Source organism: uncultured Aquimarina sp., from assembly GCF_947492115.1.
Classification (GTDB): domain Bacteria; phylum Bacteroidota; class Bacteroidia; order Flavobacteriales; family Flavobacteriaceae; genus Aquimarina.
The window spans coordinates 57,672-112,825 of sequence record NZ_CANLMM010000011.1 but is presented as its reverse complement, the minus strand read 5'-3'; the positions used below and the strand labels follow the sequence as shown (position 1 = coordinate 112,825).

44 protein-coding genes (1 of these 44 only partly in view) are annotated in these 55,154 nt (G+C 33.3%); 26 read left to right on the top strand and 18 right to left on the bottom strand.

The features are described 5' to 3' along the window. Positions 1 to 611: 611 nt before the first annotated feature. On the bottom strand, positions 612 to 1,316 hold the full coding sequence (locus tag Q1A73_RS22685) for a DUF4294 domain-containing protein (protein ID WP_299610559.1): 705 nt from the start codon (positions 1,314 to 1,316) through the stop codon (positions 612 to 614). 106 nt (positions 1,317 to 1,422) lie between these two features. Here Q1A73_RS22685 and Q1A73_RS22680 point away from each other — a divergent pair, with 106 nt between their 5' ends. Beyond that, positions 1,423 to 2,553, top strand: coding sequence for a M42 family metallopeptidase (locus Q1A73_RS22680; RefSeq protein ID WP_299610556.1), 1,131 nt, complete (start codon positions 1,423 to 1,425; stop codon positions 2,551 to 2,553). Positions 2,554 to 2,606: 53 nt separating this feature from the next. Here Q1A73_RS22680 and acs read toward each other — a convergent pair whose 3' ends face one another. From acs to Q1A73_RS22645, 7 genes are all read right to left on the bottom strand, one after another. Continuing rightward, positions 2,607 to 4,514, bottom strand: a complete 1,908-nt coding sequence (gene acs / locus Q1A73_RS22675; RefSeq protein ID WP_299610553.1) for an acetate--CoA ligase — start codon at positions 4,512 to 4,514, stop codon at positions 2,607 to 2,609. Between the two features lie 304 nt (positions 4,515 to 4,818). After that, a complete protein-coding gene (locus Q1A73_RS22670; RefSeq protein ID WP_299610551.1) occupies positions 4,819 to 5,181 on the bottom strand; it encodes a response regulator in 363 nt (120 codons plus the stop codon). 27 nt (positions 5,182 to 5,208) lie between these two features. After that, on the bottom strand, positions 5,209 to 7,893 hold the full coding sequence (locus Q1A73_RS22665; protein WP_299610549.1) for an ATP-binding protein: 2,685 nt from the start codon (positions 7,891 to 7,893) through the stop codon (positions 5,209 to 5,211). Between the two features lie 266 nt (positions 7,894 to 8,159). Next, positions 8,160 to 9,932, bottom strand: coding sequence for a sodium:solute symporter family protein (locus Q1A73_RS22660; RefSeq protein ID WP_299610546.1), 1,773 nt, complete (start codon positions 9,930 to 9,932; stop codon positions 8,160 to 8,162). 30 nt (positions 9,933 to 9,962) lie between these two features. Continuing rightward, positions 9,963 to 10,220, bottom strand: a complete 258-nt coding sequence (locus Q1A73_RS22655; RefSeq protein WP_299610544.1) for a DUF4212 domain-containing protein — start codon at positions 10,218 to 10,220, stop codon at positions 9,963 to 9,965. 11 nt (positions 10,221 to 10,231) lie between these two features. Next, complete coding sequence (locus tag Q1A73_RS22650; RefSeq protein ID WP_299610542.1) at positions 10,232 to 11,464, bottom strand: hypothetical protein; 1,233 nt, start codon at positions 11,462 to 11,464, stop codon at positions 10,232 to 10,234. A gap of 110 nt (positions 11,465 to 11,574) precedes the next feature. Beyond that, on the bottom strand, positions 11,575 to 11,994 hold the full coding sequence (locus Q1A73_RS22645; protein ID WP_299610540.1) for a helix-turn-helix domain-containing protein: 420 nt from the start codon (positions 11,992 to 11,994) through the stop codon (positions 11,575 to 11,577). A 131-nt stretch (positions 11,995 to 12,125) separates the two neighbouring features. On the opposite strand from Q1A73_RS22645, the gene Q1A73_RS22640 reads away from it, so the two are divergent. The 3 genes from Q1A73_RS22640 (at position 12,126) to Q1A73_RS22630 (ending at position 14,094) form a co-directional block, all read left to right on the top strand. Beyond that, positions 12,126 to 12,680 (top strand): NUDIX domain-containing protein, encoded by a 555-nt coding sequence (locus Q1A73_RS22640; protein ID WP_299610538.1) that lies wholly within the window; start codon positions 12,126 to 12,128, stop codon positions 12,678 to 12,680. Positions 12,681 to 12,771: 91 nt separating this feature from the next. Continuing rightward, entirely contained in the window at positions 12,772 to 13,224 is a 453-nt protein-coding gene (locus Q1A73_RS22635; RefSeq protein WP_299610536.1) for a Dps family protein, read from the top strand. 93 nt (positions 13,225 to 13,317) lie between these two features. Next, positions 13,318 to 14,094: an SdiA-regulated domain-containing protein gene (locus tag Q1A73_RS22630; RefSeq protein WP_299610534.1), complete on the top strand. Its 777-nt coding sequence runs from the start codon at positions 13,318 to 13,320 to the stop codon at positions 14,092 to 14,094. Positions 14,095 to 14,096: 2 nt separating this feature from the next. Here Q1A73_RS22630 and Q1A73_RS22625 read toward each other — a convergent pair whose 3' ends face one another. After that, positions 14,097 to 14,642, bottom strand: a complete 546-nt coding sequence (locus Q1A73_RS22625; protein WP_299610532.1) for a GNAT family protein — start codon at positions 14,640 to 14,642, stop codon at positions 14,097 to 14,099. Between the two features lie 295 nt (positions 14,643 to 14,937). Between Q1A73_RS22625 and Q1A73_RS22620 the strand changes: the two genes are divergently transcribed. Together Q1A73_RS22620 and Q1A73_RS22615 are read left to right on the top strand one after the other, a co-directional pair. Then, positions 14,938 to 15,219, top strand: a complete 282-nt coding sequence (locus tag Q1A73_RS22620) for a hypothetical protein (protein WP_299610529.1) — start codon at positions 14,938 to 14,940, stop codon at positions 15,217 to 15,219. Positions 15,220 to 15,592: 373 nt separating this feature from the next. After that, positions 15,593 to 16,057, top strand: a complete 465-nt coding sequence (locus Q1A73_RS22615; protein ID WP_299610526.1) for a hypothetical protein — start codon at positions 15,593 to 15,595, stop codon at positions 16,055 to 16,057. Between the two features lie 56 nt (positions 16,058 to 16,113). Here Q1A73_RS22615 and Q1A73_RS22610 read toward each other — a convergent pair whose 3' ends face one another. Further along, positions 16,114 to 19,818, bottom strand: coding sequence for a metallophosphoesterase (locus tag Q1A73_RS22610; RefSeq protein ID WP_299610524.1), 3,705 nt, complete (start codon positions 19,816 to 19,818; stop codon positions 16,114 to 16,116). A gap of 52 nt (positions 19,819 to 19,870) precedes the next feature. Here Q1A73_RS22610 and Q1A73_RS22605 point away from each other — a divergent pair, with 52 nt between their 5' ends. After that, complete coding sequence (locus Q1A73_RS22605) at positions 19,871 to 21,046, top strand: Pycsar system effector family protein (RefSeq protein WP_299610523.1); 1,176 nt, start codon at positions 19,871 to 19,873, stop codon at positions 21,044 to 21,046. 16 nt (positions 21,047 to 21,062) lie between these two features. Here Q1A73_RS22605 and Q1A73_RS22600 read toward each other — a convergent pair whose 3' ends face one another. Then, on the bottom strand, positions 21,063 to 23,429 hold the full coding sequence (locus Q1A73_RS22600; RefSeq protein ID WP_299610521.1) for a GAF domain-containing protein: 2,367 nt from the start codon (positions 23,427 to 23,429) through the stop codon (positions 21,063 to 21,065). Between the two features lie 350 nt (positions 23,430 to 23,779). Here Q1A73_RS22600 and Q1A73_RS22595 point away from each other — a divergent pair, with 350 nt between their 5' ends. Further along, entirely contained in the window at positions 23,780 to 24,901 is a 1,122-nt protein-coding gene (locus Q1A73_RS22595; protein ID WP_299610519.1) for a TlpA disulfide reductase family protein, read from the top strand. 56 nt (positions 24,902 to 24,957) lie between these two features. Here Q1A73_RS22595 and Q1A73_RS22590 read toward each other — a convergent pair whose 3' ends face one another. Continuing rightward, on the bottom strand, positions 24,958 to 25,608 hold the full coding sequence (locus tag Q1A73_RS22590) for a rhomboid family intramembrane serine protease (RefSeq protein WP_299610516.1): 651 nt from the start codon (positions 25,606 to 25,608) through the stop codon (positions 24,958 to 24,960). 138 nt (positions 25,609 to 25,746) lie between these two features. On the opposite strand from Q1A73_RS22590, the gene Q1A73_RS22585 reads away from it, so the two are divergent. Both Q1A73_RS22585 and Q1A73_RS22580 read left to right on the top strand, forming a co-directional pair. Then, positions 25,747 to 26,652, top strand: a complete 906-nt coding sequence (locus tag Q1A73_RS22585) for a lysophospholipid acyltransferase family protein (protein ID WP_299610514.1) — start codon at positions 25,747 to 25,749, stop codon at positions 26,650 to 26,652. 81 nt (positions 26,653 to 26,733) lie between these two features. Further along, a complete protein-coding gene (locus Q1A73_RS22580) occupies positions 26,734 to 27,633 on the top strand; it encodes a lysophospholipid acyltransferase family protein (protein WP_299610511.1) in 900 nt (299 codons plus the stop codon). 57 nt (positions 27,634 to 27,690) lie between these two features. Here Q1A73_RS22580 and glmM read toward each other — a convergent pair whose 3' ends face one another. Then, a complete protein-coding gene (gene glmM / locus Q1A73_RS22575) occupies positions 27,691 to 29,079 on the bottom strand; it encodes a phosphoglucosamine mutase (protein WP_299610509.1) in 1,389 nt (462 codons plus the stop codon). Positions 29,080 to 29,201: 122 nt separating this feature from the next. Here glmM and Q1A73_RS22570 point away from each other — a divergent pair, with 122 nt between their 5' ends. From Q1A73_RS22570 to Q1A73_RS22555, 4 genes are all read left to right on the top strand, one after another. Then, complete coding sequence (locus tag Q1A73_RS22570; RefSeq protein ID WP_299610504.1) at positions 29,202 to 29,786, top strand: acyl carrier protein phosphodiesterase; 585 nt, start codon at positions 29,202 to 29,204, stop codon at positions 29,784 to 29,786. Beyond that, positions 29,783 to 30,172 (top strand): hypothetical protein, encoded by a 390-nt coding sequence (locus tag Q1A73_RS22565; RefSeq protein WP_299610501.1) that lies wholly within the window; start codon positions 29,783 to 29,785, stop codon positions 30,170 to 30,172. The genes Q1A73_RS22570 and Q1A73_RS22565 overlap by 4 nt, the downstream gene beginning before the upstream one ends. A gap of 17 nt (positions 30,173 to 30,189) precedes the next feature. Continuing rightward, entirely contained in the window at positions 30,190 to 31,896 is a 1,707-nt protein-coding gene (gene ggt, locus Q1A73_RS22560; protein ID WP_299610499.1) for a gamma-glutamyltransferase, read from the top strand. Between the two features lie 497 nt (positions 31,897 to 32,393). Beyond that, a complete protein-coding gene (locus tag Q1A73_RS22555) occupies positions 32,394 to 33,446 on the top strand; it encodes a T9SS type A sorting domain-containing protein (RefSeq protein ID WP_299610496.1) in 1,053 nt (350 codons plus the stop codon). Positions 33,447 to 33,596: 150 nt separating this feature from the next. On the opposite strand, the gene Q1A73_RS22550 is transcribed toward Q1A73_RS22555, so the two are convergent. After that, positions 33,597 to 34,898, bottom strand: coding sequence for a CoF synthetase (locus Q1A73_RS22550; protein ID WP_299610492.1), 1,302 nt, complete (start codon positions 34,896 to 34,898; stop codon positions 33,597 to 33,599). 197 nt (positions 34,899 to 35,095) lie between these two features. Continuing rightward, complete coding sequence (dnaK, locus tag Q1A73_RS22545; RefSeq protein ID WP_299610489.1) at positions 35,096 to 37,006, bottom strand: molecular chaperone DnaK; 1,911 nt, start codon at positions 37,004 to 37,006, stop codon at positions 35,096 to 35,098. A gap of 231 nt (positions 37,007 to 37,237) precedes the next feature. Here dnaK and Q1A73_RS22540 point away from each other — a divergent pair, with 231 nt between their 5' ends. Further along, the gene (locus tag Q1A73_RS22540) at positions 37,238 to 38,662 is read left to right on the top strand and encodes an L-serine ammonia-lyase (RefSeq protein WP_299610486.1); all 1,425 of its coding nucleotides are present in this window, start codon (positions 37,238 to 37,240) and stop codon (positions 38,660 to 38,662) included. Positions 38,663 to 38,789: 127 nt separating this feature from the next. Then, positions 38,790 to 39,344 (top strand): CPBP family glutamic-type intramembrane protease, encoded by a 555-nt coding sequence (locus Q1A73_RS22535; protein WP_299610483.1) that lies wholly within the window; start codon positions 38,790 to 38,792, stop codon positions 39,342 to 39,344. A gap of 1 nt (position 39,345) precedes the next feature. Here Q1A73_RS22535 and Q1A73_RS22530 read toward each other — a convergent pair whose 3' ends face one another. Continuing rightward, on the bottom strand, positions 39,346 to 39,813 hold the full coding sequence (locus Q1A73_RS22530) for a nuclear transport factor 2 family protein (RefSeq protein WP_299610481.1): 468 nt from the start codon (positions 39,811 to 39,813) through the stop codon (positions 39,346 to 39,348). Positions 39,814 to 39,967: 154 nt separating this feature from the next. Here Q1A73_RS22530 and panB point away from each other — a divergent pair, with 154 nt between their 5' ends. The 3 genes from panB (at position 39,968) to Q1A73_RS22515 (ending at position 41,966) form a co-directional block, all read left to right on the top strand. Continuing rightward, positions 39,968 to 40,786 (top strand): 3-methyl-2-oxobutanoate hydroxymethyltransferase, encoded by an 819-nt coding sequence (gene panB / locus Q1A73_RS22525; protein ID WP_299610479.1) that lies wholly within the window; start codon positions 39,968 to 39,970, stop codon positions 40,784 to 40,786. A gap of 48 nt (positions 40,787 to 40,834) precedes the next feature. Next, on the top strand, positions 40,835 to 41,185 hold the full coding sequence (locus tag Q1A73_RS22520; RefSeq protein ID WP_299610477.1) for a four helix bundle protein: 351 nt from the start codon (positions 40,835 to 40,837) through the stop codon (positions 41,183 to 41,185). Between the two features lie 82 nt (positions 41,186 to 41,267). Continuing rightward, the gene (locus Q1A73_RS22515; RefSeq protein ID WP_299610475.1) at positions 41,268 to 41,966 is read left to right on the top strand and encodes an RluA family pseudouridine synthase; all 699 of its coding nucleotides are present in this window, start codon (positions 41,268 to 41,270) and stop codon (positions 41,964 to 41,966) included. Positions 41,967 to 41,968: 2 nt separating this feature from the next. Here Q1A73_RS22515 and Q1A73_RS22510 read toward each other — a convergent pair whose 3' ends face one another. Next, on the bottom strand, positions 41,969 to 42,829 hold the full coding sequence (locus tag Q1A73_RS22510; RefSeq protein WP_299610473.1) for an EamA family transporter: 861 nt from the start codon (positions 42,827 to 42,829) through the stop codon (positions 41,969 to 41,971). Between the two features lie 13 nt (positions 42,830 to 42,842). Then, positions 42,843 to 44,387: a hypothetical protein gene (locus tag Q1A73_RS22505; RefSeq protein ID WP_299610471.1), complete on the bottom strand. Its 1,545-nt coding sequence runs from the start codon at positions 44,385 to 44,387 to the stop codon at positions 42,843 to 42,845. Between the two features lie 192 nt (positions 44,388 to 44,579). Between Q1A73_RS22505 and Q1A73_RS22500 the strand changes: the two genes are divergently transcribed. The 7 genes from Q1A73_RS22500 to Q1A73_RS22470 form a co-directional block, all read left to right on the top strand. Next, the gene (locus tag Q1A73_RS22500; protein WP_299610468.1) at positions 44,580 to 45,749 is read left to right on the top strand and encodes a 2-isopropylmalate synthase; all 1,170 of its coding nucleotides are present in this window, start codon (positions 44,580 to 44,582) and stop codon (positions 45,747 to 45,749) included. Between the two features lie 46 nt (positions 45,750 to 45,795). Next, entirely contained in the window at positions 45,796 to 47,178 is a 1,383-nt protein-coding gene (leuC, locus tag Q1A73_RS22495; RefSeq protein WP_299610465.1) for a 3-isopropylmalate dehydratase large subunit, read from the top strand. A gap of 5 nt (positions 47,179 to 47,183) precedes the next feature. Continuing rightward, on the top strand, positions 47,184 to 47,771 hold the full coding sequence (leuD, locus tag Q1A73_RS22490) for a 3-isopropylmalate dehydratase small subunit (RefSeq protein WP_299610462.1): 588 nt from the start codon (positions 47,184 to 47,186) through the stop codon (positions 47,769 to 47,771). Between the two features lie 11 nt (positions 47,772 to 47,782). After that, positions 47,783 to 48,898 (top strand): 3-isopropylmalate dehydrogenase, encoded by a 1,116-nt coding sequence (gene leuB / locus Q1A73_RS22485; RefSeq protein WP_299610459.1) that lies wholly within the window; start codon positions 47,783 to 47,785, stop codon positions 48,896 to 48,898. Positions 48,899 to 49,356: 458 nt separating this feature from the next. Next, the gene (locus Q1A73_RS22480) at positions 49,357 to 50,454 is read left to right on the top strand and encodes a hypothetical protein (protein WP_299610457.1); all 1,098 of its coding nucleotides are present in this window, start codon (positions 49,357 to 49,359) and stop codon (positions 50,452 to 50,454) included. 25 nt (positions 50,455 to 50,479) lie between these two features. Next, positions 50,480 to 54,046 (top strand): RHS repeat domain-containing protein, encoded by a 3,567-nt coding sequence (locus tag Q1A73_RS22475; RefSeq protein WP_299610454.1) that lies wholly within the window; start codon positions 50,480 to 50,482, stop codon positions 54,044 to 54,046. Positions 54,047 to 54,053: 7 nt separating this feature from the next. Beyond that, positions 54,054 to 55,154, top strand: the 5' end (the start) of a protein-coding gene (locus tag Q1A73_RS22470) for a DUF6443 domain-containing protein (protein WP_299610451.1). Its footprint extends 2,556 nt past the window's final position; only the first 1,101 of its 3,657 coding nucleotides appear in the window; the start codon lies at positions 54,054 to 54,056; its stop codon lies beyond the right edge, outside the window.

The following is a 55,154-nucleotide window of genomic DNA, read 5'->3' as shown; positions in this document are numbered from 1 at the left end:
TATTAATACGCGCTGTCAATCAATATATCAATGAACTTTTTCAACAACCCAACACAATCTTCATCGCTGGCTGTATTCGCTAATTATCAAGGAATCGAACCTTAAAAATAAAATCTCTTTTATCCTACTCCAGTATAATTTCTATGCTTATGAACTTAGCTTGTTTCTCAAAGCGGGTGCAAATATAAAACGCTTTTTTATTCCCCGCAAAACTTTTTTGAACTTTTTTTTAAAAAAGTTTTTACTAACTAAAAACTCTCCCAAAACACCTTCAAAAAAAACAAACTCTCTCAATGAACTCTCAAAACTTATTCCGTTTTGCGGGTGCAAACATACAACCCTTTTTCATTTCCACAACAAAAAAATACAACTATTTTTTAACCTTTTTGTAAAACACCTGATTTTTAAAAAGTTGGAAAGCGAAGATACTAAAATTAATGAAGATAGAAAGTAAAAAGTTTTTAAAATCCTTTTTTTTAGATGTAATAACTAACAATTCTTTGTATTAAGAACATCCTAACTATACATTAACTTATATTATTTCTAGAAAGACAATTAAAAGAGTATTCATAATTACGATTCATACGACACATATACTTAAACTAAAAAAATTACTTTTTTAGGTTAGTAGTCCTAATAGTATCCGTCCATTTATTTCTTAAATCATAAAAACTAAAATCTAAAGCAGTCTTTTGTTCTTCTAAGATATTAGATTGGAAACTTCTTTGTAAAATATCCTCAATCCAATAATCTTCTTCTACATTAATAGGGTCATACTCTTCTTTAAGAGATATATTAAAAAGATTAGCCGTACTATTATACCAAAATGCTTTCCATCCACTCCGATATTCTTTTACTAAGTCAAACATTGTTTTTCCCGTTTGTCTATGTATTAGCTTAACCAATATTTGACCTTCGGTACGTGTCATTTTTTTTAGCTCGGCTGTAAACTCTTCCTCCATATACTTCTGAAGTATTTTTATATACTTTTTCCGAGCTCTTTTGGACTCAATATTTTCTAACCTTTGATTTAAGGCTATTAATCTATCAGAAGCTAGTTTGGCATATGGATAAACTTTTCTTGTTTTACGTCTAAGAATTAGATATTTCCTTCTCGCCAATCTGTCTTTAAACTTTAATTTGCCTAATATGACCACCTCATCAAGATCAATTGCATCATGAGGAATAGTATCTCCTTCTATAATATAATATTGTACATAGCTGGTAGAATCAATTTTTAAAGAATCTATTTCCTTTTGACAAAATATTGTCAACGGAAAAAAAACAACTAATATGTACAGTAAATTTTTCTGCATATGCTTTTTAGGCTTCTAAAATCGTTCCAAAATTAACAATAAACACATAGCAAACTGTAAAATCTTTGTGAATATTATTAACTTCGTACAAAACAAAAATATTTAAATGGCTAAAAAAAGTATACTAAACAAAAAGTCTTTGACCTTTCTTGAAAAGTATTTGAATAATGCAGCACCTACTGGTTATGAATGGGAAGGACAAAAAATTTGGATGGACTATCTAAAACCATATGTTGATGAATTTATTACAGATACTTATGGTACTGCTGTAGGAGTTATAAATCCAAAAGCTAAATATAAAGTGGTAATAGAAGGCCATGCTGACGAAATATCTTGGTATGTAAATTACATAACTGATAATGGTCTTATTTATGTAATCCGCAATGGTGGAAGTGATCATCAAATTGCTACCTCTAAACGTGTAAACATACATACCAAAAAAGGTATTGTTCAAGGTGTGTTTGGTTGGCCTGCAATACATACAAGAAATCGTACTAAAGAGGAACCTCCAAAACTAAATAACATTTGTATAGATGTAGGATGTAACACCAAAGAAGAAGTTCTAAAACTAGGTGTACATGTAGGTTGCGTTATCACTTATCCTGATGAGTTTTTTATACTAAACAAGGATAAATTTGTATGTCGTGCTTTAGACAATAGAATGGGCGGTTTTATGATTGCAGAAGTTGCTAGATTAATCAAAGAGAATAAAGACAAACTAGACTTTGGTCTTTATATTACTAATTCCGTACAGGAAGAAATTGGTCTTAGAGGAGCAGAGATGATAACCCATACTATTCAACCAGATGTCGCTATTGTTACAGATGTTTGTCATGATACTACTACACCTATGATCGACAAGAAGACTCAAGGTGAAACCAAAATTGGTGATGGCCCTGTAATTTCTTATGCTCCTGCTGTTCAGAATAGATTAAGGGAACTCTTAATAGATACAGCTGAGAAGAAAAAAATTCCGTTTCAACGAATGGCTTCTAGTAGAATGACAGGAACAGATACTGATGCATTTGCCTATAGTAATGGAGGTGTAGCTTCAGCTTTAATTTCTTTACCACTTCGCTACATGCATACTACAGTAGAAATGGTCCATCGAGATGATGTAGAAAACGTAATCCGATTGATTTACGAAAGTCTTCTAAATATACAAGCTGGTGAAACTTTTAGTTATTTCGCAACACCGACAGTTGCTTCTAAAGCTAAAACAAAATCAAAAAAATAATCCATTAAAAAAAAGAGCCTCAATTATCGAGGCTCTTTTTTTATCTATTCCTGTTATAAAGCTTTGTCCATAATTTCCTGAACCACTTCTGGATTTAAAAGCGTGCTAGTATCTCCAAGATTTGATGTATCCTTGGATGCTATCTTTCTCAAAATTCTTCGCATAATTTTTCCACTCCTAGTTTTAGGAAGACCTGGTACAAACTGAATTTTATCCAGTTTAGCGATAGGACCAATCCGCTCTGTAATTTGTTGATTCACCTCCTTGCTTAGATTGTTCCGATCTCTATTTTCTCCTGTTTCCTTTAGAATTACATAGCCGTACAATGCATTTCCTTTTATATCATGTGGAAACCCAACAATAGCAGATTCGGCAACAGCGGGATGTTCATTTATCGCATCTTCTATAGGAGCAGTACCCAAATTGTGACCAGAAACAATGATCACATCGTCTACTCTACCTGTTATTCTATAATATCCCACCTCATCTCTTAATGCACCATCTCCCGTAAAATATTTATTCTCAAATGCAGAAAAATAGGTCTCTTTATAACGTTGATGATTGCCCCAAATTGTTCTTGCCATTGACGGCCATGGAAATTTTATACAAAGACGCCCGTCTACCTGATTTCCCTTTATTTCTAAACCATTCTCATCCATTAATGCTGGTTGTATTCCTGGCATTGGTAATGTTGCATAGGTAGGTTTGGTTGGTGTGGAATAAGGAATTGGTGAAATCATAATACCTCCAGTTTCAGTTTGCCACCAAGTATCAACAATTGGAGATTTCTTTTCGCCTACATGATCATTATACCAGTGCCATGCTTCTTCATTAATGGGTTCTCCAACAGTACCTAATACTTTTAAACTAGAAAGATCATGGTTGGTCACATAATCTAGGTTTTCTTTCGCTAAAGCACGAATTGCAGTAGGCGCAGTATAAAATTGAGTGACTTTATGCTTTTGAACAATATCCCAAAATCTACCAAAATCTGGATAAGAAGGTACTCCTTCGAACATTACTGTAGTTGCCCCATTTGCCAAAGGACCATACACAATATAAGAATGACCAGTTATCCAACCTATATCTGCGGTACACCAATAAATATCATTCTCCCTATACTGAAACACATTTTTAAAAGTATAAGCCGTATACACCATATATCCAGCAGTCGTATGCAACATTCCTTTTGGCATTCCTGTAGATCCTGATGTATACAGAATAAACAAAGGATCTTCAGCATCCATAACTTCAGGAACACAATCCTTATTAGCCTTGTCAAGTAACGGTTGTAACCAATGATCCCGATCACTCTTCATTTGTATATCAGAGTTAATTCTTTTAGCTACTAATACAGAACTTACTCCAGGACAACTTTCTAAAGCATCATCCACAATACCTTTTAGATCTATCGTTTTAGATCCTCTATAAGAACCATCAGAGGTAATCACCATTTTTGCTTCACAATCATTAATCCTCGTGGATAATGCCAAAGCAGAAAAACCAGCAAATACTACCGAATGAATAGCCCCTATACGTGCACAGGCTAATACCGATATTGCAAGCTCAGGAATCATCGGTAGATAAATACAAACACGATCTCCTTTTTGCACTCCTTGCTCTTTCAACACATTAGCAAACTTGCATACTTTTTCATGTAACTGTTTATATGTAATGTGTTGTGCATCTTCTTCCGGATCGTTAGGCTCAAAGAGGATTGCTGTTTTATGCCCCCTATTTTGAAGGTGTCGATCGATACAATTTTCGGTAATATTCAACTTTGCCCCTTCAAACCATTTAACCTCAGGTTTGGTAAAATCCCAGCTTAATACATTATCCCATTTCTTTTTCCACATGAAGTGTTCTTCGGCTATTTCTGCCCAAAAAGTTTCTGGATCACGCACAGATTTTCGATAAACTTGATAATATTCTTCAAGATGTTTTATGTGATAATTACTCATTGTTGGTATATTTTATATTCTTTAAATTAATTTTTATTTGTTTAATCATTTAATGTAAATAATCCGAACCAATTTGGGTTGTAAAATTTTAATCGTATCAAAACCCATAAAATGACTATAAAACAAAATCCTATGACTATAGAATGCTGCACTTATTTGTGTTTTCATCTCCGCTAAAAACCTAAGAAACAAAGAGATTACTACGTAAACACTAATAAATATATCAGATACCAATGGTTTTAAACGTATTTTCATTTTTACTTATCTAAATTAAATCCTCGTTGTTTGCGCACAACATCAAAAGTTAATTCAACAATTCATTTATTTCTGCTACCAATTTTTTTACCGAGAAAGGTTTGGTAAGGTACTTGTCAGCTCCCATACTTAAACCTTTTTCTATATCCGTAGCTTTATTTTTTGCCGAAAGAAATACAACTTTGGTATCCTTAAGGTTTTTATTGTTCTTTATCTCTTTTAAAGTTTCATAACCATCAACATTGGGCATCATTATATCTAACAATACTATATCAGGAATCTCTTCTTTAGCTATCTGCAATGCTTCACTTCCATCTCTAGCGATGAACACTTCAAAATTCTTCTTTTTAAAGGTATATTCTAGTGACATTACAATATTAGGTTCATCATCTACAATTAAAATCTTTTTCATATGTTAAGCTATTCACCTAAGGTTTGCTCATTTGGGTATGGTAAATAAAAAACGGGCACCTTCTTTGTACTTTTTATCTACCCAGATTTTTCCATTATGACTTTCAACAATTTTCTTACTGATTGCCAACCCCAACCCGCTGCCTACAGGTTTTTTTATATTTTGATATTTTGATTGGTAAAATTTATCAAAAATATAATTCATTTCCTCTTTTGGAATGCCTTTTCCGTTATCTTCTACTATAATTTCTACGGTTTGTCTTTTTTGACGGACCTGCACCTTTATCTTTCCTGTTTTTTCATCTGAAAACTTGAGCGCATTAGATAACAAATTTGTTAATACCTGAATTATTCTATCTTCGTCATAATTCGCCTGTATTTGATACCCATCATTATGTATTAGCTCCACTCCTTTGTTTTTTGCAATCTGCTCAACACCATAAATCGCCTTATTTATCGTTATACCAACCTCCCTAGATTCAATATCGAGATGCTCTTGTCCTTTAGATAATTTTTCAAGATCTAAAATGTTGTGTATTAATCTGGTTAATCTATCTGAATCTTTAACTATATTTTCTAAAAACTTACTTTTTAGATCCTCTGGCATATCATCATCATCTGTTAAAACCTCTGAAGCCGCCTTGATTGAAGTGACAGGAGTTTTAAGTTCATGAGCAATCGTATCTAAAAATTCATCTTTTATTCTATCTTGTTCTAAAAGTTCTTCGTTAGCTGTTTTTAATTTTTCGGTAAGTCTTGTAAGCTCTTCGGACTTTTCCTGAAGTGCTTTATTTACTGCTATAGTTTCTTTTGATTCTTCTAATATTTTTAGAACTTCTAGCAAACTTACTGGTTCTTCTTTAGCTACGCTACCTATCAATATACGTGCAGAAGCACTACCGATAGTTCCTGTTAAAAGTTTTTCTGAAAACTTAATCAATCTAGCATCAGCCATTTCTTCTTCTTTGGAGATTCCATACTTCAAATAAAATAAGTTCAGCGCTTTTTCCGTTCGTTCTTCTCCTAAAAAACGATTCAACATATTTCTTATATCAGAGATAAAAGCTTCTCCTTTCCACACAAAAGCACCATCTTGTAAATTCGCATAATTACTGCTATTCACAAACATCTCCGCATAATTTCGTTCTCTATAATTCCCTTTAGACAGCAAGGAAATAATTAAAAAACTTAATGTATTAAAGAACATACTCCAAAAAAAGGAATGCGCTTCTGGCCCTAAAAAATCTAAACCAAATAATGCATATGGCTTTAAAAGTTCTATTCCGAATAATCCATTTTCTACAAATAGGTCATTTCCTGTAAGTACAGTAACAATAAGTGGTAGGATTAACGTATATATTACAATAAAAACACCTACAATCATTCCAATTTTAACTGCTCTTGCAGAACCCCGATTCCAGAAAAGCCCCATAAAAAAAGAAGGTGCTAATTGAGCTATCACAGCGAATGAAATTAGACCAATAGAATATAATGACAATTCATATGAAAAGTTGATATAGAAAAAGTATGCCGCAATAATTAAGGTAAATATTGAGATACGTCTAATATTTTTGATATACTTCTCATTTTGTTCAGGATCTCCTTTCAAAAATTTATCCAAAAACCCATAGGGAATAATAAGGTTATTACTTACCATGGTGGATAATGCCAAAGTCGACACAACTACCATTGATATCACTGCAGAGAATCCTCCAAGAAACACCAATAATGCTAAGATAATATTTCCGTTTTGCAATGGCAGTAATAAGGTATAGTAATCATGATTTACCTCTCCTGAAATACTAAGATTTCCTGCCCATGCTATGAAAATCACGAATATGTTAAATAATAAGAGGTATAAAGGAAACATCCATATCGCTTTCTTTAAATACCGTTCTCTGTCATTTTCGACCACTGCAACGTGAAATTGTCTAGGAAGCAGGAAAATGGCAAAAAAGGAAAGCATGATCGTAAACATCCAGTTAAAACCAGATTCTAACCCATTAAAAGAGGTGATTTTCTCAAAATTCCCGAGTGCAGAAGCTTGATCATAAATATCTTTTGTACCATCAAACATAAAAAAGGTGATGTAAATCCCGATCACAAGAAAAAAAACTAACTTCATAATAGACTCTACTGCTACTGTAGTCATGATTCCTTTTCTATGTTGAGATGCGTCTGCTGCTTGCGTTCCAAAAAAAGCAACAAAAATTGCCAAAAGCACCGCAATATAAAAAGTAGAATCATCTACAATTAATGTAGAATTGTAACTAGTCTCATCGGTAATAATTTCAAAGGTTTCGGAGATAGCTTTAAGCTGGAGCGAAATATATGGTACTATGGCAAAAACACAAATTATGGTTACTAAAGCACCTAAAAAACGATTATTACCATATCGCAGTGATATAAAATCTGCAATACTAGAGACCTTATGCTGCTTTGAAATTCTGATAACCCTACGCATTACGAGAATCCATAACGGAATAGATATCACAGGGCCTAGATAAATAGTAAGAAAACTAATTCCTGATTGCGATGCAATCCCCACACTTCCGTAATATGTCCAAGCAGAACAATATACAGCTAGAGATAATACATAAATGTATGGATTATTAACCCATTTGCTTTTTGAGTTCTTCTCTGCCCAAAAGGCCACTAGAAATAAAAAAGTCAAATAGACGATTATGATAGATATCAAAAGATAATTATTCATAGTGCCTATGTAAGATGATATAAGAAATGATAATTGCCAATATCCATATCAAGAAAATAAAAAAATAGATCATTGGGAAACCGAAGACTTCATCGGAATGGTCAAAAATTAGTACCAACGGAACGTTCCATAATAAAAACAGCACCAATGAAAGGATGATAAGTTTTTGCTGATGTCTTTTCTTCATTTTTGAACTCACTCTATAAAGTTAGGAAAAAACGGTGCCATAACTAAAATTATAGCACCGTATTCTACTAAAATCAGATCTAATGATGCGAAGCTTCTCCAGCTCCACTAGGGATTCTTATATCTTCAACAATTTCTTGTACTACTTTTGGAGGTTCTGGAGTTATTCTAGAAACGATCACAGAAACGACAACATTTACAATCATTGCAATAGTACCAAAACCTTCTGGAGATGTACCAAACCACCATTCTTCTTTAGGTCTAGGTTCCATAACACCGATCAATCCTGTTTTATATACAACCATGTAAATTAACATGAGGGTGATTCCCACAATCATTCCCGCTACCGCGCCCTGTCTGTTCATGCGTTTATCGAAAATACCTAGTATAATTGCTGGAAAGAATGAAGCTGCGGCCAAGCCAAATGCTAATGCCACAACAGCTGCCACAAAACCAGGAGGATATATCCCGAACAAACCTGCAATGATAATAGCAAATAGAATACTAATTCTAGCAGCCAAAAGTTCTCCTTTTTCAGAAATATTTGGCTTGATTTGTTTTTTAATAAGATCATGAGAAATAGAAGTAGAAATTACCAATAACAAACCAGCTGCAGTTGATAATGCGGCAGCTAAGCCACCTGCAGCAACTAGCGCTACTACCCAATTAGGTAAATTTGCAATTTCTGGATTTGCTAAAACCATAATATCTCTATCTACATATAACTCATTTTCAGAGCCACTAGCATTGGAAACCAATCTTTCGCCGTTTACGCCTCTTTCCCCAGTGTACTTTGGTTTACCTTCTGTAGCGCTTCCATTTACATATTGTATTTTCCCGTCGCCATTTTTATCTGACCAAGCAATAAGCCCAGTATTTTCCCAGTTTTTAAACCATTCTGGAACTTCTTTATACGGATTATTACTTACCGTTTCTATTAAATTAGTTCTAGCAAAAACTGCAATAGCCGGAGCCGTAGTATACAGAATAGCAATAAACAGTAAGGCTAACCCTGCTGATTTTCTAGCATCTTTTACTTTAGGAACTGTAAAAAAACGTACGATAACATGAGGCAATCCAGCGGTACCTACCATAAGGGCCAGTGTTATTGCGAACACGTCCCAGGTTGATTTTGAACCATCGGTATACTCATTGAAACCTAGTTGAGTATGCAACGCATCTAACTTCTCAAGTAAATATGTCCCGTCTTCAACTGTACCACCCATTCCTATCTGTGGAATGATATTTCCTGTCATTTGCATAGAGATAAAAAATGCCGGAACCATAAAGGCAAAAATCAATACACAATATTGAGCTACTTGTGTATACGTGATTCCTTTCATTCCTCCCAAAAAGGCAAATACTAAAACCACAGCCATTCCTATGATAACTCCCAAAGTAATATCAACCTGCAAAAATTGAGAAAACACAATACCTACACCTCTCATTTGTCCAGCTACGTAGGTGAATGATACAATTAATGCACAAATCACTGCTACAGTTCTGGCGGTATTTGAATAATATCTATCCCCTATGAAATCGGGAACTGTAAATTTTCCAAACTTGCGGAGATACGGAGCTAACAAAAGTGCTAATAACACATAACCGCCAGTCCATCCCATTAGAAAAACAGAACCATCATATCCCATAAAAGATATCAAGCCTGCCATAGAAATAAACGAAGCTGCACTCATCCAATCGGCTGCGGTTGCCATCCCATTAGCAAGCGGAGAAACACCTCCACCAGCTACATAAAAATCTTTGGTCGAACCTGCTCTGGCCCATATAGCAATCCCGAAATAAAGGGCAAACGTAATCCCTACTAAAATCCATGTCCATACTTGAACGCTCATAATAATATATTTTTTTGGTTAGTATTAAGATTACTCATCGTAACCATATTTTTTGTCCAGTTTATTCATCAATCGCACATAAACGAAGATGAGGATCACAAAAGTGTAAATAGAACCTTGTTGAGCAAACCAGAAACCAAGTTTAAATCCTCCTAATCTTATATTGTTTAATTCGTCTTTAAAGAGTATTCCTGCTCCATAGGAGACCACAAACCAAATAATAAGAAGAACTATCAGGTACTTTAGGTTTTGTTTCCAATAGGCAACAGCTTTTTGTTTATCAGTCATAACTTTATATTTTATAAGTAAATCATCGCTTGCAGGGTAACAAAACTTTGCGCATCATTATCCCCGTATTTTGTATTTAAATACTCAATAGTAATTTTAGAATGATGTCCACTGAAATAAGCATTTGCACCTACTCCAAAAGTTGTGGCATTATCATCAATTGCATCTATCGATCTCCTGTTAAAAGAAGCATAAGGTTGAAACTTGGTTTTTTTATTGTCATTGGGGATAACATAACCAACATGTCCGTAGATCATGGAACCTGTTTCATAGGTTTGTCCTAAGGTAAAGTTTTTTCCGTAATCATTATTTTGATAAGTTGCATAAGCAGTAATTGCTGATCCATTTTCTCCTAAAGGAGCATCATAAAAAGCGTCTACTGCAAAAACAGCTACATCTTCACCTTCTAATTCTCTAGTATCGTTTGCTACTACACTGCCTTCTGGATGAAAGAAAAAACCAGCTCCTACATTAAAAACCTTTTTACCTCCCAAATAGGTACCTACTTTATATGGAAGGAAATTAGACTCCTGATCAAAAAAGTGATAATCGAAATAACCTGCAAAGTTTTTCCCTGCATCTTTAGAACCTAGTAATCTTCTACCCGCATATACTGCTGGACCATCTGGAGTTGGATCCGTAGCCTCTTGTAAATTATTAGTTCCTGATTCATTAATAGATACTCGATACTGAAGTTTTCCAAAAGCGCCTTTGGCATAAATACCAATATGTCTTGCAAATTGATCCGACAACCCTATCGTTGCCCATGATTGTCGATTATTATCAAGAGTCATAATATTTAGAGTGCTCTGATTATTAAGTCTTGATATTCCGTTCCAATAATGAAGCCCTGCTCCTATAGCATGCTTAGCGTTTAGATTGTATTGCCCCCAAACTCCGTGAAAAAAAAGCTGAGACTCTTCTCCTCGCCCTAAAGGACTTTGGTTATTTGCATTCAAACTATTAAGTCCAAAATGAGTAAGAATTAAAAAACTTTTATTGATCTGAGCATAGGTTAAAATACGAGCTCTTCTAATGCTCATGTTTGTGTTACTTACATCATCGGGAACCTCATCTTGGTATCTTGCCCAAAATTGAGCCCATGATATAATTCTAAAGTATTTGGTACCATCTTCATTCAGTTTTACCTTCAGTCCACCAGTATAATCTGGCGAACCCTGAGAGTACGTATACTGGAGTGTAAGAAATATAGAAACTACCAGTATGATTAGTTGTTTTCTCATAGAGTTTAAAAGATTAGATTAGTAATAATTTGATTTTGTGCGCGATACTAATCTCCTAAAATCTAGTAGTTAAGAAAAAACTAATATATTTATATGTTAATTTATTATAGCTAATCTCTAAAACGTTCCCATTTAATCAACATAAACTTATCTCCTAATTCAGTTACAATAACCCCTGCACCTGATAAGTTTCGTACATCTTTAAAATAATCCGATAACTCAGAAGCATTGAGAATTTTATAGGTCGGATGATAGTTTGAATTATAAGGCCGTTTAATATTATATTTTTTAACCCAATTCAAGATACTTACATGTGAAATACCGAGAATACGTTCTATTTCACGATACGTCAATCCCTCTAAATACAACTGCAAAGCCTTGTTAACATAATAATCATCTATTTTCTTTCCAATTTTGTTTACCGAAAAGTAATAACCACAAGATTTGCATTTAAATCGCTGCCTATTATTTACAATCCCGCTTTTTATATAATCTTCAGAATTACAGTTTGGACAAGAAGTAATTTTCATATATATTTATTTAGCATAAATATATTAATTTAGCAACAAATTTTATATATGAATTGTATTTTATTCATTTTGTTTGCCAAAATCCCATGATATTCATTAATAAAAGATAACTTTATTGTATTATCAAAATCATGGATGAATTTATAGACATCGTTAACGAAGAAGGAATTTTCACTGGTGAAGTTCGATTAAAATCAGAGGCACATAAACTAGGGTTATATCATACTAGTGTTCATGTTTGGTTATACACTTATGAGGGTGAATTATTGATTCAAAAACGTGCCTTGGATAAAGATACTTATCCAGGTTTATGGGATATATCTGTTGCTGGGCATATCGGTACTGGAGAATCTCCAGAAAATGCAGCATTACGAGAAATACAAGAAGAAATAGGTTACACTATTGCAAGTGCTGATTTAGAATTTATTGGTAAATACCTTGCCGAGAAAAAACCAAATCCTGTGATCATTGATAATGAATTTCATTATATTTATTTGACTCGATTAACTAAATCTATTAAAGATCTTAACATACAAAAAGAGGAAGTTCATAGCATTAAACTAATCCCGATGATTCGGCTAAAAAAAGAGCTAGTACAACCAATAAAGAAAAAAGACTATGTCCCTCATGATGTAGATTATTATGATTTCGTTCTTAACGAAATCGAAAATCGATTTAACCAATAGTATAATTACTACTAACTATCACATCATCTATATAACAATTCATTATCATAGTATTTTTGTATCGAAATCAAAAAACCAATAAACAAAAACTATGAACAATATTAATAAAGAAACCGTAGATTCCTTAAATATCTTATTAGCGGATTATCATTTATATTATCAAAAACTAAGAAACTTCCATTGGAATGTAACCGGACGAAACTTTTTTGAATTACATTTAAAATTTGAAGAGCTTTATGAAGACGCGAAATTAAAAATTGACGAAATTGCAGAACGAATCTTAACGCTAAGAGCTAAACCCGTGAGTAATTACAGTGTTTTCTTAGAGAAATCTTCCATAAAAGAAGCTAGTAGTGATTTATCCGATAAAGAAATGGTAACATCTATTTTGGAAGATCACGATATCATTTTAAAGCAATTGAAGTTAGTTACTAAAGAAGCTGAAAAAGCAGAAGATGATGGAACTTTGGATATCACTGGCACGTATATTGCAGATCTTGAAAAAACAAGTTGGATGTTAGATGCTTGGAATCAAACTTCATAAAATAATTATATGTATAAAAGCAATATTTGTATTTTCTTATTGTGCTGTACCTTATCGGTAAGTTGTCAAAAAAAGAATGACACAGATCTTATAATGATAGATCATTTGTCAAGTACTTTGCACGAAATATCAGGTATTACATATATAAAAGGCGAATCTAATCTATATGCTGTTAATGATTCTGGAAATGAAAATGTTGTATTCTTACTCAATAAAAAAGGCAAAATTCTAGAGGAGATCAAAATACCAAATAGCAAAAATGTAGATTGGGAAGATCTAGCATATGACCATAATAACAATATTTATATTGGAGATTTTGGCAATAACAATAATGATAGAAAAGATCTTACCATATATAAGGTGTCTGGTATTAAGGATAAACAGATAAAAACTACAACAATAGAATTCTTTTTAGAGGATCAAAAGAAATTTCCTCCTTCTAAGAAGAAAAGAAATTTTGATATAGAAGCTTTCTTTTATAATAAAGGAAGCTTCTATTTATTTACAAAAAACCGAGGCAGTAAATTTAATGGAGAAACCAAGCTCTACAAATTACAAGATAAACCAGGCAAGCAAAAAGCTAAATTGATAGATACTTATACAATATGTGATGATGCTAGAGATTGTTTTATCAGTTCTGCGGCAATAAATTATAATGGAGATACAATTGCGCTTCTCACCTATAATAAGATTTTCATATTGTCAGATTTTAAAGGTGATGATTTGTTTAGTGGAAAGATCAAAAAGATAAAGCTCAATCATTTTTCACAAAAAGAAGGAATTTGTTTCTTAACAGATTCTACATTACTTATTGTAGATGAAAAACGAAAAAAAACAAAAGGAGCTTTATATAAATATCGATTAAACTAAAACTAGCGAGTGATCCAATCTTTTTCCAAAATCGCATACTCGTAAGTATCGGACCAACCCGATTTTAACGGTAGTATTTCTCTCTTATGTCCTTCTCTTATCAATCCAGATTTTTCTAAAACTCTCACAGAACCTATATTAGCAATAGCGCAACCAGCTTCCACCCTATGTAATTCCATTTTTTGAAAACTAAATTTTAAAACCTCACCAACTGCTTCCGTTGCATATCCCTTAGACCAAAATTGTGGATCTAACTTATACCAAAGGGACCCTATCTTATATTTGGGGTTTCCAACAATTAATGAGATTAACCCTATAAATGTCTTGGTGGATTTTAGCATAATTGCAAAAACAAATTCCTTTCTATATCTGAAATTATCTATCCATTCATTAAGATAGACCTCTGTTACCTCTGTATTTGTTGGGATACCTAAAGCATTATACTCGTCGACTTCCGGGATGGAAAGCAACCGATGTATATTAGCGAGATCAGACACCTCAACCGATCTAAGTTCTAATCTATCTGTAAACAAATGTAAATTTTCCATAAAAATATACTTCTAAATAATCAAAAGCATTTAAATATTTTGCTTTTCAATTTTCTTACAAAAGTTATTAACATTTAAACACTTAAACCAAAGCTTTAACCTTTTGTCGACAAAAACAATAAAATTAAGCATTAACAAAAATAAAAAGTAATACAAAACTTACTTTTCAACAAATAAACAACCTAAAATACTGGTTTCAAATATTTTATAAGTTATTCTTATGAGTTTTATTCCTAATTTAGCTAGTGTATGACGCATAGTCATCAATTGAAAAACCCCAAACACTTATTTATATATGAAAGCCGCCCCAGCTTACGTTTTGTTGTTATCAATATTAGTTACAGGTACAGCATTTTCTCAACAAAGTATCACTAAGAATTTAAAAGTTCCTCCAGATATTCTTAAAACTACAAATACAGAACAAGTTATTACAAAAGAAACAAAGAAGAAGACAAATACCAAGATCGAAATAAAAAAAACACCCAATAATTCAAAAGTAAACATTACTCAAACTAATACTAAAACTTCTAAAAATAAGGTTAATGAGGTGCCAAGAACTACCTTGGACTTTTTTTAATTTAATTTAATATGAAAATTATAAGAGACAATAAAGCTGTCTCTTAACCGAGAAGCTCCTGATATTTCGCATCTTATATCTGGAGCTTCTTACTTCTTACTACATTACACTTTCATTTAAAGACTTCATAAACCCCAACATCACAACGAGTTACACTAAAAGTTATTAACAATAATCAACTTTTGTTTATAATCTATTTCTTCTGCAAACCTTTATTATTAGTAATTTTCCTACAAAAACAAACCAACAAAACAAAGTTATCAACAGTCATAAATTGGATCAAAAAGTTAAAAAATATCGTTAAAGAGTAATTTTTGTTAATTTTTTCATAATTTAGAAGGAAATAACTTACAAATACCCCAAAATATAAATTATGATCAAAAATTACCTACCCCTATTATGCTTTATTTTAATCTTAGTCCCCAATTTTAATTTTAGTCAGGAGAATTTCGAAAAAATCAAAAGTCCAATAATTAGTAGTACTATCCTCAAAGCTAACACTACTTATCTTGTTCCTAACGAAATTCTTATTACTAACAGTGCCACCTTAACCATAGAAGAAGGGGTAACTCTAAAGAATCCAGAAAACAATGAAATCATTATTAGTATAGAAAATGGTTCAAGAGTTATCGCATCTGGCTCTTATGACAACCCTATCGTTGCTGCTACCGATTTATCAGCAAAGCCAGTTATCATCATGAAACCCTCTTTACAAAAGACTGATAATGCTGTAGCGGATAACTATTTCTATTACAAGTCAATTGAAAATCCAACAGTTTTAATGAATTCTCAACCTAACTCCTACAATAATATATCAAGTATTCAGGGCGACTTTTAATTAGGAATCAGATAGATAGTAGCCCAAGCCGCTTGTATGAATTTACAAGCGGTGTTTTAAAAACTTAATCCTAATCCAAAGGTAAAACGTAAACCATCATCACTATTAAATAAATTAAACTGTCCCGCAACGGCGTTTACAGCATTGATCCAAAAACCACCACCTATAGAATCATGCCATACATCTACATCTTCTCCTTCGAACCATACTCTCCCTATATCATAACCTCCATAAATTCCAAACTGTAGTGGTAATAAACCTGTTTTAAACTTATTAAAACTATATCTCAGGTCACCACTAAATGCTAAAGCTTTATCACCTGTAAAACGTTCTTCTCTAAATCCTCTTAGACTATTAATCCCTCCTAAGGTGGCTGCTTGATAAAACTCAAAACCATCACCAATCATAAAAGCAGCTTGTACATCTGTTTTTAATACTAATTTTCTATTTTTTGTAATTGCATTATAAAATCCTAATTTAGGTTTTACATATCCAAAAGTTCTATCGGTATCATCCAGATTCATTTTAGAACCTGCATTTAGTGAAAACAACATACCTCTTGTTGGATTAGCAGGGATATCAAAACTTTTATATTCGTAATCTACATCCAATCCTGCAAAGAACTTTCTTTCAAAAAAATCAACATCTTCCGTTACAAAATCAAGTCCAGAAGTTATAAATCTACCAGCAGAGTCTTGTACTTCTACACCTTCGTAGGATGCAGTTATCGTAAGTTTATTTCCATAAAAACCATTTTTCGAAACTCCCAGATTAAGTCCCCAAATCCCTGTTTTTACTCTATTAAAATCCAATCCCAAATCATCGTCTAAATTGATGGTATTATTTCCAAAACCAAAAAAGTTCTGTGCAAAATTCTCACTTGTATACTTTCCACCAACTCTCAAGCTCCAATTACCAATAGCATTAACAAATTCTCCATTATAGGATAGGTCATAACCTTCGGTAGCGAAATAATATGCGCCCTTTATTGTATGCTTGCTTTGATAAGGATTATTATTAAATCCTCTAACGGTATAAACGTTGGTTACGTTAATATTGACTCCATCATCTGGGTTAAAGCCTATCAATGGAGTTAACGTATTGGTCTTATCAATATACTTATTGTAGTCATATGTATTATGATTATAATTATTACTAAAAATAAATTTTGCACCTCCTTTTTTCTTTACTGTATTTGGTTTAGATTTATGATCATACACACGTATTTTTCTTCCATTTTCTATCGTATATACGTCGTTATTCTGACCACCAACTATTCTGGTGTAAATTGGGTTTTTCCCTTTTCCAGTAACCTTAAACTGATCATCATCGTCTAATCCATAAATCCATATTTCTTTCGTTTCTTTCGAAAAAATAGTTCTCTCATAAAATGGTTCTTGTGGCACACCATCTTTTATTCTAGAAATTTTTACTAATGTTTGATTATCTCCTCTTACAATCTCAAATAGATCATCTTTATCTGTACCTCTAATAATTACTTGCTTCGATAGATAATCATAATATCTACCCGCAATATCCACTACATCATCTCTTCTCTTTTTAAGATAGCCTTTTATCCTTTCTACTGTAGCATCCTGAAGTTCTGCAGGCAAGTTTCTAAATGCTTGATCAATAGCCTCATCAGTAAGATTTTGTTTGATATACTCAGCTTGTTCTAACCATATTTTTTTATCTGATTTTTGCGCAAATGTCCGATCTAAACGAATCCCAGACTCATTAATCCATCTGATGTTTTTTAATTCTTCTCCATATACTTGGAACTTTCTTGTAAGAGGAGCGATAAACTTGATTACATCTAATAAACCTCCATCGTAATTAGAAAACACCTGATCACGATCCTTTGGTATAGGACGATACATTTTCTTATCTTTTGAATCAAAACGAGACCATCTCCATTGATCTGAATGTCTATCCCAATCGCCTAAGATCATATCAAATAATCTGGTTCTAATGTAATGTGGTTCATCCATCTGATACTCTTCATCTTTTCTCAGATTCTTTAGTAAATCATCTGTTCCTTCAATATCATCTGGTTTTCCGAATGAGGCCAGATCCTTGTGTTCTTTACCAGGTCTTTCTTCCAGAAAATACATTTCATCACCAAAATCCTTATTATAAGCTCCTAAAGCTGGATGCTTAGGCATATAATATACTTTAGAATTAGCATGATACACTCCTATAGCATCCGCCAATCCGCCTACCACCAGAAATGCATAAGGATAGCTAGAAGTATAAAAATCTGCTAATAGCTCTTCAGTAAACGTATCATCAAAATCATCTTCTAGATAAGTATCATTAAAAACTCCCTTCTGTAAAAATTGGGTAACACTCTTTCTCATAGCACGTAAACTGTATCTCTTTCCTGTGCTATCCACCAATCTCAAGGATCTAGTAACCTGACCTCCTCCTCTTCTATCAATACTAAAACCTCCAAGTAATGTATCTAGTGTAACAATTGGAATCTTAATATCTGTGCTATATACTTCCCTGTAATGATCTCCCCATAAGGATTGGAAAAAATTAGATTTTGTAGTTTCATCTTTATTATAAATAGATGCCTCTATTTCGTTCTCAAAAGAATTACCTAAATTCCCAATCTCATATTGTTCGGGTTCTTCATGAACTTTTGTTTGATATACCAATGTTGCTTTGCCTCCTTCATTTCCATAAAAACGAACGTTGGACGATCCATCCTTATATACATCCAATATGGCAAAACCTTGATTTGGATATGAAAATAATCCATCCTTCCCCAAAGAAGCTGCTGATTTCTTAGAGCCAGATCCAGAAACAATCTGCTTTAATCCTTCGCTATCTATATACTGTAATGAATGTTCATGCCCAGACGCAAAAATAATACGCTCATTATCTTTAGCCATTGTAGACAGACGTCTCATCAGTTTATTATAACTTTCATTATATCTATCTTGTGGAGATACTCCGCCTTGTGATCTTATTTGAGTTACCAAAGATCCTAATACTGGTAGTGGTATTTTCTTTTTAGATGGAAATATATGACTCTTAAAACTATATTTACCACCATGTGGCCCATTTGTAAACATTGGATGATGCATGGCTACCAGAACAGTCTTACCATTGTGTTTTTTAAACTCACCCTGAATTTCACTAAAAAACTTATCCCTTGTCTTTATTTCACAATTATCATTTATGGTTGGATTTTTATTCCAATCTGCGAGGTACCATTGAGTATCCAATATAATTAACTGAATTTTATCTCCGATCTCGATACTTTCGATCGGACAACCTTTAGATGGCAAAAAGGCTTTTTTACTATCCAATTTCTTTCTTATATACTTTTCTTGTCTCTGCAAACCTTTTACACCGTTGTTATACCAATCATGATTTCCTGGTATAAAAATCACTTCACCATCAAAAGATTTTACTGCATCTATCTGCGCATCTATTCGATGTTCTGCCAATTTTCTTGACGCATCATCTTTCTCCGGCATTCCTTTTTGATAAATATTATCTCCTAGATAGATCAGATAATCATCTTGGGTATTTTCTTTAGTTAGAATTTGTTTTAGCGCTTCTAAACCTGGAGTACTTTCCCCTAAAGCTGCATTTCCAGCATCCCCAACTAGATAGAAAGTTTTTTCAATTTCATTATCTGGTAATTTTTCAGGAAAATTTTCGTCTAAATATTGAGGAGAATATGTTGCGCAAGAGTTTAATAATAATAAGCCGATAATTAAGAACGTCTGTATATTTTTAGTCATAATGGAGTACATTCATTTTTTTTAATTATTTTGGTTATTGAAAAATTATAATATGGACACATTAGTTGAAAAAACTGATAATTTCGTTTCTGAACTTTTTACTAAAAAGCTTCCTGAAACTTGCATCTATCATAATTACACTCATACCAAAAGAGTATTTAAAAGTACAAAAGAAATTATTGACAGTACCAGTATTTCTGAAGAAGATGCGTTCATATTATTATTAACCGCTTTATTACACGATACAGGATATTCAGAAAGCCTTGATAATCATGAAGAACACAGTGTTAGTATTTCCGAAAATTTCTTAAAAGAACAGAACGCCCCTCAAGAAGTCATCGATAAGGTTTCTAAATTAATAAGGGCTACTAAAATGGATCATGAGCCTACTGATTTGCTTGAGAAAATTATCCGTGATGCAGATGCTTCTCATTTAGCCAAAGGATATTTTGAAGAAACTAGCGATTTCCTTAGACAAGAATTTGAACATCATCATAAAGAAAAATATAGCAGAAAGGATTGGTTAAAAATTAATATCGATTTCCTAAAAAACAAGCACGAATATTATACAGACTATGCTATAAAAAATTGGCAACCCAAAAAAGAAAGACATTTGCTGGAAATATTAAACGAACAAGCTGCTCTGAAGAAAAAAAAGAAAAAAGAAAAGTTAAAAAAACTGGTTAAAGAAGAAAGCCCTGAAAAAGGAATTCAAACACTTTTTAGAGTCACGCTAAGAAATCATTTAAAGTTAAGTGATATTGCAGATACCAAAGCCAATATTTTACTATCTGTAAATGCAATTATCATCTCATTGGCATTGTCTAACTTAATTCCTAAACTAGACAATCCATCCAACCAATATCTAATTTATCCCACACTTATATTTATAGTGTTTAGTATTATTTCCATGTTATTATCAGTACTCGCGACACGACCAAATGTTACAGGAGGTGAGTTTACACGTAAAGAAATTGAGGAAAAAAAAGTAAACCTTTTATTCTTTGGTAATTTTCATAAGATGCCATTAGATGAATACAAATGGGCGATGCATGAGTTAATGGATGATAAGGAATATATCTATGACACTATGATTAAAGATTTATATTTCTTAGGAAAAGTGCTACACAAAAAATACAAGATACTAAGAATAACGTATACCGTATTTATGATAGGATTCATCACCTCTTCAATCTCTTTTGTAATTGCTTTTAATACGCTACAATAAGTAAGACAAGAATTAATTATTTGTTGATCTCTTTCATTAGATCATCATAGGTATAGTATTCTTTATCCTCTTTACTCTTATTATAAAGAATATTTACTCGCAGAGCTTTGAGTCCTGTTACTCCTTGTAAATCATCTAGCTCAACAATCTCAACATCATCTTCCAAATAGTTTTTGGATTGAAGGAAACTGATATACTTCAAATACTCTTGTTCATCACTTCTTTGAGAATACACAACTACTAGCTTCCCTTTTTCGGTAATACGTTGATTTGTTCCTTTGATGTATGCCTTATCTACTCGTTTTTTCACTACTTCGTAACGAGCATTATAAGTTCCATCTACATCAAAACGCTTTTCATCCATTCTAAATCGCACAGATAATGAAGCATTAAAAACCAGGACCATTGAGGCTACATCCAAAGGAACTGGTAAATCTTGTTTGAGCTGATAATACTCATTTTCCATCTCGCACATTACCTGCAATTGCCATAATCGCAAATTATAGAGATATATCTTGTTAAAACTATCCTGCTTGGTAATAGATTCTCCAATATACATATTGTGTTCTACTCCATCCGTTTTAAATCTTTCAAAATAATGAGGGTACATTTTCTGAGCTTCCACCTGTTTCTGATCCAGTAATGCTGCCATTTTCTTATTAATCAACATTACAGATTCATCATAAGCTTTTCTATGCTTATAAAGCATCTTAGTGTTCTTATCAAGTGAATTATTATATTGGTTGATCAAACCTTCAAGAGCTACATTTGTTCCTTTCAAATGCTTAAACAAAGGTTTGATTTCATTCTTGATGAAATTAAGTATTTTTTGTTCCGTGTCTACCTGCAACTGATTAGATACAGAATCTATATAGCTATCTATTCTAAACTTAATTTGTTCGTAGATAGGTAGTGGATCTATTTCTACAACCTTATTAATTACTTTGTCAATTGCTTTTAATTGCAATATTAAATCCTTCTGAACAGATCCATTCCTAGCTTCTGAAGATCCTTTGATATCAATCTGGCCAAATAATGGATAGACATTGTCGAAAACAACTTCCTGAAATGAAGTAGGGTTTTCTTCTACTTTAGCTAAAATAAAACGTTTGGCTTCTTGCCTAAACTTCCAATACACACTAGGGTGAATTGCAGTACATTCTTGCTGTATTACCAATTCTAGTTCATCTTCAGCTTTTGCTTTCGAACGTAATACAGAATCTACCAAATATGGCATTATGTCCTGAAGTTTATTGGCATTGATACTATTTAGTTCTCTACTATTAGGAGATACGATCTCCAAGACTCCTAACAATTTACCATTGTCTTCAATGGGTGCTATAATCGCACTCTTTATATTTTGCTTTGCTAAATTAGAGTACATTAATTCATCTGGATATGCCGTATGTGTTTTGGTAACATCCGAAATAGCAAATGCTTCTGATTTTTCAAACAAACTCTGATAGGTCCCCTTACATAATGCTGTTTCACAACAATCAGAAAACTTATCGTAGAGCACATAACTATCGATAGTCTTAAAAGGAACACGTTCTAACACTCGTTCCTCTTCATTATAATTAGAAAAACCTACTTTGATTTCCGGAAGATTAAAAATACCTCGAAATATATTCTGGAAAGTCCCAATAAAATCTCCTTGTGTTTTATCGTATTTTAATAAACTAGTTTTAAATTCGGACAAGGATACATCTGCAGTCGCATCAAATAAGTTTGCAATAACGATCCCTTTAAAAACCCAACTATTAGGAGGAAATTTTTCCTTCCAAATCTCAACATTATCAAAATTGTCTATCAAAATTGCAACATCCTCTTCGGTAATTTCGATAGCCTTGTCTGTTTTTTCGATCTGAATAAAATCACCGTTATACAGAATTCTATAATGACGCATAATTCCCGAAGCATCTGGAATATCGTAAAAAAACGGTCTTCGAAAATCGATCTTATAACCGTAGTATTGCCCAAGGATAATACTACATCCCATAATATAGTAATGATCTTCGCTTAAATTTTTGATTTGAGGTTCGAAATCATATCCCGCCGCGTTGACAATATTCTTGTAACGCTCTGTGGATTTCAAAACTGTATTATGAAATGGAATAGTTGCTATTTTAATCTCATTTTTCTGCAATATTTGCGAGAAAGAATCCTCTAGCACTAATTCAATTTGTGGTAGTAATTCCTGTACTCGTTGTTCGGAAGTAATTCCCTCTTCCAATTCTGGGTACTCTTCGGCAATCTTCAAAACACTTTGTGCTCTGTCCCGAAGCAATTTATTTTCACTGTGTAAGAACTCTCTATACTGATCGAAGAACAAAGAGAAACTTATCCTAATATCTAAGGGAAAATCGTGCTCTAGTACGTTCATAACAGTTTATTTACGGTGGTTTAACAAAAATAATACAAAACTAACTCACTTGATGACTGCATTAACAATAAATTAAATCAATAATAAGCAGTTTCTCTAATTTTGAAGACGAATAACACCTTTTCATTAGGACATGAAACCCTAAAAGTTTTCTATATAACCAATAATACCCCCAAGTGATGCATTATTATTAGACTTCAAAAGCCTGTTTTTGTTACAGCTTATGTTGTTTATTTATGTTTTTATTGAAATTACGATGAAAAAAATTAACATTTACTGATATTTAAAAGTTAATTTTTGGGGTTTAAAGAGCATATTACATATTTTTACCAATCCAAAAATTATCTAGAATGAAAAAAATAGCATTGCTTGCTCTTTTGGTACTATCTGTTGCCTGCAAACAAGAAGAAAAGGGATATTCAATTACCGCAAATACTGAAGGATTTGATGATGGAGTAACGGTATATGTAAATGCAATTAATCGCTCGAATCGCCCTACAATTATAGATTCTACTACTATACAGAATGGTAAGTTTAAGATGGCACTACCAGTGGTAGAAGATAACGACTTCAACTATTTGACTTTTAAAGGAATACCGAATAATGTATTGTTTTTAGCAGAAAATAATCCCTTAAAAATGACGATTTACAAAGATAGTTTGCGTTCTTCGGTAATAACTGGAGGTCCAGAAAATGAACTATTCTTTAGCTACCTTAAGAAAATGACATCTTTTGGAAAACTAAGGCAAGATCTAAGCAATCAGTACCAAATAGCATCCAAGTTAAAAGAAACTGATAAAGCTATCAAATTATCTAAAGATCTACAGCAGATAAGAGTTGACGAGAATAGTTTTAGAAAAGAAATAGCTGAAAACAACCCTAATTCTTTAGTTGCCGTTATGGCACTTACTGATCTTCTTAATCTAAAGGCGGTTCCTGCTAAAGAAGTAAAACAAATTTATGGTACTATACAAGATACGCTAAAAACATCGCGATTAGGAAGGAACCTAGATCGTCTTATTGCAGCATCTATAGGAAAAATAGATATTGGCAGTGAAGCTGAAGACTTCTCTGCTCCAAATCCCGAAGGGAAAATGGTATCTCTAAAAGAGTCTATGGGTAAAATCACTATCATTGATTTTTGGGCATCTTGGTGTAAGCCTTGTAGAGCTGAAAATCCAAATGTGGTTAGAGTCTACAATAAATATCACGATAAAGGTTTAAATATTATTGGTGTTTCATTAGATAGAAAAAAAGATCATTGGACTACTGCAATTGATCAAGATAATTTAGAGTGGAATCATGTTTCTCATTTAAAATTTTGGCAAGATCCAATAGCAAAAGCATACGGAGTGCGATCAATTCCTGCGACATTTATTATCGATGAAAAAGGAAATGTAATTGCAAAGAACTTGAGAGGTCCAGCACTAGAAACTAAAATTTCAGAACTGCTTGGAGAAAGTTCTTTATAATTTTAGATTTTTACAGATAAATAAAAAGCGACTCTACGGAGTCGCTTTTTTATTTATTATAATTTTCCAAGACGTTTCATTATGAACAATATAATAATAGGAATTGCTAATAATCCTATCATAAGTGGATTTTCTTGAAACAAATAAGGAGCTAATATCAATGTAACCACATAACCTCCTACAGCTCCTCCAAAATGAGCATCATGCCCAATATTTCCAATTCTACTTTTCATTCCATAAATAGAATACAATAAATATCCTATACCAAAAATATAAGCAGGAATTGGAATAGGTATAAACATAAGGTATAAACTCATTCCCGGTTGAAATAAGATAGCAGAAAATATTATTCCAGAAACTGCACCACTAGCTCCTACTGCGCTGTAATGATATTCATCTTTATGAAAAAAAAGTGAAAAGAGGTTACCTACGATTAAGCTACAAAAGTAGATGACCAGAAACTTAATATTTCCCAAAGAGTTAATGACTACTGGAGCAAAAAAATATAGCGTAAACATATTGAAGAATAAATGCATAATATCCACATGCAAAAATCCAGAAGTTAACATACGTATTTGCTCACCTCTTCTCACGCCTCCAATATTAAACTTATAACGTTCTAAGAAGGAAAAATCATTAAGTCCTTTTAAAGAAACGATCACGTTCGCCACTATTATAACGATTAGGACAATATCAATATTCAACATAACCTATTTTTTGAAGATCAAATATAGCACATATTTACAGCTAAAAAAGCGTTGATAATATTGGAAATAAGATTGCTTTCAAAGTTTCTTAACTTTAAGTTAAAATAGTTTACCTTTAGCCACCAAAAAACCAAATCAATGCAATTAGCAGTTTATTGTCTAGTGTATCCGCTATTATGGATGATCTCTAAATTACCTTGGCGAATTTTTTATTTCTTTTCTACTTGTATTTACATATTAGTTTATTACATCATTGGATACAGACGAAAAACTGTAACTGAAAACTTGCAACTTGCTTTTCCAGAAAAAGACAAGAAAGAGATTAATAGAATTAGAAAAGCCTCCTATAAACATATGTGCGATATGTTTTTGGAAATGATTCGTTCTTTATCGATAAGCGAAAAAGAAATAGTAAAACGTTTCCATATTACCAATCTAAATGCTTTGGTAACTCTAGAAGAAAAAAATAAGAGTATTATTACCATGATGGGCCATTACAATAGTTATGAATGGACCAATTCCATTGATTTAATAAGTAAATTTAGGTGTGTGGGAATCTACAAACCGATCAAAAATAAATACTTCGATAAATTAGTTCACAGAATTAGAGGAAGATTTAATTCTCGATTAATACCTAGTGCTAAAGTATTTAGAGAAATGACCATGGATCAAAGGCAAGAAAATCCTGAGCTAAGTTTATATGGTTTAATATCTGATCAATCACCAAAACTTAATAATGCTACATTTTGGATTGACTTTATGGGAATAGAAGTACCAGCTTTTGTAGGAGGAGAAGTTCTTTCTAGAAGATTAGGTCTTAGTATATTTTATTTACACGTAGAAAAGGTAAAACGCGGTTATTATGAAGCCACTTTGGTTCCAATTTCTGAGGATCCACAAAATGAAGATGAATATGCGATTACCGAAAAATTCACGCGATTATTAGAAGAACAAATTAGACATAAACCTGAAAACTACCTTTGGACGCATAAACGTTGGAAACATCGCGATGCAGCACCTTCAAAAAATCCAATTGCAAGTTGATTTAACATTTGTTTATTTTAAGATTATTCTAAGATTATTGGGTTTTAAATAAGTTTATATTTGTACGCTTAATTAAACACAATGCAGTTAATAGTTTACCTCTTGGTATATCCTTTTTTATGGATTATATCAAAACTCCCCTGGCGTTTGTTTTATGCTTTTTCTACAGCTGTATACATCTTTGTATATAGGATTATTGGATATCGGAAAAAAGCTGTTACCGAAAATCTTACACTGGTTTTCCCTGAGAAATCCGATCAGGAAATTAAGAGAATTAGAAAAGCTTTTTACAAACATATGTGTGATATGTTTTTAGAAATGGTAAAGTCTATTTCTATTAGTGATAAAGATTTATTGGAAAGATTTAAGATTATTGATATAGAAACTCTCAAAAATTTGGAATCTAAGAACAAGAGTATTGTGGTACTCATGGCACACTACGCTAGTTATGAATGGGCAACAGTAACACAACTCTTGATAGATTTCCCTACAGTGGGAGTTTACAAGCAAATCAAGAATAAATATTTTGACGAGTTAGTCCATAGAATACGACAACGTTATGATGCTCGACTTATCCGTAGCTATAATGCCATGAAAGAAATTACGAAAGATAAAGTAAATGGCAAACTTTGTTCCTATGCTTTTCTATCTGACCAATCGCCAAGTCTAGCAAAAGCTACGTACTGGACAGATTTTATGGGTATCAAGGTTCCAACACACGTTGGCGGATCAGTCTTAGCCAAAAGACTAGATATGTCGGTGGCTTATCTTCATGTCGAAAAAGTAAAACGTGGGTATTACGAAGCTAAATTTATTCCTATAACGGAAAATGCTAAGAACTGTGAAGATTTTTACATCGTAAAAACTTATTTACGTATGGTAGAAGAACAAATTAAAAAAGCACCTGAATACTATCTATGGACTCATAAACGATGGAAACATCGTAATGCTGAAATTCCTAAAGATGCAACGGTACATTAATTTGAATTTTGCTTCTGCAATAGTTCATTCCTATTACAGAAGCAAATTTATTTTCTATTAGATTCCAGCTATCTCTTTTAGCGTATTAATCGTTTCATTTGCTAATTGATCCGCTTTTTCCTGACTTAATGCTTCGGTATAGATTCTAATAATAGGTTCTGTGTTACTTTTTCTCAAGTGTACCCAAGATTCACTAAAATCAACCTTTACTCCATCTATAGTACTTACCTCTTCGGCAATGTGTTTATTATGAAAACCTTTTAGAATTTCATCAACATTTAATTCTGGTGTCAATTGTACTTTATTCTTACTCATAAAATAAGAAGGGTAGCTATTTCGTAATTCACTAACACTACATTTTTTTTCAGCTAAATGTGTTAAAAATAAGGCTACACCAACCAATGAATCTCTTCCATAATGCAATTCTGGATAAATAATTCCGCCATTACCTTCTCCACCAATAACAGCATTATTTGCTTTCATTTTAGTAACTACATTTACTTCTCCAACTGCACTAGCTTCGTAGCTTCCATTATGCTTTTCTGTTACATCTCTTAATGCTCTGCTCGAAGATAAATTAGATACTGTATTGCCAGGAGTTTTACCAAGTACAAAATCTGCACAAGCTACTAATGTATATTCCTCTCCAAACATCTCACCATCTTCGCTCATAAAAGCTAAACGATCTACATCTGGATCTACAGTAAGACCAAAATGTGCTTTTTCTTTTACTACTAACTCAGATAAATCAGTAAGATGTTCTTTTAATGGTTCTGGATTATGAGGAAAATGACCATTAGGTTCGCAATATAATTCTACTACCTCTACTCCCATCTTTTCTAATAATTTAGGAATAGCAATTCCTCCTGTAGAATTTACCGCATCTACGACAACTTTAAAACCAGCTTCTTTTACAATTTCAGAATTTACCAAAGAAAGATTCAACACCTCTTCGATATGTTTATCAATATATGTATCATTGGTAGTAATAGTTCCTAGATCATCAACTTCAGCAAAGTGGTAATCGTCATTTTCTGCTATATCAAGGATTTTTTTGCCATTTTCGGCATTTAAAAACTCTCCTTTATTATCTAATAGTTTTAATGCATTCCATTGTTTAGGATTATGACTAGCCGTAAGAATAATTCCTCCATCGGCTTTCTCCAAGGGTACCGCTACTTCTACGGTAGGCGTTGTAGACAATCCCAAATCAATTACGTGTATTCCTAACCCAACCAAACTATTCATTACTAGTTGTTGTATCATAGCACCAGAAATACGAGCATCTCTACCTACAACGACAGTAGGATGTTCTTTCTGTGAAGCATTTTTTAACCAGGTTCCATAGGCTGATGCAAATTTAACAGCATCTACAGGAGTTAAATTCTCTCCAACTTTTCCTCCAATAGTTCCTCGAATACCAGAAATTGATTTGATTAATGTCATAATATTGATCGATTATTTTTTGTTTTTGGCAAATGTAAGAGCTTAAGGTCATTACCACAACTCTAAAATTAAAGTTTACACAAAAACAACAACAACATTCTAAAAAATTGTAAATTCACCTAATGAATTTTTTAGCCCATATTTATCTTTCTGGAGATGATGATGAACTGAAAATAGGAAACTTTATAGCAGACTCCGTAAAAGGAAAGAAGTTTTCTCAGTTTCCGAATCAAGTTCAAAAAGGTATTACACTACATCGCAAAATAGACTCTTATACTGACAGCCATCCTATAGTAAGAAAAAGTGTTTTGAGATTATTTCCAAAATACGGACACTACAGTAGTGTAATTGTGGATATCCTATATGATCATTTTTTAGCAGCCTATTGGAATGAATTTTCTATCACTCCATTAGAAATATATGTAGCTGATTTTTATAAATTACTAGAAACAAATTATGAAATACTTCCTAAACGTGTTCAGGATTTTTTGCCATATATGTTTCGGGATAATTGGTTGTTAAGTTATGCTACCATACCAGGTATTGGAAGAATTTTATATCAAATGAATCATAGAACCAAAAATAGATCTAAGATGAATTTTGCGGTAATCGAACTCGAGAAATATTATAGTGATTTTGAAAAAGAGTTCAGAACATTTTTTGAAGAGCTTGAATTATTTACTAAAAACGAAATGCGAACCCTATGAAAATGATATTCCTATTTTTATTAGCACTTCTAGTTTCATGTAATAAAACAAGTAACGATCCTATTTCTAAAAACCTGTGTAACGATCTAGGCGTAGTAACTTCTAAAAATGGATATACCAAGAATTATTATCCAAATTCAATTAATCTAGAAAGTATCGGACACTATGCAGCAGGAAAGAAAGATGGGTTTTGGAAATTTTTCTATAGAAATGGAAAGGTGAAAGCCGAAGGGCATTATCAGGATAATAAAAAACAGGGATATTGGAAAGAATATCATAAAAATGGTATAGTAAAGTCTGAAGGTCATATAGAAAATTGTGAACCTTCTGGTTATTGGAAATTTTATGATCAAAAAAATAACCTTATTAAAGAAATAAATTATTAATTAAACCATTAAGCACCATGCGAATTCTTTATGTATTGTTACTTATCATTATTGTTTCATGTAAAAAGAATCAGGAACTACCTGTAGTTAATACAGAAAAAAAACCTGTCATTGGAGTTATAGAAAAAAATGCTATGGTAGTATCTGCACGTGAAGAAGCTTCAAAAATTGGCAGAGATATTCTTAAAAAAGGCGGTAACGCTTTTGATGCAATGGTTGCTACTGAAATGGCTCTTGCAGTAGCTTACCCCTATGCTGGTAATCTTGGTGGTGGTGGATTTATGGTATATAGAAAAGCAGATGGACAAGTAGGTGCTATTGATTATAGAGAAAAGGCACCACTTGCTGCATTTAAAGATATGTACTTAGATAAAAACGGAGATCCTATTCCAGAAAAGAGTCAATTGGGGGCTATGGCAGTAGGTGTTCCAGGAACAATTGCTGGTATTTTTGAAGTTCATAAAAAATTTGGGACACTATCTATCAAAGAACTACTTACTCCCGTAGTTGCATTAGCAGAAGATGGATATGTTATCACAGAAATGCAAGAAAAAAGATTACATCATTTTAAAGAACTTTTTATTGAAACCAACAAAGACACGATTCTTTATGCAGGAACTATTAAAGCAAAAGACACCTTAAAAAATGTTATGCTTGGCAAAACCCTAAGAAGGATCATAGAAAATGGAAAAGATGAATTTTATAAGGGTGAAACAGGTCAAAAATTGGTAGACTATTTACAATCCAAAGGTGGAATTATCACCATGGAAGACCTTGGTAAATACGAAGCTAAATGGCGAAATCCTATACAATTTTCGTACAAAGATTTAAATATTATTTCTATGTCTCCTCCTTCTAGCGGTGGAGTTTGCTTGGCGCAAATCATGAAAATGATTGAACCCTATGATCTCAAAAGCTATGGCCATAATACGTTAAAATCTATTCAGATAATTACCGAAGCAGAAAGAAGAGCATACGCAGATCGAAGTTTTTACTTAGGAGATCCCGATTTTGTAAAAATTCCAATAGACACTTTAATTAGTGATTCCTACCTAGCAGATAGAATGAATAATTTCGATCCTAATAAAGCTACGCTATCTTCGGATTTGAGTTATGGAACCATACCTGGATATGAAAGTAGTGAAACGACCCATTACTCCATCGTAGATCAATTTGGGAATGCTATTTCTGTTACCACGACACTAAATGGAGCTTACGGTTCTAAATTATACGTTCCGGAACTGGGATTCTTTTTAAACAATGAAATGGATGATTTTAGTGCTAAACCTGGTACTCCTAATATGTTCGGATTGCTAGGAGCAGAAGCGAATGCCATTGCTCCGGAAAAAAGAATGCTAAGTTCTATGACTCCTACGCTTGTAGAAAAGGATGGAAAACTATGGATGTCAGTAGGTACACCTGGTGGATCCACAATTATTACTTCGGTATTACAAACAATATTAAATGTAAAAGAATATGGAATGAGTATGCAGGATGCCGTAAATGCTCCTCGCTTTCATCACCAATGGTTGCCTGATGTGGTTATTTTTGAACCAAATTCTTTTGATAAAAAAGTTATCGATAGTCTAAAAGCAAAAGGTTATAAAACCAATGAAGAAGAAACCCGTGTAATTGGTAAAGTCGATGGAATCCTTGTACTACCAAATGGAAGTTTAGAAGGTGGTGCGGACAGACGCGGTGACGATACCGCAGTAGGTTTTTAAGTATATAATGTTACAATATAATTGGATAAAGAATAGAAAAAGAACAAAATTCCATAGGTAATCCTTATTTATTTTCTTGGATAAGAACACACTCTTAACTTACTGAATACTTACCATTTAATAACAAATGCTGCATAATTACCATCATTTGCAACATATCTTACAGTAGAGAATTAGCTTGTATGATATCTTAGTGTCATTGTAAAACTATTATATTTTAACAGTTTTATTGCGAATTCAACAAAAACCAATATTAATAATTCAATTATGGTAAAATCTCTACTAACAAAGACAACTTACGAACATTTATATCCGGATTTCAGAAAAAGCCTCTATCAACATATTTTATAATTGAAGGTAAATTCTTTTTTACCAAATTTTGTTATTAGCCTAGCAAGATGATACGTTTTTCTATTCCGAAGAACAAATCGATAAACTTTTTCTCGTTAACTCTTTTTTTTTCAAATAAAAATCTAATTATAATCAAACTTAACATTATGAAAAAATCTCTATTATTTCTATTATCCCTTATTAGTAGTATTAGTTTTCTAAATGCACAGTATTCTATTACGTATGATTCTGCTGATCCTGTTACGGTAGTTGCAGGTCAATCCATTACCTTAAACTACACCTACACAGCATCTATGGCTGTAGGTGCTCAATTTCAAATTTTTGAAACTGATGATCAAGGTATTTTTGGAGGAAGTACCGCTATTGGAACAGCTGTAGCCGAATTTCCAAATCTAGATGCAGGAACTGATGTTTCAGGATCTATCACACTTAATATACCTGCAGATTTACCAGTAAGCTCTTCACTATCTGGAACTGAGTATCGGATATTTGGTAAGTTAGCCTCCGCTGACAACTCTGACGCTACGGCTGATGTTACTTGGGATACGGCTGGAGTGTATCCTTTGATCACAGTAACTGATCCACCATATGCTATCAGCTATGATTCTTCGAATCCTGTTACAGTGGTGCAAGGTGAATCTATCACCCTTAATTATACCTATACCGCTTCTATGGATGTTGCTACACAATTTCAGATATGGGAAGCTGATACCCCAGGAATTTTTGGAGGTTCTGTAGCTAACAGTTCTGCAGTTATTGTAACACCAACTGTAACCGCTGGAACTAATGTATCTACTACAGTTACCCTAGATATCCCATCTGATTTCCCAACAAGTGCCTCGCTAACCGGAACCAAATACTACATATTTGGTAAACTATCCTCTGCGGATAATCCTGACGCAACATCGGATGTTACTTGGGACACTGGTGGTGAATACCCTGAAATTGTAATTGATGAATTGTTAAGTGTAGATGACGTAGCCTTTGATAGTAACAAACTATATTTTAATAGCGCTTCAGCTTCTTTAGTAGTAAATAATAACATTCAAGCTGAATCCCTAAGTATATTTAACACTACAGGAAAAAAGGTATATGAAATAGACAATCTAAAGGACACACCAACTATTAATTTATCCTCCCTACCAAGAGGTCTATATATCGCAAGATCAGATTCAAAATATTTGAAATTTGTACGATAATATAGCATATTGAATACCTAAATTGGCTATCTAAAAACGCTCAATCTTCTTATCCCTTAGCTATGGTAAGACGCATTTACAACGATGAGCTTTTAGATAGTCAATTTTATTTTAGAATGTATCCTTCTCCAGAATACACTCATGATTAGACTAAATATGATACGTATTAGTTACTTCTTTTCGTTTACCCGAAGATAAAAGTGGGATTTCATCAACATACTGAATATCAATATTTGCATCATCTCCGAAATACCCTTTAAACTCCTGTAATACTGTAGGTTCATCAACTTTTTTATCAGTATTCAATTTGATAGTGTAATCTTTTTTACCGTACTGTATTAACTGAAATTGTTTATAATCTCCATATTTACACAACCTATAAGAAACATGTGATGGGATAATTTCTCCTTTTGTATTATAAATGAGGTCCAGTTTTCTACCTGCTACCGAAGATAAATAGGATGTATTACTTTCATCTACATCCATTGTTCCTATATCACCAGTATCATATCGAATCAAAGGCATAGCATAATTATGTAAATCAGTAACTATAATTCTGCCTTTATTACCAGGTAAAACAGGTATATCTTTATCTAACTCGAAGATTTCAATAAAATAACTAGCAGAATTAATTACAAATTTCGAAGGAGCATTGCGATCTTCCTGAGCTAAAATTCCGTTTTCATTGTTAGAATAGCGAGATATTGGTGCTATACCAAAATATTTTTTCATACTAATTCTAACATAATCATTCATACTTTCTGACATCGTAATGATCGACTGAACATTGGATTCTATTGGACTAGCTTCTATTTTATCTAGATATTGACAAATAGTTGTAAAAGCTGATGTATACCCCAGAAAACTCTTTTTAGAAGTATTCCTTCTGAGTTTTTTTATTAAACTATTGATTTCTTTGTCAGAAAGATCAAAAACACTTTTTGGATAAATATTCTGCCACCAAAATCTAGATAATGGATTATGTTTATAGTTTTCACTCCAAATTTTTATGTAGACAAGTTTTTGCCCGATTTCATACCCAGATTTACTAGAGAAATACAAATTATCTCCTGTATTTCTACATCGCTTACTTTTATTTTGTAATACTGAAAAAGGTGCTCCGGTAGAACCACTTGTTGATATCTCTACACAATCTTTAGGCTTATATTTTGAAGATCTAAATTCTTCAAAATTATCACGAATTACATTTTTATTAATTATAGGAAAATCAGCAATAGATTCATACCCTGAGTATTTCTGATAAAACCAGGTTGTGCTAACTGCATGTTGTAAGATCTTTTGAAGATATTCTTCTTTTTTATCAATAGAAGACTGAATATGAGGATTTTCTATCAACTCTTTAATATCCTCAAAATGCTTTTTAATATCGTTCCCCTTTAGAATATCAAAAAACCAAAAGATTTTTCTTCTAAAAACTTGAGATAAACTCATAAGTATATTCCATTACTTAGACGTAACATTGTCGAATTAGACATTAGCAATCTAAATCAAGAATAATTGTGTGTGAAAAATAAATGTAAAAGTATTATTAAGCCTTGATAAAAGTACATTATTTTTTTGGCTTATTAATGTTATGACAAAAAAAATGCACAGTTTTCACTGTGCATTTTCTATCTAGAATAACATTGTTATTTTACTTCTTCGAAATCTACATCTTCCACATCGCTAGCTTCAGAATCTCCTCCACCAGATTGTTGTCCGGCATCAGGTCCTGCTGCTCCACCTTGCTGTGCTTCAGCTTGTGCTTTGTACATTTCTTCACTTGCTACTTTCCAAGCTTCATTTATTTTATCAAGCGCTGGCTGAATAACTGCAAGATCTTTAGTTTCGTAAGCTTTCTTCAATTCTTCAAGAGCTTCTTCGATCGGCTTTTTCTTATCATCTGATAATTTGTCACCAAACTCTTTAAGCTGTTTTTCCGTTTGAAAAATCATTCCATCTGCTTCATTCAACTTATCAGCAGTTTCTTTAGCTGTTTTATCTGCTTCTGCATTTGCCTCTGCTTCTTGCTTCATTCTTTCGATTTCTTCTTCTGTTAATCCAGAAGATGCTTCGATACGAATATCCTGAGATTTGTTAGTAGCTTTATCAGTAGCAGACACTTTTATAATACCATTGGCATCGATATCAAAAGTTACTTCGATTTGTGGTACTCCTCTTTGTGCTGGCGGAATTCCATCTAAGTGGAAACGACCTATAGTCTTATTATCTGCTGCCATTGGACGCTCTCCTTGTAAAACATGGATCTCTACAGATGGTTGATTATCTGCTGCTGTAGAGAATACTTGAGACTTTTTAGTCGGAATCGTCGTATTCGCTTCGATTAACTTTGTCATTACGTTACCCATAGTCTCTATTCCTAAAGAAAGTGGTGTAACATCTAATAACAATACGTCTTTTACATCTCCAGTAAGTACTCCTCCCTGAATTGCAGCTCCAATAGCCACAACCTCATCTGGGTTAACACCTTTACTTGGTGCTTTTCCGAAAAACTTCTCTACTGCTTCCTGAACTGCAGGAATACGAGTAGATCCACCAACTAATATAATTTCATCGATATCACTTGTAGAAAGTCCTGCAGAGTTTAATGCAGTACGACAAGGCTCGATTGTACGTTTTACTAAATCATCGATTAATTGATCGAATTTTGCTCTTGTTAATGATCTTACTAAGTGTTTAGGCCCACTAGCTGTAGCAGTAACATATGGTAAATTGATTTCTGTTTGAGCAGAAGATGATAATTCTATTTTCGCTTTTTCCGCAGCTTCTTTTAAACGCTGTAAAGCCATTGGATCCTGACGAAGATCCATGCTTTCCTCTGCTTTAAACTCTTCAGCTAACCAATCAATAATTTTTTGATCTACATCATCTCCTCCTAAGTGTGTATCACCATCTGTAGATAGTACTTCAAATACCCCATCTCCTAATTCTAAGATAGATACATCATGAGTACCACCTCCAAAATCAAATACTACTATTTTTTGGTCAGTACCTTTTTTATCAAGACCATATGCTAGTGCAGCTGCAGTAGGTTCATTGATAATTCTTTCAACCTTTAATCCAGCGATTTCTCCAGCTTCTTTAGTAGCCTGACGTTGTGCATCATTAAAATAAGCAGGTACTGTAATTACTGCTCTACTAATATCCTGACCTAAGTAATCTTCTGCAGTTTTCTTCATTTTTTGAAGTGTCATCGCAGATAATTCCTGAGGTGTATATAAACGACCATCGATATCAACTCTAGGTGTATCATTGTCTCCTTTCACTACTTTATAAGCAGCTCTTTCTGCTTCTTTAGATGATTCAGAGAATTTATTCCCCATAAATCTTTTAATAGAAGAGATTGTTTTAGTCGGGTTTGTAACCGCTTGACGTTTTGCAGGATCTCCAACTTTAATTTCTCCTCCTTCTACAAAAGCAATTACAGATGGAGTCGTTCTCTTTCCTTCTGCATTAGGGATAACTACAGGCTCATTACCTTCCATTACAGAAACACAAGAGTTGGTCGTCCCTAAATCTATTCCTATTATCTTACTCATATTACTATATAAATGTTATTAGTGTTTTCTAAATTATTTACTGCTCTTAGGTCAATGATTATGCCACGACTATTTATATGACAGGATGTCATTATCCTATAAAATCCTTTAAACAAGCTCAATAACACCATAAAGAAAAACAAGCAAAACTTAACTATTCTGTAAAAAAAATAGTTTTTTTTTATCAATACGTTATATTTACCGCCATAATTTCACACACAATTCGTAATTATGGAATGTATCAGTGTTTTTGATATGCTTAAGATAGGAGTTGGTCCTTCTAGTTCTCATACTTTTGGACCATGGAGAGCTGGGAGACGTTGGATCGCAGAACTGAAAGAAAATAAACTTTTTACCTCTGTCATTTCAATAAAAGTTGACTTGTTCGGATCTTTATCTTTAACCGGAAAAGGACACGCTACTGACATTGCTTCCATTTTGGGGCTTTGTGGATACGATCCTCAATCAATAGATGTTGCCCTGATACCTGAGATTATTGACCAGATAAAGTCAGATAAAACATTACTTTTTAATCAAGAATTGAAAGTCGATTTTGATCCAGAAACCCAAATTATATTCAATAGAGAATTCAAAGAATTTCACCCTAATGCTATCACATTTACTGCAACTTTAGCAGATGATAAAACGATCGACTCTACTTTTTATTCCATTGGTGGAGGTTTTGTAGTGCAGGAGGAAAGAAAAAGAGAAAAGAAAAAGATGGAAGCTTTTAGAGAGTTTCCTTTACCCATCCAAAAAGCTTCAGATCTTATCTCTTATTGCCAACAAAAAAATAAAATGATTTCTGAAATTGTTCTAGAGAATGAGCAATCTCTTCAAAGTGATGCAGAAATTAATACTAGAATACAGGAAATCTGGAATGTGATGCTTGAATCAATGTACACAGGTTGCCATACCGAAGGTACACTTCCTGGAGGATTAAATGTACGTAGAAGAGCATACGACACACATAAAAAACTTATTGGAGATTCCACTTATAACAATCCGACAGAATGGATTGAAGCCATAAGAAATACGGAGGTGAAATTCAGGCAAATCCTAAAATGGGTATCTTGCTTTGCTCTTGCAGTTAATGAAGTAAATGCCTCATTAGGAAGAGTAGTTACAGCTCCAACTAATGGAAGTGCAGGTGTAATTCCAGCTGTCATGATGTACTATATGGTCATAGAAAACCATGATGCAAATTTTGATGATGTAAAACAATTTATGCTGGTAGCCGGAGAAATCGGTAGTTTATTTAAAAAAGGTGCTACTATTTCTGCTGCCATGGGAGGTTGTCAGGCAGAAATTGGTGTTTCTTCTGCTATGGCAGCAGGAGCTTTAACCGAGCTAATGGGAGGTACTCCGGAACAAGTAGTAATGGCCAGTGAAATAGCAATGGAGCATCACCTTGGTTTAACCTGTGATCCTATAGGAGGCTTGGTACAAATACCTTGTATAGAACGAAACGCTATGGGTGCTATAAAGGCTATTAACGCTTGTGAAATGGCTCTAGATTCTGATGCAGCTAATGCCAAAGTACCTTTAGATAAAGTTATCGAAACTATGTGGGAAACCGCAAAAGATATGAATACAAAATATAAAGAAACCAGCGAAGGAGGATTAGCTATAAAAGTAAGCCTAAGCGATTGTTAATAACACCAATATTTCTATAAACTTGTTACAGAAAATCCAACAATTAATCACATCTTATTTTAGGCTATTTGGATTGTACATTCTCTTCTTTATTTGTGTGCTTGTTCTTCAAAGTATTTTTCCATATTTGGACTTGCAGAAATATTCTCAAGATGCACTGTTAGAAATTATAAAAGAAGATAAACTTAGGGCGTTTTTAGCTATGGTAGTTTTTGCACCATGCATTGAAGAACTCATGTTTAGAACATTGCTAAAACCTTCCTATAAGGACATAGCTTTATTTTTAAGTTCTTGGACATTTTTTATCATAAATATCTTCATTACCTTAGAAATAACATGGTACTATAGCTACCTTGTTTCCATAATCATTATGATTATATTATTCTATATGTATTTAAAAGCTATTCCAAAATCATATTTAGACAAATTGATACATTACCTAGATAGTAATCAATTAATTACTCTACAACTAACTTCTGTGATTTTTGGATTTTTACATATTTTCAATTACGTAGATTCTCTAACAATAAATAGTATTCTATTTCTATTGATTGTTCCGAGAATTATTGCAGGACATATGTTTGGTAAAATAAAGATTATTAACAATCACATGATTTGGCCAATATTATTACATGCTATTAATAACGGAGTAGTCTTTTTGATTATAAGCAATCGTCCCTAAATCACTTACACCCTTCTCTATTCCGAGTATCGGCAATAGCAATAATTTTCCAATTATCTCCATCATTAAATAACTGGAAAACGTTCACTCCACAATGACTGAATTGATCATTCACATAAAATTCATAAGGTGTCCAAACCTGGGCAATCTGATTATCGGCATCAATTTTAAAACTCAATAATTTCTCTAACCACTTTTGCTCTTTCGGTCTATTATGAATTGCTCCCAAAAACTTATTAAAATCAGTTTTTACAGTTTTAACAATTCCTTTTTTATCTTTTGCAATAGTTAACATGCTAAGATTAGGATCGATCGTCTTAGCGATTTTAGCAGTATCACCTTCATGAAACCCATCGAAAAATTCTAAAATCAGTTCTTTCGCTTTTTGTTGATTACTATCCATAGCATCTTGGGAGTATGCCATCTGGCTTAAAATCAATGATACAATTACTAATAAAGTTCTATACATAATAAGAAGATTTGATATTCCTAAAAACAGATTTCTGGTTTTATAAAAAATTAAAAATGAAAGGGCTATAATTTAAAATTAAATCAAAAATAATATACTCTTGTTACGATCTTTCTAATTGATTACTTTTACCAACACTAAATTAACATACAAAATGTCAACAGCAAAAAAAGATTACAAGCGCGTTACGGTAAAATCTCTTGTAGAGATGAAAGCTAATAAAGAAAAGATATCTATGCTTACTGCATATGATTATACCATGGCTAAAATTGTCGATGGCGCTGGGGTTGATGTTATTTTGGTCGGAGATTCTGCATCTAATGTGATGGCAGGTCATGAAACCACACTTCCAATTACATTGGACCAAATGATATATCATGCATCTTCTGTTATCCGAGCAATCGAAAGAGCATTGATCATTGTAGATTTACCTTTCGGTAGTTACCAAAGTGACCCAAAAGAGGCTTTACGTTCTGCTATTAGAATCATGAAAGAATCTGGAGGACATGCAGTAAAACTTGAAGGAGGTAAAGAAGTAAAGGATTCTATAAAAAGAATTTTAAATGCAGGAATACCAGTTATGGGACATTTAGGTCTTACACCACAATCTATATATAAATTCGGAACTTATACGGTTAGAGCTAAAGAAGAAGAAGAAGCGAGAAAATTAAAAGAAGACGCTTTAATGCTTGAAAAAGCAGGTTGTTTTGCCATAGTTTTAGAAAAAGTTCCTGCCAAATTAGCACAAGAAGTAGCAGAAAGCCTTACGATACCCATCATAGGAATTGGTGCAGGAAATGGTGTAGATGGTCAAGTATTGGTAACACACGATATGTTGGGGATGACACATGAGTTTAATCCTCGTTTTCTAAGACGTTATTTAGATTTATATAGTGAAATGACTAATGCTTTTCAACAATATGTTGCCGATGTAAAATCGTTGGATTTTCCGAATGAAAATGAACAGTATTAATTTTTAGAATGGTTAGATTATTTAGAAAATGGATAGTTAGATTTAAAAATGCACCGATTTAAGGATTTAGAAATATGGAAAAAGAGTCGTGTTTTCTGTACTAAAATATATGATATAACATCAGAATTTCCGGAATCAGAAAAATTTGGATTAACTAATCAATTGAGAAGAGCAGCTGTTTCAATACCTTCAAATATTGCAGAAGGATCTTCAAGAAGTTCGAATAAAGATTTTGCTCGGTTTCTTCAAATTACATTAGGTTCGGCTTACGAAATCGAAACGCAACTTCTTATTTCGTTAGATTTAGAATTTATTAATCAAACAAAACTTGATATACTTTTGAAAGATCTTGAATCTATTGTTAAAATGACTTCAAAATTTAAATCTACTTTAAAATAAAACAAGCTATCTAACCGATTAACTAATTATCTTTTTTCTAATAATCTAAAAATCGAATGAATCCCGTAATCTAATGCGATCGATGTCCAAAATTATTTCCAATAAAAACAATCTTCAAGTATTATATGAAGATAACCATATTATTGTCGTAAATAAAAGAGCTGGAGATATTGTACAAGGAGATAAAACAGGAGACAAACCACTTAGTGAAGTAGTTAAAGAATATATTGCAGTAAAATATAACAAACCTGGAGCTGTATACTTAGGATTGGTACATCGACTAGATCGACCCACTACTGGCATTGTAGTCTTCGCAAGAACCAGTAAAGCACTTCCAAGATTAAATAAGCTTTTTGCTAATAAAGAAGCTCAAAAAACCTATTGGGCAGTAGTAAAGAATACTCCTCCGAAAAAAGATGACACTCTAGTACATTGGCTAAAAAGAAATCCAAAACAGAATAAGTCATATGCTCATAAAAAAGAAGTGCCTGATAGTAAAAAAGCAATTTTAGAGTACAAAATTCTTAAAGAATTAGATCATTATTGCGCTTTGGAGATACTTCTTCATACAGGAAGACATCATCAAATCAGAACGCAATTATCGAGTATTGGATCTGTTATAAAAGGAGACTTAAAATATGGTGCAGACAGAAGTAATAAGGATGGAAGCATTCATCTACATGCTAGAAAACTAACTTTTGTTCATCCTGTAAAAAAGGAACCATTAACCATCATAGCTCCTCCTCCATCTGATGTTATATGGGATACAGTACTACGATAAAACTATTTATAAGATCTCACACTTTCTATAACTACAGAAGTAAGAATTAGCACCCCACCAATAATTGTTGTAAATACAGGTATTTCTTTTAGAAAAATAATTCCAATTATAATTCCGTATACTGGTTGAACACTACTAATAATACTTGCTGTTGTTGCTGAAAATCGTTTCAAACTAAATAAAAATAAGGTATGACCAATAGCTGTAGTAAGTATGGCTAGCACTAACGTCCATGGCCATTGCGTTATAATTCCGGAGCTATCAAATACAAAAAGAGTAGGAAATAACATAATACTAATAATTACCAATTGATACCACATGAGCATCGAACCATGATAATTACTTACTTTGGTTTTCATAAGTAAGTTTCTTAATGCATAGCAAAACGCAGAAACAACCCCAATACTCACTGCTTTTGCATATGAATTTTCTAAACTAAAATTAGGTACTAAAAAGTAAATCCCCAATAAGACCAAAGCACCTAATACTAAATGCATTTTCTGAAATTTTGTTTTTAGGATGATTGGCTCCAAAAATGATGTAATTACTGGATAAGTAAATAAAGACAACATACCGATAGCTACATTGGACATCTTTAAAGCATAGAAATACGTAATCCAATGTAATCCCATAAGAACACCTCCAAAAACAATAGTACTCCTATCTTTTGAGGCTATTCCGAATGATATCTTTTTCCATTTACAAAAAAGAAATAGTACAATTCCGGTTAAAATTGCTCTAAAAGCAATAGTCACAGGCACTGGCATATCTATATATCTCCCAAGAGCACCAGAAGTACTAATAAAAAGCATTGCCAAATTTAATTCCAGAATATTTCGAAGGTGGTGAGAATTATTCTCCATAAATAAGTTCGTATTAGCGCACTAATTTTTTAGACTTTTCCTTAATTATTTCCGAAACAGGACGATTTTCGATATTACTTTCTAACCAAGATAAGATATCTAAATATAAAAAAGCTCTTTTCTCATACGGATGATCTTCATATTGCTTCAAAGTTTTATGTAGTTTTCTAAACTCTTCTTTAATTTGATGAGGGAAGATATCACCAAGATTTCTAAGAAACTTAATCATTTCTTTTTGTACTTCATGCAAATCATCCATTTTTATAAGAAACCTATATGTTTCTTTTAACTGACTTTCCAAATGATAATCCATTCCAGCTTCATAATGTGCTACTAAACTCAATACTCTAGCAAAACACATAAGATCCTCCCTCATTTTCAAGGATTTATTATTTATGATTTTACCTAAATACTCTATACACTTACGATGATTAGCCATCCCAAAATATAAGCATCCGATTTTATAGTAAAGCACCATAATGTGATGATCATCAAGACGATTTTTGTACTTAATAATATTTTCTAAAATTTCATCTACCAAGTACTCCCCTTCATCAAAGGTTCCTTCTAAAAAATGAACATTTAACCGATTGTTATAGATAAATTGAAAAGATAATACTTCTATATTATCATCTGTAGGAAAACTATCAGATTTAATAGTCTCTTCTAATTTACTAAGTGTAAGTTTCAACTTTGTTTTATCCTGAATTAGATATAATGATTCTAACAAATAGTGATTACCTCTTAGAAAAAAAACAGGATTTAATGCTATCATTTTAGGGTGCTCATAAAATAAATCTACCCATTTCTTAGAATACTTATAACAGGACAAAAAATCCTGCACCATAAAACTGTACCACAAATGAGCTTTATATAACCATAATTTTTCCCTAAACCCTAAAAGACTCCAATCATACTTAGGCAATTTACTTTCAAAATAATGTGTAATTTCTTTATGCTCTCGATCATTTCTTACGTAGCCACTTTTGATCATTAAACCATATAGCTGAAGTGATAAATTAGAGAGTCTACTCGTAAGCACATTTTTCATGCTTAGCATTTTTGCTTCAATCGTTAATTCATCAGCGCGGCTATTAATACTTCTGGTGATATATTGGGTTTCGATTACTTTTTCGAGTTCAACAATTTCATAGGCAATATTATTCTCTTCATTTTCTTTCGCAACTGTTTTCGCCTTGTCTAAAATCTTCAGACTTTGTTTATACAATCCTTTATGATATAAAATCGTCGCAAAATCTAATTGCTCTCTAATTTGTGATCTGATGTTTTGATGTAAAGGACTTAATCGTAGACTAATTAAAATTTGTTTATAAAGATGCGCCTTAAGATTCGAGAGTTGTTGCTTCTTTACAATTCCTTTAGAAACAATTAGCTCTTCATCCAATTTTTCGCTTTTATCTAAGTGATTAAATAATGCCAAAAATTTAGAGTCTGTATTCACTCCTAACCGACCTACGTACACTTTAAATTGTCGTTTTTCGGACTTTGAAAGCGACTTTACCAAAATAAACAAAGGATCTTTTTGATCATTAGTCATTGTAAGAAAATATATTGTAATTAACTGATTAAAAGAAAGTTAATCTATTATCGAAACTTTTCAGCATTGTAAAATACTTTGACGAATCCCTTCCTTTTGAATACCCAAAATATAAATTCGTAAGAGAAAAGTAAAACATCTTAGAAGATATTTTATAAGATATTTTTAAAACTAATAATTCACATAATTCCTATGAGCGATAATAAAGTCCAAATTTTTGACACCACGTTAAGGGACGGAGAGCAAGTCCCAGGTTGTAAATTAAATACTCAACAAAAGTTAGTGATTGCTGAGCGACTAGACCTTTTAGGAGTTGATATCATCGAAGCTGGATTCCCTGTTTCTAGCCCAGGAGATTTTACTTCGGTAAACGAAATTGCAAAGATTGTAAAAAATGCAACTGTTTGCGGATTAACCAGAGCGGTAGAAAACGATATAAAAGTAGCTGCCGAAGCACTGAAATATGCTAAAAAACCAAGAATTCATACAGGAATTGGTACTTCGGATTCACATATCAAATATAAATTCAATTCTACACAGGATAAAGTTATCGAAAGAGGAATTGCCGCGGTAAAATATGCAAAGTCTTTTGTTGAAGATGTAGAGTTTTATGCCGAAGATGCTGGTAGAACTGATAATGAATTCTTAGCTCGAGTCTGCGAAGAAATGATAAAAGCAGGGGCTACCGTACTAAACATTCCTGATACTACAGGGTATTGTTTACCAGAAGAGTACGGAGCTAAAATAAAATACTTAAAGGAAAATGTAAAAGGAATTGATAAGGTTACTATTTCTTGTCATTGTCATAACGATTTAGGATTAGCCACTGCCAATTCTATTGCAGGTGCTATCAATGGTGCTCGACAAATAGAATGTACCATTAACGGAATTGGTGAACGTGCTGGTAACACAGCTTTAGAAGAAGTAGTGATGATCATGAAACAACATCCTTACTTACATCTAAATACAGACATCAATTCTAAATTATTATATGATACGAGTTTAATGGTGTCAGAAAGTATGGGAATGATGGTACAACCTAATAAAGCTATTGTAGGTGCTAATGCCTTTGCACATAGTTCTGGTATCCATCAAGATGGAGTGATTAAGAATCGTGAGACCTACGAAATCATTGATCCTGCCGAAGTTGGTGTTACTGAATCTGCTATCGTGCTAACTGCAAGAAGCGGTAGAGCTGCATTAGCTTATAGAGCAAAAAAGATCGGTTATGAATTAACAAAACTTCAATTAGATGAAGTATATAAAGAATTCTTAAACTACGCTGATAGAAAGAAAGAAGTAGTTAATGATGATATTCATGAAATTATGAAAACTGTTTCTGTAGAAGCGGCAGTTGTATAACAAAAATGAATTATTAGATTCAGAATACGTTAGGTATATCACACATATGAAAAAGACATTATTCGATAAGGTTTGGGACGCGCACGTCGTCAAAGAAGTCGAAAACGGCCCGCAAATACTTTATATTGATCAACATTTAATCCACGAAGTTACAAGTCCACAAGCATTTGGTGAATTGGAACAACGTGGAATTCCTATTTTTAGACCTCATCAGGTAGTAGCTACAGCAGATCATAACACTCCCACTGTAGACCAACATCTTCCTGTAAAAGATCCTCAATCACGTAATCAATTAGCACAATTAACAGAAAACTGTACTAAAAATAACATTACGCTCTATGGACTAGGGCATAAAAACAATGGTATTGTACATGTAATGGCCCCTGAATTAGGTATCACACAACCAGGGATGACCATGGTTTGTGGAGATAGCCATACCTCTACTCACGGTGCTTTTGGTTCTATTGCTTTTGGAATTGGAACTAGTCAGGTAGCACAAGTTTTTGCGAGTCAGTGTTTGTTATTACAAAAGCCAAAAAGTTTACGTGTTAATGTAAATGGAAAACTACAACCAGGAGTACTTCCTAAAGATGTTATTCTTTATATCATTTCTAAACTAGGTACCAATTCTGGTACTGGATATTTCTGTGAATATGCAGGAAATGTTTTTGAAGAAATGTCTATGGAAGGTAGAATGACCGTTTGTAATATGAGTATCGAAATGGGAGCGCGTGGAGGAATGATTGCTCCAGACGAAACTACTTTTGAATATATTAAAGGAAGAGAATTTGCTCCAAAAGGAGCTGATTTTGATAAGAAAGTAGCGTATTGGAAAACATTACCAACTGATGAAGGTGCTGTTTTTGATAAAGAATATCATTTTGATGCAGCGGATATATCTCCTATGATTACCTATGGAACAAATCCAGGCATGGGAATTAAGATAACTGAAAACATTCCTGTAGATACAAATGCTTCTTTTGAAAAATCATTAGCCTATATGAATTTTGAAAAAGGACAATCTCTAATTGACCAGGAAGTAAATTATGTTTTTATCGGAAGCTGTACAAATAGTAGAATTGAAGATTTTAGAGTTGCCGCTAATTATATAAAAGGAAAGAAAAAAGCAGAAAATGTTACAGCTTGGTTTGTTCCTGGTTCTCAGCGAGTAGCTACTCAAATTGTAGATGAAGGTTTAAATGAAATCTTTGAAGAAGCTGGCTTTAAACTAAGACAACCAGGTTGCTCTGCATGTTTGGCTATGAATGATGATAAAATTCCAGAAGGAGAATACTGTGTATCTACTTCTAATAGAAATTTTGAAGGTAGACAAGGACAAGGTGCCAGAACCATTCTTGCTAGTCCATTGGTAGCTGCTGCCACTGCGATCGAAGGAAAAATAATAGACATTACTAAACATTTAAACTAATCGCTATGGATAAGTTTATAAAGTTAACATCTACCGCGATACCCTTACCTATCGAAAATGTAGATACGGATCAAATAATTCCAGCGCGTTTTTTAAAAGCCACCAGTAGAGAAGGCTTCGGAGAGAACCTATTTAGAGACTGGCGTTATCATAAAGATGGAAATAAGAATACTGATTTTGCACTAAATGACACAAAATATAGTGGTAGTATTTTAGTAGCCGGCACTAACTTTGGATGTGGTTCTAGTAGAGAACATGCAGCTTGGGCGATTCATGATTATGGGATCAAAGTAGTGGTGTCCAGTTTTTTTGCAGATATATTTAAAGGAAATTCATTAAATAATGGATTGTTACCGATACAAGTAACTCCGGAGTATCTACAAGAGTTATTTTCTGCGATTGAAAAAGATCCAGCTACCCAAATAGAAGTAGACTTGGAAGCACAAACAATTACCATTGTCTCTTCTAAATCTAAAGCTGACTTCGAAATTAATAGTTACAAGAAAATGTGCTTACTCAATGGATATGATGACATTGACTTTTTAATAAGCAACCAATCAGAAATAGAAGCTTTTGAAAAAGCACGTACCTAAAAGATAAATACATGAAACTAGAAATTGCTGTATTATCCGGAGACGGAATCGGACCAGAAGTTACTGCACAAGCAGTGAAAGCTTTAGAAGCTATTGCACATAGTTTTGATCATACCTTTACTTTTAAGGATGCTTTGGTAGGTGCTATCGCAATTGATAAAACAGGAAATCCATTACCAGAAGAAACACTGCAAATCTGCGCTGATACAGACGCAGTACTTTTTGGAGCTATTGGTGACCCTAAATACGATAATGAGCCTAGTGCTCCTGTTCGTCCAGAGCAAGGGTTATTGCGCTTACGAAAAGAACTCGGTTTATATGCCAATATCCGACCCGTAAAGGCTTATGACACCTTATTAGATAAATCACCTTTAAAGAGAAATATCATTGAAGGTACAGATATCTCTATTTATCGAGAACTTACTGGTGGAATTTATTTTGGTAAGAAACAACTTAATGAAGCAGGGACTGTGGCTTCAGATTTATGCGAATATTCTAAAGAAGAAATAGAACGTATTACGAGATTAGCTTTTAAAGCAGCTCAGAAGAGACGTAATAAGCTTACCTTAGTAGATAAAGCCAATGTTTTAGAATCTTCTAGACTATGGAGAAAAGTAGTTACAGAAATTTCGAAAGAATATTCAGATGTAGATTTAGATTTTCTTTTTGTAGACAATGCAGCGATGCAAATGATCCTAAATCCAAGTCAGTTTGATGTAATCTTAACCGAAAATATGTTTGGAGATATCATTTCAGATGAAGCCAGTGTAATTGGAGGTTCTATAGGATTATTAGCGTCTGCTTCTGTGGGAGATACTTGTTGTATGTTTGAACCGATACACGGATCCTATCCACAAGCAACAGGAAAAGGAATTGCCAATCCAATAGCTGCTATTTTATCTGCCGCTATGTTACTAGAACATTTTGATCTTTTAGAGGAATCACAAGCTATCAAAAATGCAGTAGAGAAGGCTTTAGAATTAAACCTTACCACACCCGATTTAAATAGTATTAATCCATTAACTACGGAAAAAGTAGGAGACTTTATTTATGATTATATTTTAAATCCTGAAGACTCTAACATTAATTTCGAGAATATACACGTAGGACAATCTACGATTATCTAGTATTAGTTATATATTTATTGTTTGTAAAGAGAGCAATCAGAAATATTTTTCTGGTTGCTTTTTTTATATAATCCACTAGGACTTACATCATCCATTGTAAGCCCTTAAAAAATCTAATGATTTTACAATATTCCAATAGTATTTAGATAGATTATTTAACTTCTTATTCCCTACATCAAACAGTGATTACCAAACTTTTTTCAAAAAAAATCCAATTTTAACAGTAACACTTCTTCTTCTTTTGACACTATCTAATGTAACACAATCTAAAAAAGGGAAAACGAATAGATAAAATGAAAAAAGTACTAGTAAAAAGACTACAGAATTTTGTTAATAACAATCTGACTCCTTGCAGATCAGATTTACAAGTAAGGAGTACTTTTGCGCATTTCTATGAGACCCCAAAATAGAAGAGTTATACGATAACATTAACATAATCATACTATCAATTTTAAATTATGAAAAAATCATTGTTCTTTTTGTTTGTTCTAATTATTAACATGAGTGTTTTTGGGCAGATGTCAAACAACGCTTTTAATCTAGCTAATGACTATGGAGATTTAAGAATGCGTCGATATATCTCTGGGGATCTAATTTGGAAGCGAGCTCTTGTAAGTGGAAACAATCAACTCATTATCAATTATGGTGGTGATTATCTTAATGGTACTAGAATAATGGGATCTCAGTTACTAATTGATGGACAAGTCAACATTTTAAATGATAACGGATTAAAAATAGACGATTCATCCAGTGGTCTTGCAGGAAACATTAAAATGTCTGATGGTTTTACCAACTTAAACGAAAAGGATGATCTATTATTTGAAACAGATGGTGCTTTTCTTTTTAAGTTAGACAGAAATAGTAATGGGATTTCTAATATTCCTGGCTTCGGTGTTTTCGACAAAAATAATGACAACCTATTTCTTGTAAGAGATAATGGACTAGTAGGAATTGGAACAACAACTCCAAGCCAAAAACTAGACGTAAACGGAACTGCGAAAGTAGGAAATGGTGACTGGGGAGCTTTAATCATTGATGGAAAAGGAAAGAACGATTGGCTATTCAATGCTCATAACGGAGGAGACACTTTTGGTATCCGAACTCAAAGAGATAATGGAGAAGGTAATTGGTCTTATCAAGTAATGACTTTTCAAAGATCTACCGGTAATGTAGGTATAGGCACCACCAATACCCAAGGATACAAATTAGCAGTAGCGGGAAAAGTTGTCGCAGAAGAAATAAAGGTAGCATTATATAATAACTGGCCAGACTATGTATTTGAAGATGCATATACACTACCAACTTTACAAGAAGTAGAAAATCATATTGATCAAAAAGGACATTTGATCAACATTCCATCCGCTGCTGAAGTTGAAGAAAATGGTATGCAATTAGGTGAAATGAATGCTAAACTCCTGGAAAAGATCGAAGAATTGACTTTGTATACGATTGCACAAGAAAAAGAGATTAAAGAATTACAAAAAGTAAAAGCGAAAAATAGTGAGCTCGAAGCAAGACTTGCTAAGATTGAAGCATTATTGTTAGAAAGAAAATAAATCCTAATGACATAAAAAGGAATTCATGAAAAAAATAATTAGAATAACACTGGCAGCATTGCTATTATATACAGCTTCGTTTTATGGACAGGAATATCCAGGTGCTCCAGTTCCGGATTTTTATCCTACTTCTCCAGAGGCAGCAAGTTTAGGAGCGTATGGTAATATCGATAGAGCATTACAAAGTGGAAATATGAGTTTTTCGGTACCAGTATATACCTTTCAAATGGGATCATACTCGTGGCCCATTGCCCTAAACTATAGTTATGGAGGATTATTATTAGAAGGCAAACCCTCTATCACCGGATTAGGTTGGAATCTTGCAGGTGTAGGTGCAGTAAGACGCGAAGTAAGAGGATTACCAGATGAACACCCAGAAGGATACTACGGACCACGTGATCGTGGTGCTCGAATCAAAGAATATATGAATGGATCAAAATTCTCTTTATCAGAATTAAGGAAATATCTTAATGGAGAATGGGATAAAGAAGTAGACATTTATCATGTGCAAGCAGGTCCAGTATCATTTTCCTATAAAAAAGATGAATATGGAAATCCTGTATACTTATCACAACACAATCATAAGGTTAGCTACAATGATCAAGAAATTACGGTAACAGATGATAATGGTATCATATATACCTTTGCCGACACTGAAAATAATGAACCATCTGATGCCTCGCCAAGCACTGCTTTTGAGTATACGATTACTTGGAATCTTTCAGAAATTAAATATCCAAATGGTCGTACATTAACTTTTAATTATATCGATGATCAATATCTAAGCTATGATTTTTATGCCATCGGATCGGTACGTTATTTTCCTAATGGATTACAAGATGGAACTGGAGGGACAGGTCCTACTTATGGCACAGGAACGTACCAGGATGGCGTAAACCAATCTGTCATCAAAAGAAAGATCTTAAAAACCATAACCTCCTCTGATGCCACCTTACTTACTTTTTCGATTACCCCAATTGCAGGTAGAAAACTGTATGATGGCATCTCGGTATCTAAACAAAGTAATATAGACGCTTATACATTTTCTTATGATGGCGCAAGAGATATGTTAACTCAGGTAACCAAAGACGGACAACTCCTATTTGGGTTCGAATATTATGATCAAAACGATATGCCAGGCTTTATAGACAATATCAATGATCGTGCTCGGGCACAGGACGATTGGCGATTTTATAATGCTGCGGCTAATGCTGCGGCTCTAAACGTACCTTCATCCTCCTACCTGGCTAATAAAGCTCCTAATTTTGTTGCTACTCGAAAAGGTGCCATGAAAAAAATCATATATCCTACTGGTGGATATTCTATGATAGATTATGAACAAAATCAAATTAATGAAGTCTATAATCAGCCTTCATCTAATAATACAAACCCATATGCCAACGTATCTTTTAACAGACAAATTTTATTAAAGTTACAATCTGATAATAATGCTTCTGCTCCTGAGGTTAAAACTTCGACATTTACCAAAACATTTGATCAGCCAGTAGTTGCAACAATATCATCGGCTATAAGAGGTACTCTACAAAGCAGTCACCTTACTATGAGCATTTCACGAACAAGTACTTGCCCTGCAAATATTAATCCAATAACTGGTGAAGAAGAGGTTACTGTAAATCCTATCAGTGATGATTATTATGAAAATGCACCTCATTTTCGAAGTATCTTAAATGAAAGCATTCCACAAATGTGTCCAACTTTGGGGGAAGAATTTGGACCTGACAATGATGATCCGGGATATTATACATTTTCACATACTTCTGGTGGTAGAATCGTTATCAAACCAGGAACTTATACTTTTAGAATCTCTAACGATTATAATCGTAGCTCCGACGCTTACGGAGAAATCAAAGTGCGTTTCTATGAACCACCTGCAAGTGGAACTATCGTAGGAAGTGAAATCAATGTGGATGTTGGTGGTATAAGAGTAGAGAAAATACAACACTACACCGATAACAATAGCATTTCAAAAACTCAATATTTTGATTATGCCACAGAAATTGGTGGATCTTCTGGATTACTTCTTAACAAGTTCGAAGAGGTACCTTTTAATGTAGTTACATATACCCCATCTCCTTTTGTTGATTCTAATCAACCTATAAGAACTGAGTATACCGATATTGCTTATCGCTTAAACCGATTTAACTCTTTAACGGTAAATCAAAGTGCTCCTGTGTATTACACGCATATCAAAGAATATGATAGTTTTATTTTAGAAGAAGTAACAGATTCTGATAATGATTCTGACTTACCACCTATATTCGATCCTTTAACAAATGAAGATGGAACACTTGTATATTCCGAAATTGGAAATACCAGCAGCTCTACTAATTATATTCGTAAGTATCCTAATGGATATAAGCTTACCGTGTTTGAAGCACCCGCACAAAACTACGATTTCGAACATCCTAATTATCCACAAAATCAAGATCTGGATAAAGGAAGAGTAAAACTATCTGTTGTCTACAAAGGAGGAGACGAAACTAGCAAAGTACAACAGAGCGAAACCCAATATAAACAATTCAGAGGCCAATTAGGTCAGGATTATCAGGATTACAATAACGATCATCCTTGGAGTTTAAAAATTGTACAAAAATTAAATATTGTAGCCAATTGTACAATTCCTGGAGCTTGTGACCTTAATCCTATTCCTTCACAAGAACACTATCAAATCGATCGATATATCATTAAACCTTATCGAGAGGTACTTACGCGCTATAAACCACTTACTTCTGTAAGCACTAGTTATTTTAATAAAGATGGTGTACAGCAAATCGTAACCAATAGGAGTACAAACCTATATAATAGTAATTATGCCATTGCAGAAACTACTGTAACAGATTCTCATGGAGATCAGATCAGAACAGTACTTAAATATCCCTACAACAGTCTTACTGATTTTACAAATTTAAGTGCCGAAGCATCGAATACTATTACTGCATTAAAATCTGCAAATCGTATCGGTACTCCAATCCAAACAGAAGCTTACAAAAAGGAAGGCAATACGGAAACCTTACTCTATACCCAAAGAACCGATTACAAATCATGGGGAGATAACATTTCTGGTGATGTGTTATATGCTCCAGAAACCACTTGGATCGCTAAAAGAAATGATGATTTAGAAAAACGCCTTTCCTATTTTGGGTATGACGCTTATGGAAATCCAATTTCCGTCGCACAAGAAGATGGTACTCATATTTATTATATCTGGGGATATCAAGGGCAACAACCTATTGCAAAGATTACAAATTTTACTATGGCCCAAGCAGCCAATATACAATCTTTAATCGATGATGCTATAGCTGCGGCGGATGCAGATTTTAACCGACCTACAGGAACTTCTGGCACCGAAGCAGCATTGCGCGAAGCTCTTGAATATATCCGTACAGACCCTCAATTAGAGAATGCACAAATGAGCTACTACACCTACGATCCAATGATTGGAGTAACCAGTATGACTGATCTACGAGGATATACCATGTATTATGAATACGATGCTTTAAACAGGCTTATCGCTGTTAAAGATGCAGACGGAAATCTGGTGTCAGAAAACAAGTATAACTACAAAAACTAAGAAACAGATGAAAAAATTATTTCCATACATAACTGTTGCCTTACTTTTTGTAGGGATCTCAGTACATAGTCAGGTAGCAGATACGGTAACCATACAGGATGAAACCATTACTTCATCCAGTGATCCTGCTTTACTAAATGTAAAGGCTGGACAAAGTATTATTATCAAACCGACCACTTGGATACAACCGGGAACGGTATTTTCTGCAGTAATCACAGAAGATCCATACCTATTACCCGCGTTAGATACCAATGAAAATTATGTGTTTACACGAGTATATCAGAGTGAAAAGACAAATTTTGATCAGGTAAAGAATAATAGCGATGTTATCGAAAGCATTACCTATTTTGATGGACTCGGAAGAGCTAAGCAGCAGATTGGTATCAAAGCTTCAAATGACAAAAAAGATATTGTAACACATATTGTATACGATGCATACGGAAGGCAAGACAAACAATATTTACCTTTTGAAAAATCCAGCACCACCGTTGGTGCGTATAACCCAGTGAATGTCATTACCAATATCAATACGTATTACAAAAGCAAATACGGTAGCGATTTTGAAGGAATTGATAAGGATGATACAGACAATTTCAATGCCTATTCCGAAAGCATCTTCGAACCTTCTCCACTAAATCGTGTATTAGAACAAGGCGCTCCTGGAAAAGATTGGAAAGCAGATCCCGAATCAGATACTGATCATACCATTAAGTTTGACTGGCATGCCAATGAAACAGGGGAAGTAGCGTATTTTACTGTAGACTTTGCTAATAACAATACGGAATCTCCTACGCTGGTACAAAATGATTTTTATGATCCCAACGAACTTTTGGTAACTACTACCAAAGATGAAAACTGGCAACCGGAGCAGACACATCCTAATGATCATACGACCAGAGAGTATAAAGACAAACTTGGCAGAGTGATCCTAAAACGTACTTTTAACGAAGGTGTCGAACATGATACTTATTATGTATATGATGATTTTGGAAATCTTACCTATGTCATCCCCCCAAAAGTAGATATTACAGATAATGTATCGGCTATAGAACTTTCAGAACTATGCTATCAATATAAATACGATGGTAGAAACCGACTGATCGAAAAG

Coding starts and splice junctions, on each gene's coding strand:
- Q1A73_RS22685 (WP_299610559.1), bottom strand. CDS start 1,316: ATGCAGAAAAATTTACTGTACATATTAGTTGTTTTTTTTCCGTTGACA.
- Q1A73_RS22680 (WP_299610556.1), top strand. CDS start 1,423: ATGGCTAAAAAAAGTATACTAAACAAAAAGTCTTTGACCTTTCTTGAA.
- acs (WP_299610553.1), bottom strand. CDS start 4,514: ATGAGTAATTATCACATAAAACATCTTGAAGAATATTATCAAGTTTAT.
- Q1A73_RS22670 (WP_299610551.1), bottom strand. CDS start 5,181: ATGAAAAAGATTTTAATTGTAGATGATGAACCTAATATTGTAATGTCA.
- Q1A73_RS22665 (WP_299610549.1), bottom strand. CDS start 7,893: ATGAATAATTATCTTTTGATATCTATCATAATCGTCTATTTGACTTTT.
- Q1A73_RS22660 (WP_299610546.1), bottom strand. CDS start 9,932: ATGAGCGTTCAAGTATGGACATGGATTTTAGTAGGGATTACGTTTGCC.
- Q1A73_RS22655 (WP_299610544.1), bottom strand. CDS start 10,220: ATGACTGATAAACAAAAAGCTGTTGCCTATTGGAAACAAAACCTAAAG.
- Q1A73_RS22650 (WP_299610542.1), bottom strand. CDS start 11,464: ATGAGAAAACAACTAATCATACTGGTAGTTTCTATATTTCTTACACTC.
- Q1A73_RS22645 (WP_299610540.1), bottom strand. CDS start 11,994: ATGAAAATTACTTCTTGTCCAAACTGTAATTCTGAAGATTATATAAAA.
- Q1A73_RS22640 (WP_299610538.1), top strand. CDS start 12,126: ATGGATGAATTTATAGACATCGTTAACGAAGAAGGAATTTTCACTGGT.
- Q1A73_RS22635 (WP_299610536.1), top strand. CDS start 12,772: ATGAACAATATTAATAAAGAAACCGTAGATTCCTTAAATATCTTATTA.
- Q1A73_RS22630 (WP_299610534.1), top strand. CDS start 13,318: ATGATAGATCATTTGTCAAGTACTTTGCACGAAATATCAGGTATTACA.
- Q1A73_RS22625 (WP_299610532.1), bottom strand. CDS start 14,642: ATGGAAAATTTACATTTGTTTACAGATAGATTAGAACTTAGATCGGTT.
- Q1A73_RS22620 (WP_299610529.1), top strand. CDS start 14,938: ATGAAAGCCGCCCCAGCTTACGTTTTGTTGTTATCAATATTAGTTACA.
- Q1A73_RS22615 (WP_299610526.1), top strand. CDS start 15,593: ATGATCAAAAATTACCTACCCCTATTATGCTTTATTTTAATCTTAGTC.
- Q1A73_RS22610 (WP_299610524.1), bottom strand. CDS start 19,818: ATGACTAAAAATATACAGACGTTCTTAATTATCGGCTTATTATTATTA.
- Q1A73_RS22605 (WP_299610523.1), top strand. CDS start 19,871: ATGGACACATTAGTTGAAAAAACTGATAATTTCGTTTCTGAACTTTTT.
- Q1A73_RS22600 (WP_299610521.1), bottom strand. CDS start 23,429: ATGAACGTACTAGAGCACGATTTTCCCTTAGATATTAGGATAAGTTTC.
- Q1A73_RS22595 (WP_299610519.1), top strand. CDS start 23,780: ATGAAAAAAATAGCATTGCTTGCTCTTTTGGTACTATCTGTTGCCTGC.
- Q1A73_RS22590 (WP_299610516.1), bottom strand. CDS start 25,608: ATGTTGAATATTGATATTGTCCTAATCGTTATAATAGTGGCGAACGTG.
- Q1A73_RS22585 (WP_299610514.1), top strand. CDS start 25,747: ATGCAATTAGCAGTTTATTGTCTAGTGTATCCGCTATTATGGATGATC.
- Q1A73_RS22580 (WP_299610511.1), top strand. CDS start 26,734: ATGCAGTTAATAGTTTACCTCTTGGTATATCCTTTTTTATGGATTATA.
- glmM (WP_299610509.1), bottom strand. CDS start 29,079: ATGACATTAATCAAATCAATTTCTGGTATTCGAGGAACTATTGGAGGA.
- Q1A73_RS22570 (WP_299610504.1), top strand. CDS start 29,202: ATGAATTTTTTAGCCCATATTTATCTTTCTGGAGATGATGATGAACTG.
- Q1A73_RS22565 (WP_299610501.1), top strand. CDS start 29,783: ATGAAAATGATATTCCTATTTTTATTAGCACTTCTAGTTTCATGTAAT.
- ggt (WP_299610499.1), top strand. CDS start 30,190: ATGCGAATTCTTTATGTATTGTTACTTATCATTATTGTTTCATGTAAA.
- Q1A73_RS22555 (WP_299610496.1), top strand. CDS start 32,394: ATGAAAAAATCTCTATTATTTCTATTATCCCTTATTAGTAGTATTAGT.
- Q1A73_RS22550 (WP_299610492.1), bottom strand. CDS start 34,898: ATGAGTTTATCTCAAGTTTTTAGAAGAAAAATCTTTTGGTTTTTTGAT.
- dnaK (WP_299610489.1), bottom strand. CDS start 37,006: ATGAGTAAGATAATAGGAATAGATTTAGGGACGACCAACTCTTGTGTT.
- Q1A73_RS22540 (WP_299610486.1), top strand. CDS start 37,238: ATGGAATGTATCAGTGTTTTTGATATGCTTAAGATAGGAGTTGGTCCT.
- Q1A73_RS22530 (WP_299610481.1), bottom strand. CDS start 39,813: ATGTATAGAACTTTATTAGTAATTGTATCATTGATTTTAAGCCAGATG.
- panB (WP_299610479.1), top strand. CDS start 39,968: ATGTCAACAGCAAAAAAAGATTACAAGCGCGTTACGGTAAAATCTCTT.
- Q1A73_RS22520 (WP_299610477.1), top strand. CDS start 40,835: ATGCACCGATTTAAGGATTTAGAAATATGGAAAAAGAGTCGTGTTTTC.
- Q1A73_RS22515 (WP_299610475.1), top strand. CDS start 41,268: ATGTCCAAAATTATTTCCAATAAAAACAATCTTCAAGTATTATATGAA.
- Q1A73_RS22510 (WP_299610473.1), bottom strand. CDS start 42,829: ATGGAGAATAATTCTCACCACCTTCGAAATATTCTGGAATTAAATTTG.
- Q1A73_RS22505 (WP_299610471.1), bottom strand. CDS start 44,387: ATGACTAATGATCAAAAAGATCCTTTGTTTATTTTGGTAAAGTCGCTT.
- Q1A73_RS22500 (WP_299610468.1), top strand. CDS start 44,580: ATGAGCGATAATAAAGTCCAAATTTTTGACACCACGTTAAGGGACGGA.
- leuC (WP_299610465.1), top strand. CDS start 45,796: ATGAAAAAGACATTATTCGATAAGGTTTGGGACGCGCACGTCGTCAAA.
- leuD (WP_299610462.1), top strand. CDS start 47,184: ATGGATAAGTTTATAAAGTTAACATCTACCGCGATACCCTTACCTATC.
- leuB (WP_299610459.1), top strand. CDS start 47,783: ATGAAACTAGAAATTGCTGTATTATCCGGAGACGGAATCGGACCAGAA.
- Q1A73_RS22480 (WP_299610457.1), top strand. CDS start 49,357: ATGAAAAAATCATTGTTCTTTTTGTTTGTTCTAATTATTAACATGAGT.
- Q1A73_RS22475 (WP_299610454.1), top strand. CDS start 50,480: ATGAAAAAAATAATTAGAATAACACTGGCAGCATTGCTATTATATACA.